Origin of the sequence: Parabacteroides sp. AF17-3, from assembly GCF_003635445.1 — a bacterium.
Lineage (GTDB): Bacteria > Bacteroidota > Bacteroidia > Bacteroidales > Tannerellaceae > Parabacteroides > Parabacteroides goldsteinii.
Map to the genome: position 1 here is coordinate 90,161 of NZ_QTMM01000010.1, position 57,671 is coordinate 147,831.

General features: G+C 42.9%; 41 protein-coding genes and 3 tRNA genes. 21 read left to right on the top strand and 23 right to left on the bottom strand.

What is annotated here, in order from left to right; all coding sequences use genetic code 11:
• Nucleotides 1-374 precede the first annotated feature (374 nt).
• Both DWW91_RS14425 and DWW91_RS14430 read left to right on the top strand, forming a co-directional pair.
• Nucleotides 375-3,677, top strand: coding sequence for a TonB-dependent receptor (locus DWW91_RS14425; protein WP_046145445.1), 3,303 nt, complete (start codon nt 375-377; stop codon nt 3,675-3,677).
• Between the two features lie 19 nt (nt 3,678-3,696).
• Complete coding sequence (locus tag DWW91_RS14430) at nt 3,697-5,586, top strand: RagB/SusD family nutrient uptake outer membrane protein (protein WP_122328136.1); 1,890 nt, start codon at nt 3,697-3,699, stop codon at nt 5,584-5,586.
• Between the two features lie 63 nt (nt 5,587-5,649).
• On the opposite strand, the gene DWW91_RS14435 is transcribed toward DWW91_RS14430, so the two are convergent.
• The 8 genes from DWW91_RS14435 to DWW91_RS14470 form a co-directional block, all read right to left on the bottom strand.
• The gene (locus DWW91_RS14435; RefSeq protein WP_010801855.1) at nt 5,650-6,075 is read right to left on the bottom strand and encodes a SufE family protein; all 426 of its coding nucleotides are present in this window, start codon (nt 6,073-6,075) and stop codon (nt 5,650-5,652) included.
• Between the two features lie 8 nt (nt 6,076-6,083).
• Nucleotides 6,084-7,079 (bottom strand): M28 family peptidase, encoded by a 996-nt coding sequence (locus DWW91_RS14440; RefSeq protein WP_122328189.1) that lies wholly within the window; start codon nt 7,077-7,079, stop codon nt 6,084-6,086.
• Between the two features lie 27 nt (nt 7,080-7,106).
• Nucleotides 7,107-8,885 (bottom strand): gamma-glutamyl-gamma-aminobutyrate hydrolase family protein, encoded by a 1,779-nt coding sequence (locus tag DWW91_RS14445; RefSeq protein WP_122328137.1) that lies wholly within the window; start codon nt 8,883-8,885, stop codon nt 7,107-7,109.
• A gap of 95 nt (nt 8,886-8,980) precedes the next feature.
• The gene (gene gyrB / locus DWW91_RS14450; RefSeq protein WP_122328138.1) at nt 8,981-10,936 is read right to left on the bottom strand and encodes a DNA topoisomerase (ATP-hydrolyzing) subunit B; all 1,956 of its coding nucleotides are present in this window, start codon (nt 10,934-10,936) and stop codon (nt 8,981-8,983) included.
• A 187-nt stretch (nt 10,937-11,123) separates the two neighbouring features.
• Nucleotides 11,124-11,195, bottom strand: a tRNA-Glu gene (locus DWW91_RS14455).
• A gap of 9 nt (nt 11,196-11,204) precedes the next feature.
• A complete protein-coding gene (gene rpsT / locus DWW91_RS14460; RefSeq protein ID WP_007655189.1) occupies nt 11,205-11,459 on the bottom strand; it encodes a 30S ribosomal protein S20 in 255 nt (84 codons plus the stop codon).
• 42 nt (nt 11,460-11,501) lie between these two features.
• A tRNA-Glu gene (locus DWW91_RS14465) sits at nt 11,502-11,573 on the bottom strand.
• A 132-nt stretch (nt 11,574-11,705) separates the two neighbouring features.
• Nucleotides 11,706-12,095 (bottom strand): DUF2721 domain-containing protein, encoded by a 390-nt coding sequence (locus DWW91_RS14470; protein WP_007655188.1) that lies wholly within the window; start codon nt 12,093-12,095, stop codon nt 11,706-11,708.
• Between the two features lie 89 nt (nt 12,096-12,184).
• Here DWW91_RS14470 and recO point away from each other — a divergent pair, with 89 nt between their 5' ends.
• Together recO and DWW91_RS14480 are read left to right on the top strand one after the other, a co-directional pair.
• Complete coding sequence (gene recO, locus DWW91_RS14475; protein WP_007655187.1) at nt 12,185-12,910, top strand: DNA repair protein RecO; 726 nt, start codon at nt 12,185-12,187, stop codon at nt 12,908-12,910.
• 71 nt (nt 12,911-12,981) lie between these two features.
• Nucleotides 12,982-13,053 (top strand) — tRNA-Arg (locus tag DWW91_RS14480).
• Between the two features lie 15 nt (nt 13,054-13,068).
• Here DWW91_RS14480 and DWW91_RS14485 read toward each other — a convergent pair.
• The 9 genes from DWW91_RS14485 to DWW91_RS14525 all read right to left on the bottom strand — a co-directional run bounded on the left by DWW91_RS14485 (nt 13,069) and on the right by DWW91_RS14525 (nt 24,223).
• Entirely contained in the window at nt 13,069-13,917 is an 849-nt protein-coding gene (locus DWW91_RS14485) for a Bro-N domain-containing protein (protein ID WP_007655178.1), read from the bottom strand.
• A gap of 182 nt (nt 13,918-14,099) precedes the next feature.
• Nucleotides 14,100-16,244: a hypothetical protein gene (locus tag DWW91_RS14490; RefSeq protein WP_122328139.1), complete on the bottom strand. Its 2,145-nt coding sequence runs from the start codon at nt 16,242-16,244 to the stop codon at nt 14,100-14,102.
• Between the two features lie 12 nt (nt 16,245-16,256).
• On the bottom strand, nt 16,257-18,251 hold the full coding sequence (locus tag DWW91_RS14495) for a fimbrial protein (protein WP_122328140.1): 1,995 nt from the start codon (nt 18,249-18,251) through the stop codon (nt 16,257-16,259).
• Between the two features lie 15 nt (nt 18,252-18,266).
• On the bottom strand, nt 18,267-19,712 hold the full coding sequence (locus DWW91_RS14500; RefSeq protein WP_122328141.1) for a DUF4906 domain-containing protein: 1,446 nt from the start codon (nt 19,710-19,712) through the stop codon (nt 18,267-18,269).
• A gap of 13 nt (nt 19,713-19,725) precedes the next feature.
• Nucleotides 19,726-20,604, bottom strand: coding sequence for a FimB/Mfa2 family fimbrial subunit (locus DWW91_RS14505; protein ID WP_044214813.1), 879 nt, complete (start codon nt 20,602-20,604; stop codon nt 19,726-19,728).
• A gap of 36 nt (nt 20,605-20,640) precedes the next feature.
• Nucleotides 20,641-21,852 carry a hypothetical protein gene (locus DWW91_RS14510; protein ID WP_122328142.1) on the bottom strand — a complete coding sequence of 404 codons (1,212 nt, stop codon included), beginning with the start codon at nt 21,850-21,852 and terminating at the stop codon, nt 20,641-20,643.
• Between the two features lie 157 nt (nt 21,853-22,009).
• Complete coding sequence (locus DWW91_RS14515) at nt 22,010-22,561, bottom strand: DUF3575 domain-containing protein (protein WP_122328143.1); 552 nt, start codon at nt 22,559-22,561, stop codon at nt 22,010-22,012.
• A gap of 226 nt (nt 22,562-22,787) precedes the next feature.
• Complete coding sequence (locus tag DWW91_RS14520; RefSeq protein WP_007655171.1) at nt 22,788-23,195, bottom strand: hypothetical protein; 408 nt, start codon at nt 23,193-23,195, stop codon at nt 22,788-22,790.
• An 80-nt stretch (nt 23,196-23,275) separates the two neighbouring features.
• Entirely contained in the window at nt 23,276-24,223 is a 948-nt protein-coding gene (locus tag DWW91_RS14525) for a FimB/Mfa2 family fimbrial subunit (RefSeq protein WP_122328144.1), read from the bottom strand.
• A gap of 152 nt (nt 24,224-24,375) precedes the next feature.
• Between DWW91_RS14525 and DWW91_RS14530 the strand changes: the two genes are divergently transcribed.
• Nucleotides 24,376-25,368: a sugar phosphate isomerase/epimerase gene (locus DWW91_RS14530; RefSeq protein WP_010801867.1), complete on the top strand. Its 993-nt coding sequence runs from the start codon at nt 24,376-24,378 to the stop codon at nt 25,366-25,368.
• A gap of 210 nt (nt 25,369-25,578) precedes the next feature.
• On the opposite strand, the gene DWW91_RS14535 is transcribed toward DWW91_RS14530, so the two are convergent.
• Entirely contained in the window at nt 25,579-26,031 is a 453-nt protein-coding gene (locus tag DWW91_RS14535; protein WP_122328145.1) for an HU family DNA-binding protein, read from the bottom strand.
• Nucleotides 26,032-26,243: 212 nt separating this feature from the next.
• Between DWW91_RS14535 and DWW91_RS28075 the strand changes: the two genes are divergently transcribed.
• The 7 genes from DWW91_RS28075 to nagB all read left to right on the top strand — a co-directional run bounded on the left by DWW91_RS28075 (nt 26,244) and on the right by nagB (nt 36,503).
• Nucleotides 26,244-26,513, top strand: a complete 270-nt coding sequence (locus tag DWW91_RS28075; protein ID WP_233584494.1) for a DUF4248 domain-containing protein — start codon at nt 26,244-26,246, stop codon at nt 26,511-26,513.
• The gene (locus tag DWW91_RS14545; protein WP_233584495.1) at nt 26,417-28,531 is read left to right on the top strand and encodes a DUF3987 domain-containing protein; all 2,115 of its coding nucleotides are present in this window, start codon (nt 26,417-26,419) and stop codon (nt 28,529-28,531) included. Before DWW91_RS28075 ends, DWW91_RS14545 begins: the two co-directional genes overlap by 97 nt.
• Nucleotides 28,532-29,039: 508 nt before the next feature.
• Nucleotides 29,040-32,255, top strand: coding sequence for a DUF6383 domain-containing protein (locus tag DWW91_RS14550; RefSeq protein ID WP_122328146.1), 3,216 nt, complete (start codon nt 29,040-29,042; stop codon nt 32,253-32,255).
• A gap of 320 nt (nt 32,256-32,575) precedes the next feature.
• Nucleotides 32,576-33,472, top strand: coding sequence for a diaminopimelate dehydrogenase (locus DWW91_RS14555; protein WP_010801873.1), 897 nt, complete (start codon nt 32,576-32,578; stop codon nt 33,470-33,472).
• A gap of 10 nt (nt 33,473-33,482) precedes the next feature.
• Nucleotides 33,483-34,331, top strand: a complete 849-nt coding sequence (lgt, locus tag DWW91_RS14560) for a prolipoprotein diacylglyceryl transferase (protein WP_122328147.1) — start codon at nt 33,483-33,485, stop codon at nt 34,329-34,331.
• Nucleotides 34,332-34,341: 10 nt separating this feature from the next.
• Nucleotides 34,342-35,538: an FprA family A-type flavoprotein gene (locus DWW91_RS14565; RefSeq protein ID WP_010801875.1), complete on the top strand. Its 1,197-nt coding sequence runs from the start codon at nt 34,342-34,344 to the stop codon at nt 35,536-35,538.
• Nucleotides 35,539-35,690: 152 nt separating this feature from the next.
• Entirely contained in the window at nt 35,691-36,503 is an 813-nt protein-coding gene (nagB, locus tag DWW91_RS14570) for a glucosamine-6-phosphate deaminase (RefSeq protein WP_007655151.1), read from the top strand.
• A gap of 60 nt (nt 36,504-36,563) precedes the next feature.
• Here nagB and DWW91_RS14575 read toward each other — a convergent pair whose 3' ends face one another.
• On the bottom strand, nt 36,564-38,894 hold the full coding sequence (locus DWW91_RS14575; protein ID WP_158599450.1) for a carboxypeptidase-like regulatory domain-containing protein: 2,331 nt from the start codon (nt 38,892-38,894) through the stop codon (nt 36,564-36,566).
• A gap of 267 nt (nt 38,895-39,161) precedes the next feature.
• Between DWW91_RS14575 and DWW91_RS14580 the strand changes: the two genes are divergently transcribed.
• Both DWW91_RS14580 and DWW91_RS14585 read left to right on the top strand, forming a co-directional pair.
• Nucleotides 39,162-39,767 carry a porin family protein gene (locus DWW91_RS14580; protein WP_122328149.1) on the top strand — a complete coding sequence of 202 codons (606 nt, stop codon included), beginning with the start codon at nt 39,162-39,164 and terminating at the stop codon, nt 39,765-39,767.
• A gap of 95 nt (nt 39,768-39,862) precedes the next feature.
• Entirely contained in the window at nt 39,863-40,906 is a 1,044-nt protein-coding gene (locus DWW91_RS14585; RefSeq protein ID WP_122328150.1) for an alpha-L-fucosidase, read from the top strand.
• Nucleotides 40,907-40,987: 81 nt separating this feature from the next.
• On the opposite strand, the gene DWW91_RS14590 is transcribed toward DWW91_RS14585, so the two are convergent.
• Nucleotides 40,988-41,251 carry a tetratricopeptide repeat protein gene (locus DWW91_RS14590; protein ID WP_007655146.1) on the bottom strand — a complete coding sequence of 88 codons (264 nt, stop codon included), beginning with the start codon at nt 41,249-41,251 and terminating at the stop codon, nt 40,988-40,990.
• Nucleotides 41,252-41,408: 157 nt separating this feature from the next.
• On the opposite strand from DWW91_RS14590, the gene topA reads away from it, so the two are divergent.
• Entirely contained in the window at nt 41,409-43,757 is a 2,349-nt protein-coding gene (gene topA, locus DWW91_RS14595; RefSeq protein ID WP_048315186.1) for a type I DNA topoisomerase, read from the top strand.
• 55 nt (nt 43,758-43,812) lie between these two features.
• Here the strand turns inward: topA and DWW91_RS14600 are convergent, their stop codons facing one another.
• Nucleotides 43,813-44,577 carry a class I SAM-dependent methyltransferase gene (locus DWW91_RS14600; RefSeq protein ID WP_122328151.1) on the bottom strand — a complete coding sequence of 255 codons (765 nt, stop codon included), beginning with the start codon at nt 44,575-44,577 and terminating at the stop codon, nt 43,813-43,815.
• An 18-nt stretch (nt 44,578-44,595) separates the two neighbouring features.
• Nucleotides 44,596-46,389: an arginine--tRNA ligase gene (argS, locus tag DWW91_RS14605; RefSeq protein WP_007655142.1), complete on the bottom strand. Its 1,794-nt coding sequence runs from the start codon at nt 46,387-46,389 to the stop codon at nt 44,596-44,598.
• Between the two features lie 519 nt (nt 46,390-46,908).
• Here argS and DWW91_RS14610 point away from each other — a divergent pair.
• From DWW91_RS14610 to DWW91_RS14635, 6 genes are all read left to right on the top strand, one after another.
• On the top strand, nt 46,909-49,881 hold the full coding sequence (locus tag DWW91_RS14610) for a hypothetical protein (protein ID WP_007655140.1): 2,973 nt from the start codon (nt 46,909-46,911) through the stop codon (nt 49,879-49,881).
• A 26-nt stretch (nt 49,882-49,907) separates the two neighbouring features.
• On the top strand, nt 49,908-51,743 hold the full coding sequence (locus tag DWW91_RS14615; protein ID WP_199722586.1) for a BACON domain-containing protein: 1,836 nt from the start codon (nt 49,908-49,910) through the stop codon (nt 51,741-51,743).
• An 11-nt stretch (nt 51,744-51,754) separates the two neighbouring features.
• On the top strand, nt 51,755-52,321 hold the full coding sequence (locus DWW91_RS14620; RefSeq protein ID WP_007655137.1) for a DUF3575 domain-containing protein: 567 nt from the start codon (nt 51,755-51,757) through the stop codon (nt 52,319-52,321).
• A 7-nt stretch (nt 52,322-52,328) separates the two neighbouring features.
• Nucleotides 52,329-53,837 (top strand): DUF3868 domain-containing protein, encoded by a 1,509-nt coding sequence (locus DWW91_RS14625; protein ID WP_199722587.1) that lies wholly within the window; start codon nt 52,329-52,331, stop codon nt 53,835-53,837.
• A gap of 37 nt (nt 53,838-53,874) precedes the next feature.
• On the top strand, nt 53,875-55,662 hold the full coding sequence (locus DWW91_RS14630) for an Mfa1 family fimbria major subunit (protein WP_122328153.1): 1,788 nt from the start codon (nt 53,875-53,877) through the stop codon (nt 55,660-55,662).
• Between the two features lie 215 nt (nt 55,663-55,877).
• Nucleotides 55,878-56,840 (top strand): FimB/Mfa2 family fimbrial subunit, encoded by a 963-nt coding sequence (locus DWW91_RS14635; protein ID WP_010801886.1) that lies wholly within the window; start codon nt 55,878-55,880, stop codon nt 56,838-56,840.
• A gap of 550 nt (nt 56,841-57,390) precedes the next feature.
• On the opposite strand, the gene DWW91_RS14640 is transcribed toward DWW91_RS14635, so the two are convergent.
• Nucleotides 57,391-57,663, bottom strand: coding sequence for an HU family DNA-binding protein (locus DWW91_RS14640; RefSeq protein WP_007655130.1), 273 nt, complete (start codon nt 57,661-57,663; stop codon nt 57,391-57,393).
• Nucleotides 57,664-57,671: the final 8 nt, after the last annotated feature.

Sequence of the window (57,671 nt, forward strand, 5' to 3'; positions counted from 1 at the left end):
CGTTAATAATACCACTAGTGTTGATATTTTGAAAAACTTAGTTTGATAAAATATGCAGGTAACTCGATCTGATAATTTACTATTGGATTGTCTTCTTTGGATACATATAGAATATTGTTGTTGTTGTTGATTTTTAGAAAAAAAACGCTAATTGTTTGTTGTGGTATAAAAACGCTAAAAAGTTCCTGTCTTCTGTATTGTGCAGAGGGAGATATATACATCTAAAAAGTCTATATAAAATTGTCTAACTTTTATTCCAGGTTGATTATGAGGTACAATAGCAGCTAGTAGAGGAGGTAGAAGGATCGTTCCTTTTTTAACCTAATCCGTGAATAGTTTTTTTATTCAAGTTCTAATCGTTAATTAATTAAGTTATGAATAATTACACAAAGAAAGTTGCCTGCATGGCCATTCCTTTGTTTTGTCTTAATTTGACCATGGCGGCTGAAAGCAATCTTTCAGACCTTGATATCCGGAAAGCCGTAGCAATAGAGGAAGCAGCATCGGTAAATCAGAATACTCGCAAAGTGACAGGTGTCGTTAAAGATGAAAACGGGGAACCGGTAATTGGCGCCAGTGTTGTTGAAGTAGGTACCACTAATGGTATTATGACAGATATGGATGGAAAGTTTGAATTGTCCGTCAAAGCTAACGGTTCATTGCAAGTCTCTTATGTAGGCTTTGTAACCCAAACTATAAAACCAGGAAATAAAAACAATATTCAAATCATATTACAGGAAGACAACCAGGCTTTGGACGAAGTGGTGGTTGTAGCTTTCGGTAAAAGTACGAAAGAAGCCTTTACCGGTTCTGCCGGCATAATGAAATCGGACGACCTTCTGAAAGCGCAGGTTTCGAACCCGGCCCAGGCTTTGGCTGGGCGTGTAGCCGGTGTACAGTTAAGCAATTCTTCTTCACAACCGGGTAGCTCTCCTTCTATAACAATTCGTGGTTTTGGTTCAATATCCTCAGATACAGAACCTTTGATCGTTGTTGACGGTATGCCTTTCGATGGTGACCTGAACCTGATAAACTCGAACGATATCGAGTCGATGACCGTATTGAAAGATGCAGCTTCCAATGCATTGTATGGTGCCCGTGGCGCCAATGGCGTTATCATGATTACTACGAAGAAGGGTAAAAATGGCGATGCAAAAGTTTCTGTTGATGCCAAATGGGGTGCTAACTCGAATGGTCTCCAGAATTATAAGACGACAAACGCCCAGCAGTTCTACGAAACTTATTACAAGATGTTATATAACTATTATATAACTGAACCGGGCGGCTCTATGTCGGCAACAGATGCCCATGCCTTGGCAAATCAACATCTGACAAACTCATCCAGTGGTGTCGGCCCGGGTTATATGATATATACGGTTCCCGAAGGGCAAGACTTTATCCAACAGGGTGGTGTAATGAATCCGGGAGCGACCATGGGAGCACTATATGATTATAATGGACAAAAATTCTGGTTGCAGGCTGATGACTGGGAAGAGATCGGTTTGCAGAACGGTTTCCGTCAAGAGTATAACGTATCGGTATCAGGTGCTTCCGAGCGTATAAACTATTATACATCTATAGGATATCTGGATCAGGACGGTATTCAGGAAGGCTCCATGCAAAAACGTTTAACAGCACGTGCAAAGCTGGATTACCAGGCAAAAAAATGGTTGAAAGTCGGTGCAAACTTCAACTATACAAAATATAATTACAGTCAGACATCCGAAGGTACAATCGGTACTGGAACTATCTGGAGCACCATAAAGAGCCAAGCTCCCATTTATCCTGTTTACCTCCGGGATGCAAATAAGAATATCATGATCGATCAGTGGGGAGAGAAAATGTATGACTTTGCACAAGCTTACGATCTGACTCGTGCAGGCGGTGTGGGAGGTAACTGTATTTTCTCAAACAAATATCGTTCTGATGAAACGACCGGTAACTCTTTTATTGCCAGTGGTTATGCAGATATTAATCTGACTCAGGATCTGACCTTCACGTTTAATGCCAATGCATATGATTATGATCGTCGTTATACCTATGCAACCAGTCCTTTTGTCGATTACTATACCAGTTCTTCTGATAATGGCTACTTGTCGAAAGCTTCTTATCGCACTTTCACTTATAATACGCAACAGTTGTTGAATTATAACAAGCAGTTCGGTAAACATGATGTCGGAGCAATGGTCGGTCATGAATATTATAATTACAAATATGAATCATTGAGTGCTTCCGGACGTAATTTCGGAATCGATGGAACACGTGAACTGGCTACTCTTTTGAATTTGAATAATAATCCATATTCTTATTCAAATTCTTATAATAATGAAGGTTACTTCTTCCGTGCTATGTATAATTACGATGCGAAGTATTTCGGTTCGGTATCTTATCGTCGTGATGCTTCTTCACGTTTTGCGAAAGAACACCGTTGGGGTAACTTCTGGTCTGTCGGTGGTGCCTGGCTTATTTCTAAAGAAGCTTTCTTTAACGCACCTTGGGTGAACTCTTTGAAGCTGAAGGCTTCTGTCGGTTCTCAGGGTAATGACAATATCGGTGATTATTTGTATGCCGATTCTTACAAAGTGGTAAATAATGATGATCAGGCTGCTTACCAGTGGCGTCAGAAAGGTTCCAGTGATATTACTTGGGAAACCAATACAAACTGGAATATAGGTACAGAATTTGATCTTTTCGGCGGACGCTTGGGCGGTAGCCTGGATTATTTCTATCGGAAAACCAGTGATATGTTGTTTTCTCTGAATACACCTCCTTCTATTGGTTACACCAGTTATTTCGTTAACTTGGGTGATATGCGTAATGCCGGTATTGAGTTGGTTTTGCAGGGAACTCTGATCAGCAATAAGGATTTCAAATGGGATGTCAACTTCAATATTTCTCATGTAAAGAATAAAGTATTGACTTTACCGGATGCAATCAAAACAACAAAGGTAGACGGACATAATGGTTATGTCAATCTGGATAAATCGTTTGTATCCAAGTACAAATATTTTGTGGCAGAAGGTCTTTCTCTGTATACTTGGTACTTGCCTAAATTTGCCGGTTTGGATCCTGAAACAGGAGAGTCTTTATTCTATAAAGATATTCTTGATGAGGCAGGAAATGTCACAGGACAGGAAACAACCAAAGATGCAAGTCAGGCAACCGATTATCTGATTGGTGATGCTCTTCCTTCTTTCTATGGTGGTTTGGGTACTTCATTATCCTATCGTGGTTTTGACTTCTCTATCAACCTGAACTATCAATTGGGTGGAAAGGCTTACGATTATACTTATCAGACATTGATGCACACCAGCACCACTACGTCTACAACTTGGCATAAGGACATCTTGAATGCCTGGTCGCCGGAGAATACAGGTTCAAATATTCCGCGTTTGCAGTTTGCAGAAAAGTATTCACAGAATCCGCGTTCAGACCGTTTCATTACTAACGCAAGCTATCTGAATATCCAGAATATTAATCTGGGATATACATTGCCTTCCAGTCTGACACAGAAGTACAATGTTCAGAATATACGTGTTTATTTCTCGGGAGAAAACCTGTTCTACTTCTCTGCACGCCAGGGATTCGATCCTCGCTATACATTGAAAGGATACAGTAATCCGGAACTTTATTCTCCGATACGTACTATCTCAGGTGGTATTTCATTGACATTCTAAACACTAAAAAGAAAACATCATGAAGAAATATAAGATTTTATTGGCTGCTGCGGCTCTTCTGGGGTTAAGTAGCTGTATCGAAGAAACATTGCCGACAGAATATGTGTTGAATGACCAGATTCAAGCATCGGAATCGGCTTTACAAGGGATGGTCAACTCTATTTATACTTCAATGGGCGGGTATATAAATGATGACGGTGGTATAGAAATGATTTCGTATGGTAGTATGCGTGCCATGCTTGAACATAGTACGACCCAGTTTGTCTGTTCCGGAGCGAATGGGTATAACACCATGGGCGCTTATTGCTATGGAGCGATCAGTGCTACCGGTTCCAATCGTGGATTGTATCCTTCTTATCTCTATTATTCTTATATCAAGAATGTAAACGATATTATCGGCATGATCGATGTGAACGATTTGGATGATACGAAAAAGGGATATCTGGGCGTCAGCTACGCTTACCGTGCACTTTATTATCTGGATCTGGTTCAGATTATGGAATACAAGAAACCGACCGATAGCCGTTACAGCTATGTAAGTCCTGAAAATGACTTGACGAATTTGGGTGTACCTATTGTAACGGAGAAGACAACATCGGAAGAGGCTTCCAATAATCCGCGTGCAACAGTGGATGCAGCCTATGATTTGATCCTGAGTGACTTGCAGCAGGCAGAAACATATCTGAGCGGATATACCCGTACTGATAAAACCCAGCCGAACCTGGCGGTTGTCTATGGTTTGTATGCCCGTACATATGCTAATCTGGCTTCTCGTGTGAAAACATCCGCTACCTATAAAGACGAAGCATCCTATTGGCAGAAATCCGGTGAATATGCAGATAAGGCTATTTCTGTAGCCGGTTGTACTCCATTGACGGAAGCAGAATGGACCGATCCGGTTAATGGCTTTAACAATCGTAACTCTCAGAATTCATGGATGTGGGCTACTTCTATTTCCGAAGGTAATACCACTGCTGCTACGGGAAACAATCAGTCATTCTCTTTTGCTATGATCTTCGGAACGGAAACGACTTTCAGTGTGTATGGTTGGCGTGTTGGTCGTTCACTCGATCGTAAATGGTACGAGCGCCTTTCGGATAACGACTTCCGTAAGAAATCATGGTTGGACCCCAGCTTTTTCTATGAATCGAAAAACCAGAAAGAGGGTGAGCCGTATTTAGTGGAGAGAGATGCTGATGGCAAGTTTATTAATAACAAATGGGCATTGAACGATGTAAGTACAAGTACTACTCAAAGCGATTGGAGTGATGATTATTCTGGATTCGGTCCTGATAAATATCAATATAAGTACAACAGTTCTGCCTCATGGATTCGTGCACGTATCAATTCGTCTAACGGTTTCCAGTCATGGCCGTGGTTGTATGTAAATATGAAATTCCGTCCGCATAATGGAGACTATCGTACTCATACTGTCGGTGGTGCAGTCGATTATCCGATCATGCGTATCGAGGAAATGTATTACTTGAAAGCAGAGGCAGCACTTCATACATTGGGAGTACCTGCGGCAGCAAAAGCATTGGAGGATATTGTGAAAACACGTAACTCCGCTTATACCTGTACAGCAACTACTGCCGACGCATTCCTGGATGAATATGTTTTCCAGAAAGGTATCGAATTCTGGGGTGAGGGAATTAATTATTTTGATGCTAAACGTTTGGAAGTTGGTATCCACCGTGCTTACAAAGGTTCCAACTGTGAACGTTATCAGCACTGTATTGATATGGATGGTGCCTATGTAGGTTGGACTCCGGGCTGGAACCAGGCTGAATTGAATGCTAATCCTGCCATCTTCCATTATAATAATCCGTATACGAATCCGACGACTTATTATGTGTTTAAGTCTAATGATGAGCTTAGGCCGTATTATGGTACCGAAATCACTGAATAAGAAGGATTATTTGAAATAGTAGAAAGGTATGTCGCGGTTGTCGGCATACCTTTTTTGTTTGAATTATCCTTGTTCTTTTGTGCGGTAGGCCAGTGCGTACATTCGCATTTGCTTGACCATAGCCACCAGGCCGTTTGAGCGGGTAGGGGAAAGGTGCTCCTTCAATCCGATCTGCTCAATGAAATAAAGATCGGTATCCAGAATCTCCTGCGGAGTATGGCCGGACAGGACGTTGATCAGTAAGGATACGATACCTTTTACAATCACAGCGTCGCTTTCGCCTTTGAATATAATTTTGCCGTCCTCGTAGTCTGCCTGAAGCCATACACGGCTCTGGCAACCTTCGATCAGGTTACTTTCTGTTTTATACTTTTCTTCCAGCGGGGGAAGTGAGTTGCCTAAATCGATCAGCAACGCATACTTGTCCATCCAGTCGTCGAAGGCTGAGAACTCTTCAATAACGTTATCCTGAAGTTCGTTGATAGTCATTGTTTGTATTATTTCTTTTGTCGGTTATATACTACTTCCAGTACCGTTTGCCCTACCGCTTTAAGGGTTTCGCGGTCGATATTTTCCATATTGTCCTTTTGTGTATGCCAGTACCAACCGAAACCGCTTTTGCTGTCAGGGTCGTAGTTGATAATGTCGATACAAGGGATATTGCGTCCTTTGATCACATATTCGTGATCGTCGGTGATGGCGCCGCCTGTGGCATTAATGAAATCCCTGCCATATCCGAGGTTGCGTGCCGTGCTCCATACCATTTCCACAATGTTGCCAGCCTTGCTCAAGGAAGTCTGTTCCTTGAAGAAAGTGGCGTTTTTAGCTCCGACCATATCCAGCAGGATACCGAAGTCGGCGCGGTAATTGGGTACGTGCGGATTCTTTGCCCAGAACTGGGTACCCAGACACCAGGTGTCGGGTTTATAATCGTCTACAAACTCCGGTGTACCGTAATCTTCTGCATCGAAGAAGATGATGTCGATACCTACTCCGGGATCTTTTTGCCCGATCTGCCGGGCTATTTCAAGCAAGGCTCCTACACCGCTGGCTCCATCGTCGGCTCCGTCGATCGCTTTGCGATGATTAGCCGGGTCGGGATCGTGGTCGGAATAAGGACGCGAATCCCAATGGGCGAAGAGCAGGATGCGTTTATTGTTTTCCGGGTTGAAAGAGCCGATGATGTTTTTGGCTTCCAGTCCGGTATTGTCGTAGGCGGTAAGCATGGCTTCCTGTTCGTATACTTTGGCCCCGAAACGTTTCAGTTCGGAGGCGAGATAGTTGCCGCATGCTTTATGGGCATCGGTGTTCGGTACGCGTGGGCCGAATTTTACTTGGTTTTCAACAAAAACATAGGCGCTGTCGGCATTGAAAGAAGGCGTTGTTGTTGTCATTGGCGTCTGGCTGACTGTCGTTACTTCCTGTTGCTGGTTCTTTGCCTGGCTACAGGCGAGCAATGAAAAAGCAAATAGAGCTATATACAAAACGTGCATCATATATCTGTTAGTATTTCTTTATTATCATCCGTTATAGGCCGACTGCACACGTGACATGACACGCAGCAGGTTGCCTCCCCATATCTTTGCAATATCATTCTCCTTGTAGCCGTCTTTCAGAAGGCGCAGGGTGATATTGATCAGTTCGTTGCTTGCCCGGCATCCGATCAGTTCGCCGTCGCCGTCGAAATCGGAGCCGATGCCCACATGGTTGATACCGATCAGGTCCACTATATGATTAATGTGGCGTATGGCATCGGTAAGCGATGCTTTTTCAGCATCTTCATTGATAAAGCCTTTATAAAGGCATACTTGTACTACGCCTTGTTTTTCGGCCAGTGCTTTCAGTTGGTCATCCGTCAGGTTGCGCGGATGGTTGCACAGAGCGCGTGCCGAAGAATGTGAAGCGATGATCGGTTGTGTGCTGATTTCCAACGCATCGTAGAAGGTACTTTCGGCAGCGTGCGACACATCTACCAGGATACCCAGCCGGTTCATTTCGGCAACCACTTCTTTTCCGAAAGGACTTAGTCCGCCCCATTCTGCATCTCCGCGGGCAGAGTCGCATATGTCGTTGCTCCCGTTGTGGCAAAGCGTGATATAGCTGACGCCCAGTTCTTTGAAACGGGCTACGTTTCGAATATCTTTACCTATGGCATAACCGTTTTCCAGACCCAGCATGATTGCTTTTTTGCCGGCATCTTTTGTTACCCATACTTCCTGTGATGTCCGGGCGATGTTCATTCTGCCGCGGTTAATTTCCATTTGGCGATGAATCTCGTTCAACCGGTTCATGGCAAAATCGGTTGCCTGCTGCAATGATTCGTTATCCCGTTTGCCTTGCGGGATATAAGCGACCATGATCGCAGCATCGACCATTCCTTCTTCCATCAGCGGCAGGTTTACTTTGCCTCCCTCTTTTAGTCCGATATTGAACTGGCTGGGGAAGTTCATCGGTGTGTCCGTATGAGAATCGAGTATGACGTTCCGGCTATGGATGCGTTTGGCTTCCTTGAACAGGCGGGCCATTTCCACATGATGCCTGAACAGTTCGAGCATAAGTTCGTCGTCGTTGGCAGCCATTGCTTCGGGATGCCATTGCACACTGAAAATCTCTTTTTCGGGATGCTCCATGGCCTCGTTGATACCATCCGGGGCAACTGCCGTTTCTTTAAATTCGGGTGCGATATCTTTGACTGCCTGATGATGGAAAGAGTTGACGAATATATCCGGTTCTTTCTTTAATATATCGAACAGGCGCGAAGAAATATCGGTGATCTGTACGGAATGAGAAACCTGTTCGCGCGGCATTGTCTGGCTGTGCTTGAACAACCTGGCTTCGTGTTGCGAATGGATATCCTGATATATGGAACCGCCGAAGGCTACGTTGATAAGTTGATGGCCGCGGCAAATACCCATGACGGGTAACTGGCGGTTAGTTGCCAGCCTAAGCAAGATAAGATCGAACTCGTCGCGGAAAGTATCCACGTCCTGTAATTGCGGAACGGGTTCCTCCCCGACATAAAGCGGGTTGATATCTCCGCCGCCGCTCATCAGCAGTCCGTCCAGTCCGGATACGATTGCCGTAAGTGCTTCCATATCCGTAATGACAGGGATCAGCACCGGGGCTCCTCCTGCTTTCAGTACGGATTGCACATAGGTATCGGCTATACAGGAAAGTCCGTCTTTCCGGTTTGAAGATATTCCTATGCGGGGAGGTTGAAGTTTTTCTTTTTTCGGACTGAAATTGTCAACTTCCCTGAATAAGGCTTCTAAACTCGGACGACGGACTTGATAATTCATAACTATACTTTTTAATTGACAATTGAAATTGACAACTGACAATTATAGATAGTCGCTAATAAATTGTCAATTGTCTATTGTTAATTGTCCGCTGATTAAGCGTCAATATTTGCGTAAGTTGCATTCTCTTCAATAAACTCGCGGCGCGGACCTACTTCTTCACCCATTAACATGGCAAAGATCTGGTCTGCTTCTGCTGCGCTGTCGATCGTGATCTGCTTCAACGTACGGTTTTCAGGATTCATGGTTGTATCCCATAACTGGTGGTCGTTCATTTCTCCCAAACCTTTGTATCGTTGTGTATGGATCTGGTTCTCGTTACCTCCACCATATTTATCAATGAATGCCTGGCGTTGTTGCTCTGTCCAGCAGTATTCTTCTACTTTACCTTTCTTACAGAGGTAAAGGGGAGGAGTAGCCAGGTAAACATATCCGTTTTCGATCAGGGCACGCATTCTGCGGAAGAAGAAAGTAAGAATCAATGTGGCAATGTGGCTTCCGTCCACGTCGGCATCGGTCATGATGATAACCTTGTGGTAGCGGAGCTTGCTCAGGTTCAATTCCTTCGGATCTTCCTCTGTACCGATAGTAACACCCATTGCACGGAAGATGTTCTGGATTTCTTCACTTTCGAACACTTTGTGGTCCATCGCCTTTTCTACGTTCAGGATCTTACCACGAAGCGGCAGGATAGCCTGGAACACACGGTCGCGGCCCTGTTTAGCCGTACCGCCTGCCGAGTCCCCTTCGACCAGGAATAATTCGCAGATTGCAGCGTCTTTCGAAGAACAGTCGGCTAGTTTACCGGGCAGACCGCCACCGGTCATCGGTGATTTGCGCTGAACCAGTTCACGTGCTTTACGGGCAGCCTGACGTGCCTGGGCAGCCAGAACGACCTTGTCGACGATGATTTTTGCTTCTTTCGGATGTTCTTCCAGATAATAACCCAATGCTTCTCCGATGGCCTGGTCTACGGCACCGGTCACTTCACTGTTACCCAGTTTTGTTTTTGTCTGTCCTTCAAACTGCGGTTCGGCCACCTTGATAGAGATAACGGCTGTCAGACCTTCGCGGAAGTCATCGCCCTGGATCTCTACTTTTGCTTTTTCCAGCAACTTGGAGTCTTCAGCATATTTCTTCAGTGTACGTGTCAGACCACGACGGAAACCGGCGAGGTGTGTACCACCTTCAATTGTATTAATATCATTTACATAGGAGAACACGCTTTCGTTGAAAGATGTGTTGTATGTCATGGCTACTTCAACAGGAATACCCTGCTTTTCTGTAACGATATGGATAACGTCAGGAATCAGGGATTCTTTGGAACGGTCTACGTAACGGACGAATTCTTTCAATCCTTCTTCCGAGCGGAACAGTTCCGATTTAAAGGAACCGTCTTCTTTTATTACGCGTTTGTCAGTCAGTGTCAGACTGATACCGGCGTTCAGGAATGCTAGTTCGCGTAAACGGGTAGCCAATATTTCATATTTATATTCCAAAACCGTAAAGATACTGCCGTCCGGTTTGAAAGAGATAGTTGTTCCGGTCGTATCGGCTGTACCGACAACTTCCACGTCGTGCAACGGTTTACCGCAGGAAAATTCCTGCATATGGATTTTACCTTCACGGCGGACTTCTGCTTTCAGATAAGTGGAAAGTGCGTTCACACAGGAAACACCCACGCCATGCAGACCTCCGGATACCTTATAAGTACCTTTGTCAAATTTACCACCGGCGTGTAGAACGGTTAATACTACTTCCAGGGCTGATTTGCCTTCTTTCTCATGAATACCTACCGGTATACCACGGCCGTCGTCCGTTACTGTGATAGAGTTATCTTCGTTTATAACTACGTCGATCTGGGAACAAAATCCGGCTAGTGCTTCGTCAATAGAGTTGTCAACAACTTCATACACCAAATGGTGTAGACCTTTTTCGCTGATATCGCCAATATACATGGCAGGTCTTTTTCGTACTGCTTCTAACCCTTCAAGTACCTGAATACTGTCCGCAGAGTATTCCCCGGAAGTATTCTTCATTTCTTCACTCATGAGTTTCTATCCTTTAAAATCACTAAATTTCTATATATCTAAAAATGCTAACAAATATAGTGAAAATAATTGACTTAGATGGTACAAATGTAGTGAAAATAGCAAAAAAAGCAGGGCGGAGAAAGCGTGACGGGAGGTATAAAAACAAAGCAGTCGAATCATAATTGATCCGACTGCTTCTGTAAAGTAGCCCATAGGGGAATCGAACCCCTCTTTCAAGAATGAAAATCTTGCGTCCTAACCGATAGACGAATGGGCCGAAATATCCTTATGCAAGTTTGTTAACGTGCTTTGTTAATTTGGATTTCAGGTTGCCAGCTTTATTCTTGTGAATAACGTTTTTCTTAGCAAGCTTATCCAACATAGAGCACACCTTCGGTAACAGAGCCTGAGCTTCGTTTTTGTCTTCAGTAGCACGCAAAACACGCATTGCATTTCTAGCAGTTTTTGCATGATATCTATTCTGCAAACGTCTTGCGTTAGTCTGTCTGATCCTTTTGATTGATGACTTGTGATTTGCCATTTCTTAGCTATTCTTTATTGAATTTTTTAATCTTGTTTATTGTAGCCCATAGGGGAATCGAACCCCTCTTTCAAGAATGAAAATCTTGCGTCCTAACCGATAGACGAATGGGCCATCATGTCAAAGTTCTCACTTTCAGCGCTCTGGGATTGTTGATTTCCCGATTGCGAGTGCAAAGATAGATGTTCTCCCTGAACTACCAAAACATTTCAATGGAAAATTTAATAGATATTCTTGTTTTAACTTCTATTTAGAACTTATGTCTTGTAAATGTATTTCGAGAGCCTTGACGGAAATGTTTATTTCCCAGATACATACGCATAGGGAAGCGGCCAGTAGCAGCAGTGCGACACCGAATATCCAGGCGGCAATGATTTGCCATGAAATATAGATAAAGAACATGGAAATTACGCAAAGGAGCAGACTGAGTATCCCGAGTATCTGCATCGAACGGGTCAGGTAAAGCCGTTTGCGGAGGTTTGCAATCTGTGCAATATCTTTCGGATCGTGTGTCTGCTGGTGTTTTTCTTTCAATGTGCGGACCACGCTGGCGTACGACAGGAAACGGTTGGTGTAGGCCAGTAATATTAATGATATGGCTGAAAACAAAAGCGACGGGGTAGTAAGATCTAACATAACTCAAATGTATTTATAGTATTATAACCTGCAAATATCGTAAATAGTTTGTTGTTTTGTATCTTTGTATCCGATAAAGAACGGAAGATATGTTATGTAAAACACGCGGGATCGTCCTGCATGCCATCCCCTATAACGATAAGTACTCTATTATATATATGTATACGGAGGCGTTCGGTCGTACTTCTTATCTGGTGGCGCGCAGTCGTGGAAAGAAGTCGCCTGTTTCCAGGGCGCTGTTTATGCCCCTTTCGGTTTTAGAGATGGAGGTGGAGCATCTGAATAAGCGTGACCTGCACCGGATTCGTGAGACGAAGTTGTGTTATCCGCTGACTGAAGTCTTTTGTAATCCGGTCAAGAATGTGCTGGCGCTTTTCCTGGCGGAAGTATTGTTCCGGGTAGTAAAGGATACGGAGCCTGACCAGCGACTGTTCGATTATTTATATGAATCCATCCACTTGTTAGAGTATGCCGATAAGGGAGTGGCAAATTTCCATCTGGTGTTCCTGCTCCGCCTGCTTCATTATATGGGGATTTATCCGAATGCCGATTCGTATTCGACGGGTTGTTATTTCGATATGCAGAACGGTGTCTTTGTGGATCGCATTCCCATGCACCGGCATTATCTGAACCGGGAAGAGAGTCAGGTCTTTGCCCGCCTCTTGAAAATCAGCTTTGAGAATATGTCGTTGTATTCTTTTTCCCGTCAGGATAGGGTCGGAGTTATCAATCGTATCGTTGAATATTATCGCCTGCATTTGCCGGACTTTCCGGAAATAAAATCCCTCTCCGTTATGCAAAGTCTCTTTGATTGATCAGATTACTGCCTGAATACTTGCCAGTTTGCAGAAAAGATTATACTTTTGCCCCCACTTTATATAAAGTTGCCCCTGTAGTTCAACGGATAGAATAGATGTTTCCTAAACATTAGATAGCAGTTCGATTCTGCTCGGGGGTACAAAAGACCATACTTTTAGGAAGTATGGCCTTTTTTGTTTTCTTTATTCAATCCGAGTGTCGTTTTTGCATTGAGGGGTGAAACGACGGAATGTCCCAGTTGACTTTCTAGTTGTTCACGGGCAACTTGGGCAACTTTTCCTCCCTGGTGTGCTATGTTTGCATGTTCCTGAAATTCTTTGGGGTCCTTTTCTTTTGACAAATCTGTTGTTGCCGCTTCTGCTAGCATATTGAGAACAAGTTCCGTATTTGTCATATTATCCCGTAGATTCTCTTTTTTCAATCCTTTGAATTGTTTGTACTCTTTGGCTGTTTTTCCTGCCCACGTTTTATAGATAATATCAGTAAGTGTTGCGAATTGTATGTCTTCCTGTAAATTGTGTTTCTTCCATTCATCGGTTAGGTCCTTGCGGATTTCGATGGATTTTAATCGTTGGTTTATCCAGCTATCGGAATATCCGAGACGTTTATAATCCATCATAGCTTGTTCGATGGATAGTTCCGGGTCCTGCATCTGATCTAATCGTTCTTTGGCAATCTGGGCTATCCAAAGTTTGAATGGTTCGGCTTTGGGAGAAGGTATAGATTGGATAAGGCGAAAAAGTTGTTCGGTAGTCGCTACATCTGTCAATCTCATTTTACCATCAAGTGAAGGCATTTTCAACTGGCTACAATTTGTAGCCGTTTCATTGCCTTCTTTTCTAAGCCTTGTCTTTAATACGCTCCAATATTTGCGGGGATTATCACTTTCCGTTAGGACTGCTATCACATCGATTATTGAAAAGTACCATTCTTCAGTTTCGTCATCCCAGAGGGTGCGGACTTTCTTTTCCTCAAAAAATTTGATTGCTTCTTTTTTTGTCATAGTCTGTTTTGTAAGTGGTTGCTAAATGGTATATTTATTTATGTGGACAAAAATAGATTAAATAATTCATATAGTAAAGAAATTGTGAATTAAAATATAGAAGGACCATACTTGCAAATATGCTTGTACAGTCCTTCTCTCACTTAACCAGTAATGAAAATCCATCCCGGATTTTCTCCCTTTTATTGATATAAATTTAAACGCATTCCTGTAAGCAGTTCTCCTACTGTAAATGAACCGGTATAACCGTAACAGGTTATTGTGACCGTATCCGAAAGTTTGTTGCCGGATTTTACGGTGATGTTATACATACTACTCCTGTTGGTTGTGAAATTATTGATAATACTAGTGTTGGATGATGTTGCGGAACGACTCTGGAGTGTGTATGTCAGTCCGTTATAGACGGCACGCAATTCTCCCGAAACACCGATATTGGCAGCCAAGTAATTGTCAACCGCAATAGTTGCATTGCTGAATCCCGGAGCACTGATGACTATTTGTTCACGGCTGTCAGGCTGGACCGATTTGAACTGAACGGTCTGCTCTCCGGTTGGTGCCATGTTGTAAGTATAGCTATACCCACCGTTTACGGCATTCCAGCCTGCCTGAGACGTAGTCAAATTCTTTGTTGTAATAAATACAGTCAGCGGATATGTCGGAGGATAATCCGGATATTCGGGAATGGTAAATTTGAGGGTGGCAGAATTGCCTGCTCCATAGGTTACCATGTTATTTCCATTGACAGATACTCCTTCAAACTGACGCGATATCAGTTTGACTTCAGCCGTTTTGAAATAATCGTTCTCTATCGTTATTGTTTCGTTGCTGTTGTCCAGGCTTGTTTTAAAACTCAGTTCTTTAATGCCGGGACTGTATACCCAGTATACATATTTATAGACGCCGTCCTCGAATGCTATTTCCAGGTTCTTGTTCGGCTCTACCGGATACAAGTACTTTGTCGTCACTTCGCATTTCAAAGGATACAGATAGTTTGGAATAACATCCGGTATGCGGAATGATAAAGTCATATCCTGATCTTTGCCGGTATATAATTCAGGAGATAAGGCGGCCGGGTCGAAACTATATAATGTACTGGAAGTAACAGTGATTATACGGGAGAGTTCCCCCGCCTTCACCAATAGGGTCGCTTCATTTTGGCCGGCTGAAACTTTGGCGACACGGGCTGTGATATTCCCGTTACCGTCGTACGACAGGCTGCTGATGATACTACCTCTGTCTTCCTGTACCGAGACACTGATCTTGCTATCGTTCAGCACTTCGTTTTCCGTATAATGTGCTGCAACGTTCAGCGTGCCACCCTGTGTGAACAGGAAATTCAGCCTGCTTACCGTCAGCCGGTTATTGTCGCTGTCGGAGATAGAGGGTGAATCCTTGAAGACTTCGGCATAGATGTTATTGGATACTTCCGAATTTTTGGCATCCGCAAAAGTCGTACTACCATTAGCCTGGTCACTGAATGAATTGATTATGACTTTATACTGAAAGTTTCTGACGATCGTATAAGGTTTTTTATCGGTGTCCAGGAACTGTATTTTGTAATACAGTTCCGGACCTCCTCCTTCCAGGTGGCCTTTGATAATAAGATAAGACTGGTCATTGAAGTAGTTAGGATTCTCGAACATATATTTGGCTTCCAGGTTGCAGTCCGCATCGCTCTGGCTTGTTTTAGAGAGCGTACCCAGAGGCAACGTGGTGGCATTATCCTGTATGATGAACGGGTTTGGAGTCATCTCCGGCATAAACGGCACAACAGTACCGCTGGTTGCCATATTGCCGAGCGCATAACCGGTAACCGTAAAGTTGGATGCTTCGTTTTGCACCGTCACTTTGGCCTGATTACGGAAAAGTGTCACGGATAAAGAAGAAGAAGTAACTTCACTTCTTCCCCAGAAAACCATTTTATTGCCATATAAAGAAGGCATTACTTCCTTTTCATCTTTTTGCAGGGAAGCATTGTCGTTGAAGGAAGACCAGTTGTCGTAGTTGGCTACCACATGGATGATCCCTGTTTCTTCGGGTACTTCTGCTTTAAAAGAACCGCTGCCTACACCGTCTGCCTCCCCGCTGTTCAGTTCGGTTGCCTGAACACGTTCAAGGAACAGTCCGTTCCGGTCGAACGCCAGCAACCAGACATCCGAGAGGTTGTTTTCGAAAGAGGCCGCACGTGTGGCAATCCTATATTCCGGGATGTTTACCGATACCCGCAAAAGCTCTTTGCCCGGTTTCGTTGCTTTCTCCACTTCAAGTTCATTCTGACAGGCGAACAATGCAAGTGAAGCCATTAAATATATGATAACATTTTTCATAACATTTCTATTTTAGAATTTAACATCCCTGACACAACGAACTGACGAGTGCAGTGCATTGAAAGAATTTGTATTACCCACTCTGGGGTCCATGAACTGTACGGCAGAACTGGCCCTGGCACTCCAGTACCAGCTACCTTCCAAGATCTTTTTTACTTCTGCCACCTTGATATTCTGAAGTACATCGATCAGATAGACCTCAGCCAGGGTAGGCATACGCCAATCCGAATACCTTTCATTGGTGGTGGCATCGTTTTCCACATATGCTGCGCATTTATCCCTTGAGTTCGTATAGCTGTCTGCCGTTGTCACCCCGTGCTGGGATGCCAGCATAAGACGTGGCGATATACGGCGGTTGTTTTCTTCCGTATCGATGGTCTGGCCCTCGCTGTCTGTCAGCGGATTTCCTAATACGGCATTGTTTCTGATGTATTCCGCATATGATTTACCTAATGCAGGATTGGCTGCATAATGGGGGTATCCGCTTCCGAAATCTTCGTCAAACTCATCCGGATCGGGTAGGGAAGAGAAGTCGGCAACGAAAGAACCGATCACGAACATCTTATTATTGTTCTGCCCCTGGCTGCCGCCCGGTGCGTCGGCGGAAATATCAGAGCCTATATATAAGGCTGGATATTGTAAAACCGTTACTTTCTGTGTCAGGTCTACGCCGTTTTTTACGATGAAAGTGATCTCTTTGGTAACGAAATTTTCGGGTAACGCGCTGATTATAATGATATTGCCTGTTTTTACATTATGCGAATAGTTGATAAAAACTCCTTCACTACCGTTTACGATCTCCTTGCCATTGACAGCTATATCAGATACTTCGACATCCGGTGTGGATGACTGGAACGTGGTTGTAAATTTAGTGCTGTTAGGTAACTTTATATTTGTATCCTCTACATAGATAAAGTTGAAACCTTCCACTGCAACGATCACCTCTTTGGTTGTCCAGTCTTTTATCACATAATTGGCACTGATCTCGATTGCAGTCTCAGGAGTGGGTGATCCCGGCTGGTCTACCAGAACTGTTATGTCGTACAGGTGGTTGCGTTCTAATCTGTATATTGCATTACGTTCAGCCTCCTGTTCTTCGGATGGATTTGCCGTATCATCGGCCGGAATACGGAAGTTGACAGGCACTTTATAATAGTTCTGTGCATACTCCTTGCCATCAGGGCCTGTTGCCGGGATGTTGACTATCAGATAGGTTTCATTCTGTTTCTTCAGGCTCCAGTCGTTCGGATAGGAATAGACAACAATTTTATCTGTTCCCGTACCGGGGGTAATACCGGTAAAACCGGACATACTTTGTAACTGAGGAACAACCGGATTACCGTTTTCCAGTACGGAGGTATTTGTTGCGTACTGGAACAGCTTTTTGCTGATGGTTCCGCCGGCGAAAGCCGAGAAGCCGTTCGTATAGGCTGTCGATACCCTGATTTTTGATGCTGCCCGTTTCAGTGAGACTGCAATTTCCTTGTTAACGACACGTCCGTCATTCAGGATATTGGCGGCAGTACCGTCCATCTGAAAACTGTCCTGTATTTTATCGGGATTCAATGCTGATACATTCAATGCCTTCAGGTCTGAGCGGCTAAGTCCGCCAGCCGGTATGCTCCCGGAATAGTTGGATACCACATAAGTATTATAAGTTGCATTCTGGACAAACTGATCCTGCGTAGCATGCAGTGTTGCGGTATATTCCCCGCTTCCTGTCTGCTCCGGAGAAGGGGTGATATGCTCGTAGAAAGAACAAGTTTCCTGATCTTCCCTGTAAATGAAAACGTCCAGTGTCTTGATCAGGTTTTCATTCAGATCATTTTCTCCAACTTCCGTATCGGCCCGGGTGACGGCCGGTTGCGACAGGGATAGCCGGAGGGCTATCTTGCCGGAACCGGATACAGCCTCCGGCTGGTCCATCAGTTCCTCCTGGCTACAGGAAGAGAACAGCAGGACCAGTGCCGATATCAATTGAATGATGTAGATATTATTTCGTTTCATAACCCTTTTCTCCTTTTATTTATATTCTGTTTGTGTGATCAGAATATCCGTGTCGTTGTTACCCGGCAGCGCCCGCTGTCCGTTGCTGCGGACCGGATTGATCTTTAACTTTTGCCCTTCGGCGGTGATATAGAGATAGACTTTCCTTTCCTGGCTGTTCCAGGGTCTGGAAGCTCCTACCTTGATTTCATATGTATTGTCGCCGGCAATCCCTTTCGATATGGCAAGTTTGCCATTGGTAGAACCTTCCGTTCCGAAAGTAAACTCCAGGCCGTTTGTCAGTGTCGCTGTCCAGACAGCTCCGGCCGGGGCCGTCAGTTTGAAGTTATAACTGGCATACGATGTACTGTTCTGTGATTCACCGTTCAGCACATAAGGATACTGTACGATTCCTGTTGCTGCTTCCGTGTTATTGGCACTGAAGCTGTAATCTCCCTCATTAACCACATGGCCGATCTGTGAGGATGATTTTGTCCATGGCAAAGTGGTTGTTTTAAGTGTCAGCAGATTATCCGGATTATCAAGCATCGCGATAATGCGGTAGACCGTGTTGCGTTTCAGACTGTACTTATCGGTTGTTTGTCCGTTGTCGGTGATGTACCCCTTATACCGGTGGTTCACCCCGTCTATGTCTGCTGTTATCAACAGGTAAGGAGTAACGTTTGGATCAGGGTCTGCCGATGCAGCAATATTCTGGTAACTGTAAAAAGATTCCGTCGCATTGGCGGGAATAATTCCTGACATATCATCCGGCATGACTCCCAGTACATTGTTGCTACTGATCGTTCTGAGGTCATTTTGAGTTTCGACCGGCGATACCATGATCGTATTCTGATATTCTCCCCGTGTATTGGTTATTTGGTTGACCAGTTCGATGGACTTTAAAATAACCGTGTTGTTCTCTAACCTTCTGCTTTTGAACATATATACATCCAGGCGGGCAACGAGTCTTTCCATTGGAATAGTGGCATCTGTCACAAGACCGTCGATTTGAACCACCTGTTTTCCGACCATCAATAGGTTTGTATCTTTAAACCCGTTCTTGTTCGATATAGTCATCGTTTCCAACTCCGGTAAGAGTTTGGAACCGTCGGGTATCATCGAATAAACTTTATCCTCGTCGTTGTAATTGCCGATGGCATAGATGATTTTATCCTGTGGTGAGACCTGAATTGACCGGGTTAACTCGTCCACGTATTGCGGGGTGATAACCGGGATTAATTCCGAGTATTCGCATACGCCGTTTTCCTTGTTGAATATGTAAAGTGCCAGGCTGGAGAATTTACCGTCGCCACCTTTTACCTGGTCATCCGCAGCTGCGCGGGTAGAGATGGTCAGGTTCAGCCGGGTATTCATTTCCAAGCTTGCCGGTTCGATCTCTTGCTCGTCGCTACAGGATGTAACCAGCAGGGCGACAATGAAGAATCCTATTGACGCTATATAATTGTTATACCTTTTCATATTGTTTGTGGGCTTATCCCAGGCCCGGTTTTATCACCTCTTCATCCCAGGGTAGAACTGTGACCGAGGTTCCATTGAAACGAAAACGGATTCCGACTGTGACTTCATTGATCCCGTCTACCGTGATCCGGTTGTCCTGCATAAAATCCTTCAGATTCAATGTGTATATTGTTTTGTTTGTCTTTTTACTGACTAAGTTGATATAGATACTGTTATTGTTGTTGAACCGCAATACGTTGAATCTCGATTTAAAACCGGAGGCGTTTCCTTCTTTCTGTACAACCGGCTTGTACGAAACATTCTCCGAAGAGAATGTTTTCACAAAGTCGACTGTAGGACTCAGGTTACCAACCTCGATTTCGATCGGAGATGTACCGTCAGCCATGGCCATTTCTTCCAGCCCGTCCAATTCTAAATACATCTTTATATGTGAACTACTGAAATAAACAGTATCTGTGCTTGAGGCATCCTGAAAAATCTCAATATCCCTGCTTCCAATGTACAGGCTATCATTAGTGGTAATTATTTCTTTTGTAAAATAGTGAGGGGCAGCAACCAAAGCTGTGTTTAATGCCGCAGCCTGATTGATCCGGGTATCGTTCTTGGTGTTACCCCAACCAACGACCCGGTATTTGCCGGCCGGGAGGTTGAGGGGAGTTCCCTGATTATTTCTTAAATCACCCTGATCTAGTCCAATCGTTTCTACAAGTGCTCCGTTTTCGCTATATACATACAGATCCACTTTTTCTATTTTTTCAGGGAAAATATCCTTTGTCCCGTCTCCGAAGTATCTGAAGATTAGATTTGTGTCGCAACTATCCAGGTCTTCTTTGATACAACCGGTCGTCAGGGCAACCAATAGCATAATGCTGAAATATTTAATTCGTTTCATATGTTCTGTATGTTGAAATGATGATGAAATCGGATATTATTGATCCAGGTCGAATCCTGGAGTGATAGATTCAACTGCCCAAGGCTCGATTGTTACCTTAACTAATACGTTAAACTGTATATTCTGCAGGTCGTTGTCCAGCATCGGGATCAACTCGACTTCCATATTGTAGATCGTACCGGCTTTAAAATCGGTGGCTGTCATTTCGGTATTCGTATCTTTGAAATACTTTACGATATTGGCGAAACGGACCGTGTTAATCAATGTCGGATTGAATACGTTTACATCAGTCGATGACAGACCTGCGATATTAAGGTCAGCCAGGTCGAGATGAGTTTTAGGCAGCTGGTCGCCCGGGAAAATATTGAAAGCATAACTTTTGTTGGCCGGCAGTGTAAGAGGCAGGTCTTCATAACTACCACCTGTGTATTTGCTATAGCTGGCATATGCAGATGCATCTATGGACGAATTATTAAAGAGCCATTGGCCTTCCTTAATATTGTTTACTGAAGTTGTATTATCATACAATTCCGTAGCACTTGCCGGGTCCTGATAAACCGTATAGAAATTGTTCAGGTAGATGCCTTTCAACTTCGGATTAAAACCTGTCCAGCTTACTGTCGCTTTGTGCGAACTGCCACTGATCACGCGGGTGAATTCAAAGGATCCGCTGTCTTTGACTTTGATATTTGTAATTTGCAGACGGGCCACTACCGGCTTAATGGATACATTGGCTGTATAGGTCTGTCCGGTAGTCGGATCCGGGTCGACCGGTTCGCTTACGATTGGTGTAAGGTCGTCGTCAAAACCGAAGTACAAGACTTCAGAACCTTGCTGTTGAGCGAGTGTCGTATTGATCTTGTTGTCGGTAACGGCACTCCCCGGATTACCATAAACATATACTTTAGATACACTTTGCGGCACGTTGACAAATTTGAATCCTTTATCCGGACTAACCAGTTTATCCCAGTTTGAATCCGTAGTTGCATCTTTTGTGATGGTTTCCGATTTAACTACTGTGCCACTACCGTCTGCCAGATTGATAAGTATGCTGTTGACATTCATTGTATCGGCTGTCAGGAAACTTCCGGCTTCTGTCGATTTGGTTTTTACTCCTGATAATCCGGCTAATGATACGGAAATAGATTTTGTTCCTTTATTGTCGGGAACGGGTGATTCGTCGTCTTCGCTACAAGCGAATAAAGTAGAAGCTGCGAATAATGCTATAAATAAATTTTTGATTTTCATAACTCTTTTGAAATTAATGATTAATACTCTGTGTGGAAGTCTTTCCTTCCTGCCTGTCATTAGTGGTCTCTTTTGCTCCGGCTAAGCATAAGTATGGCCGTACATATAAAAATATATGTATATTCTTTCTTAAATTTTTCTTATTGATATCTCCTTTCTATTTGAGGATGTAGATGAGGCTTACACCTGCTTTGGTAGGACCGAAGTAATTCTTATGGCCGTCTTTGAGCTTTGTCCCACATTTACCACAAGGATATTTATCATAATCCAGATAAGCGTAGCCTACACCGATGGTTGCTTCTATGCTTAGCCGTTTATTTAATATCCAATGGTAGCCGTATGAAACTCCGGCACCATACAGGTTTCCTTGATAACGATGGTCTTTCAGTCCTAGCATCTTGATGCCGCGAACGTTGTACTCGGCATAATGTGCATGAAGTCCGAAAAAGTGTCCGTTAAATCGTTCGCAAGTCCAGTAGCGCAGTTCGGGTTGAACCAGCCAGTGTTTGAGTTTCTTGCTGTCGGAAAATGTCCATGGATTGTAATTTTCCGACAAGTCAAGTGTAAATTTATCGGATAGACCTATTTCAAACCCCAGGTTCGGAGTTGTAGTTGCCCAATATAATGCGTTTGTCTTGATAGCGTAAGCTGGTAAACTATTCTTATTATCTTTTACTTGTGCTGTTATGCTACTGACAAATGCATACATAATGCATATTATCAATATTCCTCTTTTCATCGTACTTTTACTCACTAATTATTAAAACTCTCTGAAGAATTCCCTTATCACGATAGACGTTTAATCGTCTGATTTTTACCCTATGAGATTCTTGTTCTCTTTATGAATTAAACAACTAAAATTCAGATAAGTTTTAGAAAGTATGTAGAATAAGAAATTTTGACATAACATTTAGTTTTGATGATACTATTTAAGGTTAAAAGGGCTCAAAAGTAACATAATCGTCGCCTAAATAACCGGATAGTTCATCGTAATATATATGTAGGTCGTCAAAGTAAATATAGTCTCCGTTAGAGTATTCCATATAAATTGTTCTGTAGTCGTCATCCCATTCCCACCAAAAAGTAGATTCTAATTCTTCATAGTCATCCGGAAATCTGAAATAGCGGGTGATAATTTCTTCGCCCCTGCCGTCAGAATGGAAAATAAGCCGTTGTGTGCAATAGAAATTATCAATGTCTGTATACTCGTCAAACCAGCCAGAGCCATTGCATAAAATATACTCCGGATCTTCTATGGGATCAAGCGGCTTATCCTCGCAACTATTGAATCCGCAAAGGATGGTAAGTAAAAAGATGAGACTGAGTATGTTTTTCTTTTTCATAACGGTTACTTTTGTTGAGTACAAAGATACTCTTTGTTTTTACAATTGTGCAACTTATAGCTGCACAATTGTGTATGAAGTTATTCCGGCAATTCATTTTCTTCCGGTTCATCCCACTCGCCGTTGTTCCCGATGATCAGGTTGAAGGTGTTTTCTGTTTCATCCGGTTTGGGAGGCGTATATAAGATACCTGTGTAGCGGATTATTTTGTTGGCGATGGGAATAATATCGGTTACTGTCCGCTTTCGCAGTACCTGATTATCCGAACCGGTGGCCGTGAGCGTGACGGATATCTTTTCATCGCCTGTCGGAATAAAGGAATAAAAGGAATGGATTTTACCGGATTGTCCTTTTTCTTCCGTTTTGAATTCATAAGAGAAATCGTTGGGCCCAGCAGATACGATTCCTTTTCCGGTCAGGATATCGAGCCGGTCGGGATGATTGCTGACTGCCAGTTCAAACCGGACGATATCTTCCGGAATCTTGTCGGCTGCCTTAAACTCTATCCGGCTGACAATCCGTTGCAGGTTTATATCGACGTTGGTTTCGTCTCCTTCTTTCAACTGGAGCTCCTGGCCTTTATAGAATGAATCGGATAGTTCGTCAAAACTGAAAGCGTTTTCTGAAAATGTAGCTTTTTGTGACTGATGAGCCAGCAGGTAAATCTGATAATTGCCGGCAGGAAGCGTGTCGTAAACAATGCCGAAGTCCGGTTCTGTGTTCGCATGGTAAGTCCGGTGTTTTACCAACTCCGGCTGGTCGCCGTCTTTGTAAACCAGATATTCGATGGCAGAACATAACTCTTTTAACTCTTTGTCTGGATTCTCTTCATTCGGAACTGTCGGTTCGGGCACCGTGTTAGGTGGCATACTGCGGGTAGAGGAGAACGGAAGTACCTCTTTTTGAAGTTGAACACTAAATTGTACAGGAAATAAATTCTTTACAATTTCAATTTCGTCCGAAGCCGGATCACTACAACCTGCCAGCCAAAACAGGCAGGCTACTGCACATAATTCTTTCTTTTTCATAGCAAGGAAAATGTTAATGATAAAATCTACACAAAGAAAATACTTATTTTGGAATTTAGAAAATATTAAGGAGGGAACTTGCAGATTATGAGCGGAACTTTTTTAGATTTGTAGAAAACAGACTCAATGTAATAACCTTAAAATTAAAAGAAATGGCACGTCCAGTAACATTATGTACCCTTCAATGGGGGGATTTACCCCTCGAAACAGTTTGTGAAAAAGCGAAAGCATTCGGATATGACGGATTGGAACTGGGTTTACCCAACCATCTGGATGTCCGGCGAACGGATCAGGCCTATTATGACGGCATAAAAGAATTGCTTGCCAAATATGACCTGCAACTTTATTGTATCTCTATCCATCTGATCAGCCAGGCGGTTTGCGATACTATCGACCAGCGGCATAAGGCGGTTCTGCCTGATTGTATCTGGGGCGACGGTGAACCGGAAGGTGTGCGTCAGCGTGCAGCCGAGTATATGGTGCAGACGGCGCGTGCGGCAAAAGCTTTAGGTATCGACACGGTTGCCGGATTTACCGGTAGTCCTATCTGGCATTGGCTTTATTCTTTCCCTCCCGTTACAGATCAGATGATTGAAGACGGTTATGCCGATTTCGCCCGTCGTTTTATCCCGATCATGGATGAATATCAGAAGTTAGGTATCCGTTATGGTCTGGAGGTACATCCGACGGAAATAGCATTCGATACTTATTCTGCCCGTAAAGCGCTCGATGCGCTGAATAATCATCCGGCATTCGGGTTCAATTACGATCCGAGCCATATGGGATATCAGGGCGTCGATTATGTCGATTTTATTTATCAGTTCTCCGACCGCATTTTCCACGTACATATGAAAGATGTATACTGGAGTGATACCCCTAAGCAGATCGGTGTGTTCGGCGGCCATTCTACTTTCGGCGATTCCCGCCGTTTCTGGAATTTCCGTAGTATGGGACGCGGACGGATTTGTTTCGAAGAGATTATCCGTGCTCTGAACGATATCGGTTATCAGGGGCCGTTGTCGGTTGAGTGGGAAGACAGTGCGATGGACCGTGAACATGGTGCACGCGAATCCTGTCAGTTCGTTAAGCAGGTGGATTTCCAGCCTTCAGGGCATGCTTTCGACGCTTTTTTTGAAAAAAAATAGGATGCAAATGTGTCGTAACCGGGAAATCAAAATGAGAAAACCTTGTAACTACTAAAAAAATAAACGACTGACCCGTACGAGCCAGTCGCTTTAGCTAAAACCTTAACTATGAAAAATACGTCTTTTCGTAATTAAAATGTACTATAGTTTTTTTATAACAAATTATTCGGCTAAAAAATATGACCACTTTAGTTGTATCCTGAGGGGTAGTTACTCAATTTCCGGGCGGTCGCTTCCGCCTCCGCTTCCGCCGCTTTCCGGTGTTTCCTGCTCTTTGCCGATGCGTTCGAGGCTTACTTTTTCGATCATGGCGCGCAGCTTATCGCCGGGGGTGAAGATGATTTTCGGTTTACGGATCATGTTGGCTTGAAAATCTTTTTCTTCGACTGTTCCGGAACTACCGATCGACAACCGGAAATTACCTAGTCTTCCAAGTTGAACAACTTCGTTGCGGAGTAAAGCTTCTTCCATCGCACGAATCAGGCCGAGAACAACCAGTGCCACGTCGCCGTCGCTCGCTGTGGAACGGTCGGCTATCAATTCACAGATGGAGTCGAAATCCATCATTCCGCTCACCGGAGCGGAGGCGTAATAACGTTTCGCATCCGCTGCCGCTCCTTTGGTAAGGTCTTTTTTCAAGACCAGCTTGTACTTTACTGACATACTGTTAATTGTTTAAGGGTTAGTGTAATAAGAACTTGTTTCTGAACTACATTACAAAGATAATACAGGCTTTCTCCTTCATGGGAGGCTGCGGGATAGTGCGTAATGTTCAGTATGTATTTTTTATTTGATAAATATCCGTCTTTTACGGAACAACGTATTGATATAATGCTTATATTGTGGTGTATTAATATTATAATTTATAAATAATTATGGAAGATAAAAAAACAGAAGTTTCTCCCTGGAGGAGAGCCTATGGCGTAACGGAATTCGCCCAACTGTATTTTCCCGGCCACACGCCGGTTGTTGCCTATAAACGTATGTGGGAATGGATACGCACCTCCCGTGGATTGAAAGCCAAGCTGGAGGCCGTAAACTCGAACATATGGTTCGTTACTCCGGTTGCATCTGCATTGATCTTGATGATGTGCTGTTGCCACCTGAGCAAATTCTCAGCCAGGCTGTGCAACTCGGTTATGTGAAAGCCGGGCATATCAGTCCTTCCCATACGGGAAACAAACTCTTCGTGCTGGTGGACAGCGATCAGGAACATCATCTGCAAGCATTCGAACAGGTGCGGGCGATGATCGAGAAAGACCTTCCCGGTGTAACGGTGGATATCTCCGGCAAGGATGCCAACCGCGGTTGCTTTGCCAGCTATGATCCGGATGCTTTTTATAAAGAGGTGGCCGAAGTGGTACATGTCCCGCAGGAAACGGTGCCGGTGGCGAAAAAGGCTCCGGCTGTCCGTGCGTCGTCCTATCCGGACAATTCGCTGTCCAACTACATTGACAAATTTGAAGCAAACAATCCTTTTGCCGGTGGCGGCCGTCATAGCTTCGTGCTCAAATTGGCTTCGGCCTTGAACAGTGCGGGGTTCGACGAAAATGAAGTGATGGCCGAATGCCTGCGCCGTTATGTGGAACCGGACTTTGCGGAGAAGGAAATCCGGGGCATCGTCGCAGACGTGTACCGCCGTTACCGCTCGTCGCACGGCAGCAATCCCTGGTGTCCGCCGCCGGCTTCTTCCGGACAAAAGAGTCTCACGAGTCTCACAAGTCTCACCCCCATTTCTGAAAATCCACCAATAGAGGGTGATTCGCCTCTAGGCTTTGATATTGATCCGGATGAGGTCAATTTGCCCCACTTCGACAGAGCGATTTTGGAGCGTTGCCCCGGACTGATTAGTGAGATTCTGAAGGTGGCTACCGACGATCGGGAATACGACCTGTTGCTCCTCTCTTCACTGACCGTACTGAGCACCATCATGCCCGGTGTCAGCGGCATGTTGAAGAATCAATTGTATAAACCGCCTTTCTATACACTGATCGTCGGTCCTTCCGGAAGTGGCAAAGGGAGCATCAATGTTGTCCGTAAGTTGGCTGATCCCTGGCAAAACTATGTGTACGACGTTTCGAAAGCACAAGTGAAGGAATACGAGGAGAAAAGAGAGGCATCAGACAACTACAAGGCGCAGGTACGTGCCGCGAAAGGTAAGAAGCCGGCCGGGCCTCCTGTCGAAGAGCCGGAGCTGGTTCGTCAGAAGCACCTGCACATGAGTGGTTACACGACGACGGCGCGTATGATCGAACAGTTGGATGTGAATAGCCCTTATGCTTCGTTTTTGTATGAGACGGAACTTGAGTCGGTCAATAATACCATGGCGCAAGAGTTCGGAGGGTATAGTTACGTCTTGAACCAAGCTTTCCAGCATGAACGGATCAGCTGTTCGTCGAAGACCAACGGGACTTCTTATATCGAATTTCCCGAACTGGGTTTTCTGGCAACAGGTACTCCCGGCATGTTGACAAAGCTGATCCCTTCGACCGAGAGCGGGCTATATAGCCGCATGTTGATTTACCGCATTACCGGCCGTAGCGAATATCAACCGCTTACGTCGGCCGACGATACGCTTTGCAGCTTGCGTTATTTTGAAAGGCTGGGGCAACGAGTGCTTGACATGGCGGTACATTTGGAGAGTTCGCCGACTTTTGTCTCTTTTTCCGACAAGCAGCGTAAAAGACTTGACCGTTTCTTCGAACGTGAATATAATAATGTACGTGTATTTGGCAACAACGACATAGCCTCTGTCGTGTTGCGCCATCGCCTGATCGTTTTCCGCATGGCAATGACGTTGACGGGGATCCGTAAAGGTGAATCGCGGAATATGGACGGTAAAATCGAGATAGCGGACGACGATTTCGAGATCGCTTTTCATATCGGGAAATGCTGCCTGCGTCATTCGTTGCTGGTGAGCACTTCGTTGAAGCATAGCGACACGGAGCAGCATTACAAGTTGCCGGATGCGCAAGTTGACCTTTTCGAGGCCATGCCGGATGAGTTTAAAACGTCGGATATACTCGAGAAGGCTCGTGTCCGCGGAATTAGCCGTGCGAGTGTGTTCCGTATGTTGAAAAAGGCACAGGAGTATGGCCTAGTTCTTTTAGTATCAATCGGTTACTATCGGAAGACGGAAAAAGGCAAAAATGTCAAGAAATGAAAAAGGGGGGTGAGACTCGTGAGACTTTTGAGACTCATCGGTATTTCACGTTCTAAAAACGGCCTTTTTCAGAACGGGTAGTTATCGCTCCGAAAACGAGTAGGCATCGGGGTTCTGACGGGTAGGCATCCGTTGGAAAGGTATTAGGGAAAAACGTCTGTTTTACCGGATTCCAAAAGTGCTTATATCGGTTGAATATTAATCAGTAGAGAGGGGAAAATGAGTGACTAAAAAAAAGGTTCCTTTTTTCTCGCCAGCAAAATTACGACATTCTTTTAAACCACCAATCTTTTTCCGAATATTTTTTTCTTTTCTATGTCCTTTCTTATCAATACAATAACAAAGTTAGTACAAAAATCATCCTTTTTTATACGAAAGCAAAAGAGGGGGAAAAACGTGACTAGAAAAAAGGAACGTTTAAACTCGTCATTTAACAATTTGTGACATTTTGACGTGTCCTACAGATAGAACTTTTATAACACTATTATTAATATTAAATTTATTGATTATGAACAAAAAGTTTTCTACTCTTTTGGTCAGTCTCCTGCTGGCCGGAGCTTGGACAACATTGGATGCAGCGGTTGTAAAGACTACTCCTGTTATTGGAGGAACTTATGCGATCGGAACAGGTGATGTTGCTGAGACTATGATGCTTTGGAATAGCGATTTTAGCGTAAGTTCTGTAGTAGTTTCTGGAAATGCAAAATTCGTTTTAGAACAGGTTCCTGAAAAGGCTGGGCAGTTCTATATTAAGATGGTAGGTGATGAAAGTCAGTATCTGTGTAAGGACGCTGATGGCGGTAGTAATGATTATTTGAAATGGGCAGCTGATGGTAACAAGATCGTCTTTGAAATCAAGAATGGACAGATCGTAAATGCCAAAGGTTCTACCGACGGATTTAAGGATGAGCTTGCATTGTATGTAACGGCTGATAACAAAGTTCGTTTGGCTTATGATAAAGCAACAATCCCTGCTGATGCTAAATCGCTGGTTTATGTAGCTTACAACGAGGACGTTAAATTTGCTGGCGAAAACCTGCCTTTGCAGGCAACTATCACAGCTAACGAATACTATGTTATTGCTGCTGACGGTACCCATGTTTTGAAAGCTGATGGTACTACTGCTGCAATGGTTGCTGAAGCTGATTTGGATCAGGTACTGTGGGCAGTAACAACAGGTACAGCTGCTGACGGTAAAACTGTAACTTACAAATTCACAAACAAAGCTACTGGTAAGGTTTTGGTAATCGAAAACCGTGACAACTTCATTGTGGCTGGTTCTCCTGCTAGCTTCACACTGGGGGTAGGTGAAGGCCAGTTGCTGGATGCTGATCTTAAAGTAGGTACTGCTGTTAATTTCGGTATCTACAAATCACCGATCGTTAAACTGAACTCTGATAAGCTGAACGCCATGTTGAACGACGGTTTCAATATGACAATCAAGAGAGCTAAAGGTGATAACAAGACTATCGAAGGTGCTGAAGCATTCGCTGGTGACTTGGAGGCTGTACAGGAAGATGCTACTCGCTTCCAGTTGAAGAGCGGTGACAAATTTGTTGTCCTGAACAAGAAAGCTCTGTGGGGTGCTAACTTGGGTGCTCCTGATAACAGAGGTGCTAAGTTCGAATTGGTAAGCGAAACTGAATTGAAGGGCGCAAATAAGGCTAACTATCTGTCTTATTTCGAATTCACTCAATATGCAGGTGGTGCAGAAGATGTTATTGATTTAGTTTCTGTATTTGCTGCTAGTGACGCTGATGATGCATTCGGTAACCTCTTCGTTCAGACATTGGATGACAAAGCTGTTTTGACAACAAGTTATGCAAAAGATGCTGACGACGTGCTTACAGAAACATGGCCGTACATCACTTTGGGTGCTAACAACATCGTTAATCCGAAAGAATTCTTACAGGACAAATTTGCTGTAATCAAAGCGCTGAATGAAGAAGGTGCAGAAGATGATGAATTCTTGGCTGCAACATGCGAAGATAAATATATTTGGACTAAGACTGTAGCTAACGATTTGGAAAAACAGTGGGCTATTGCTTACAACGAAGAAACAGAAGTGTACACAATTGTAAACCGTGAAGACAAAGATGTTGAATTTACTATCGCTAAGAATGAATTGCGTGAAAATGGCGATAAAACTGATAACATCTATGTTTGGAAGGGTGGAGACTACGAAATCAAATTCGTGCCGGTAGATGACAGCAAACTATATTACAAATATCTGGCTGAAGATGCAGCAGAATTGAATGAAAAGTCATTCGAAATGTCTTTCTGGTCAAATGTATTCGAAGGCTATGCTAAGGTTGGTATGAATGATGCTAAAAATGCTATCGTTGGTACTTCTGTTGATGCAGTAGAATTTACAGCTACAAAGACTGGTGATTATGAAGTGAAATCATTGATCAACTATTACGAAGGTAATACATTGAAAAAGAAAGAACCGGTATTGAAAGCTCCGATTTACAAATTCAACGTTGGTGAAGGTTTCTTCAAGTTGGATGAGGACAATAAGGCTTCTTGGGCTGCAAATACAGGTACTGAGGTGGTTATCCGTAAGGCTGATAAACATTTCAATTTGGTTGAAGCAACTGCTACCGCTTTGAATGGTAAAGCTTATGTAGGAACAGACGATTCTTATATGTATCAGCAGGAATGTGTATATAGCGCAAACAAGAACACCTTGTTCGAAGTTAATGACAACAACCGTCCTGAATACCGTCGCTTGGGTGTAACAGTAAAAGATGGTTACAATGATATCGAAGGCGAACTGAACATCTTGAAGTTCTTCCGTACAAACGACGAAAATCAGTTCTTGTATGAAAACACTGGAAACCGCAACGCTCAGAATGGCGAAGCTTGCTTGAACTTCTTAGGTGAAACTAACTTGGCAGACAAACCTGCAAGTGCTCAGTTACCGTTCTTGGTAGATACTGCATACATCCGTAACAATACTCGTAAACCGTTGTATATGCTGGCTGTACGTAGCGAATATCAGGAAGCAGGTGAAGAGATTATCCCATGTCCGGTACCTGGTCACGGAACAAATTGCGAACACGCTACGAAAGTAAAGACTCCGGCTTACCGCACTGCTGACTATTTGGTAGCATTGGATGACTCAACAGATATCTATCCTCAGGCTAAATACCAGGGCGATGTTCGTCTGGCATTCGTACCGGCTAAGCACATTGCAGATACATTGGTTATCGAAAGCTCTAATGGTGCTAAAACTAACTGGTTTGCAAACGACTCTATCAAATTCTCTGATAGGAATGGCAAACAGATCGACAAAACTCCGGCTGCATTTGCATTCAAGTTGGTTGACCGCTCTGTTGATCCGGAAGGCGACAAGGCTGCATTTATCATCGAAAACCAGGATAAGAATGGAAACAAACGTTATGTACGTATCCACAACACAGTTCCTGTATTAGTTTCTGAAATTGATCAAGCAGCTGAATTTGAAGTAATGGCTGCTGCTGAAGGCGAAGCTCCGACAGCTAACGAAGGCGTAGAAACTACTACTGTTACAGTAATTGCAACAGACGGTGGTGTAATCGTTAAGGGTGCTGAAGGCAAGAACGTAGTAATCACTAACGTACTTGGTCAGACGATTGCCAACACAGTTGTTAGCTCTTCTGAAGCTACCATCGCTGCTCCTGCAGGTGTAGTTGTAGTAGCTGTTGAAGGCGAAGCTGCTGTAAAAGCAATCGTAAAATAAAAAGTAATTTATAATCAAAATAAAATTCTAAATTTTTACCGTGCATCGTAGTGGCGGTTCGCGAACCGCCCTCACAGTAAGTACCCTGCGACAGGCGAACAAGCGGTAAATATTAATACTAAAGTAATGAAATAAAGTTCTTCTGTTCTACCTCTGTGAAGAGTGAAAACAGACAAAAGTAAGTTACTTCGGCTTTAGAGTCGGAGTAACTTTATTTTTACAGATCATTTATCTCCTCATAACTTTTCTTTATAAGCTACGGATGGATTTTCGGCAATTATAATTAACTTTGCGGTTGGTTGAAAAGTAAAAACTAAAGTATGAAGAAAATTAGAGCCGCCATCGTTGGTTATGGCAACATTGGAAAGTATGTGTTAGAGGCCCTGGAAGCCGCTCCGGATTTTGAAGTGGCAGGTGTTGTACGTCGTAATCCGAATGACGTACCGGACGAACTGAAAGCTTATACTGTGACAGACAGTATCACCAAGTTAGATAAAGTAGACGTTGCCGTTCTTGCAACTCCTACCCGCAGCGTTGAAACGTACGCAAAAGAAATTCTTTCATTAGGTATCAATACGGTAGATAGCTTCGATATCCACGGAGGTATCGTAGACCTGCGCCGTTCGCTGGATGCTGTAGCCAAAGCACATAATACGGTTGCCGTTATTTCTGCCGGATGGGATCCGGGAAGCGACTCTGTTGTTCGCGCCCTGCTGGAAGCAATGGTGCCGAAAGGTATCACTTATACAAACTTCGGCCCAGGGATGAGTATGGGACATACGGTTGCCGTGAAAGCGATCGAAGGTGTCAAGGCTGCTTTGTCCATGACAATTCCGATGGGAACAGGCGTTCACCGCCGTATGGTTTATATCGAAGTAAAAGACGGTTACGATTTCAAGCAGGTAGCTGCCGCAATCAAGGCTGACGATTATTTCGCACACGACGAAACACACGTAATGCAGGTGGAATGTGTCGACAACCTGCTGGATATGGGACACGGTGTGAACCTGGTCCGCAAAGGTGTATCAGGCAAGACCCAGAACCAGTTAGTTGAATTCGACATGAAGATCAACAACCCGGCTCTTACTGCCCAGATCCTGGTAGCCGTTGCCCGTGCAAGCTTCAAACAGCAGCCGGGTGCTTACACTATGATCGAATTGCCGGTGATCGATATGATCTGCGGCGAAAGAGAAGACTTGATTAAACGACTTGTTTAATACATAAATTATGCTCGATTTTATTACCTGGACGGCTGACCCCGCCATCTTTTCCATAGGTTCACGCGAAATTCGCTGGTACGGACTTGCTTTTGCTATCGGTTTCTGGATTGGTTATTCCATTGTAAGCCGTATGTGGAAAAATGAAAAACTTCCTCCTGCATGGATCGATTCCCTGCTGATTTATACCATGGTGGGTACTGTGGTCGGCGCCCGTCTGGGACATTGCCTCTTTTATGATCCCGGATATTACCTGGCTAATCCAATAGAGATTTTCAAGGTCTGGGAAGGCGGACTGGCGAGCCATGGCGGTACGCTGGGTATCGTCATCGCGATCTATTTTTATTCCAGGCGTATCACGCATAAAAGCATGCTTTGGACATTCGATAAACTGGTTGTTCCGACCGGACTGGTGGCAGCTATGATCCGTTTGGGAAACCTGATGAACCATGAGATATACGGTCATCCGACCGATCTTCCGTGGGGTTTCCGTTTCATCGAGAACCTGCATGCCTGGAAAATGGGGGCAGAGCCGATATTTACCGTTCCCAGCCATCCGACACAGCTGTACGAGGCATTATGCTACCTGGTTACATTCGGTATATGCATGTGGCTTTACTTTATCAAAAAGGAGTGGAAGCGGGAAGGGCTTATTTTCGGGGTCTTTATGATTTGTATATTCGGCTCGCGTATCTTTATCGAATTCCTGAAGAATAATCAGGAAGCGTTTGAAGATAGTATGGTCCTGAATATGGGCCAGTGGCTCAGTATTCCGTTCGTGCTGGCAGGTTGCTGGTTTGTCTGGAGGGCGCTCACAAGGAAGCCGAATAACTATGAAGAGCTAAAAATAAAAAAGTAAAAAGTATAAAATGTACAAATTAAAAGAAATAGCAGATAAGGTATATTATGTAGGAGTAAACGACCGTCAGAAGGCCCTCTTCGAAAATATGTGGCCGCTTCCGTACGGCGTTTCTTATAATTCGTATTTGATCGTAGACGAAAAGACTGTATTGATCGATACAGTAGACGTTTGCTATTCTGATATCTTTTTGAAAAAAATAGCGGATGCACTGGACGGACGGACGCTCGATTATCTGGTCGTGAACCATATGGAACCCGACCATGCCGGCAGTATCCGCCTGTTGCGCCAGCAATATCCTGACGTGCAGATCATCGGTAACAAGCAGACATTCGGTATGCTGGACGGCTATCATAATATAACGACCGGACTTTACGAAGTGAAAGAAGGCGATACGCTGAATATCGGCCGCCACCAGCTTTCTTTCTATATGGCTCCGATGGTGCACTGGCCGGAGGTAATGGTGACTTACGATTCTACGGATAAGTTGCTGTTTTCTGCCGATGCTTTCGGAACATACGGAACGCTGGACGGTGGGGTGATCGATGAGGAGATGAATGTGGATCATTACTGGGAAGAGATGATCCGTTATTATTCCAATATCGTCGGCAAATACGGTAATCCGGTACAGCGTGCTTTGCAGAAACTGTCGGCCCTGGAGATCAACACGATCTGTTCGACACATGGTCCGGTATGGCGCAAATATGCTCACAAGGCAATTGAAATATATGACCGTCTGAGCCGTTATGAAGGGGAGGATGGTGTTGTCGTTATTTATGGCAGCATGTATGGAAATACGGAGCAGATGGCGGAAGCGATCGCTTCTTCTTTGTCGGCAAACGGTGTAAAGAACATTGTGTTGCATAATGTCAGCAAGAGTCCGGCTTCGTATATCCTGAAAGATGTATTCAAATACAAAGGCGTCATTATCGGCAGTCCGACCTATTCAAACAGTCTGTTTCCAGAAGTGGAAGCCATCCTGAGCAAGATCGAGATGCGCGAAGTGAAAAACCGCCTGTATGGCTATTTTGGTTCGTTCACCTGGGCTGGTGCGGCAGTGAAACGCCTGACCGCTTTCGGAGAAAAGATGAAATGGGAAACCGTTGGTACTCCTGTGGAGCAAAAACAAGGTCTGAAAGCCGATAAGTATGAAGAATGCTGGGCTTTGGGAGAAGCAATGGCTAACAAATTGAAAATTGAGAATTGAGAATTGAAAATTTGAAAGGATCGGTTTTCGTCATGTAGAGAATATTATTAACGAAAGATCTAATTAATAAACACAGAAGATTGTCTGTTGATATTGGAAGTTCCTGTAATTTTCAATTTTCAATTTTCAATTTTCAATTAAAAACACTTGTTATGAGACTAATTATTGAACCAGATTACGAGCAACTCTCGAAGTGGGCTGCCAACTATGTAGCTGCGAAGATTAAGAAAGCGAATCCGACAGCTGAAAAGCCATTTGTTCTGGGCCTTCCTACCGGATCATCCCCGCTGGGTATGTACAAGAACCTGATTGAACTGAACAAGCAAGGTGTCATCTCCTTCCAGAATATCATCACTTTCAATATGGATGAATATGTAGGATTGCCGAAAGATCATCCTGAAAGCTATCATTCATTCATGTGGAATAACTTCTTCAGCCATGTAGACATCAAGCCGGAGAATGTAAATATCCTGAACGGTAACGCTTCTGATCTGGAAGCTGAATGTGCTGCTTATGAAGCCAAAATGAAAGCTGTAGGCGGTGTAGACCTGTTCCTGGGTGGTATCGGTCCTGACGGCCATATCGCATTCAACGAACCGGGTTCTTCATTGGCTTCACGTACACGTGTTAAGTCACTGACTACAGACACGATCATCGCTAACTCACGTTTCTTCGACAACGATGTAAACAAGGTTCCGAAGACTTCTGTAACAGTAGGTGTCGGTACGGTATTGGATGCGAAAGAAGTGCTGATCATGGTAAACGGTCACAACAAGGCTCGCGCTTTGCAGCAGGCTGTTGAAGGCTCGATCAACCAGATGTGGACAATTACTGCTTTGCAGATGCATCCGAAAGGTATCATTGTAGCTGACGAAGCTGCTTGTGCTGAAATAAAAGTAGGTACATACAACTACTTTAAAGATATCGAAAAAGATAATCTTTGTCCTTGCAGCTTGTTGAAATAAGATTTAGCTTGTAAGAAATAAAAAACGGAACTATGCTTTTGCGCAGTTCCGTTTTTTTATTTAGTTCTTGTTGCCCGACATGATTCCCGGATCGTCATCCATATTACGGACGGTTTTGGGGATGCTTTTCATTTGCTTTCCGAAGTTGAGGTTGAAATTGAATTTAACGACAAATGTCCGGGCCATATTTTTACTGTGAATATCTGATTTTACAGGGTTGAGGGCCGACCAGTTTTCATTTTCAGATTTGTATACATTAATAAATGGGTTATGTAGTCCGGCCATGACGGACCAGACCGGTGTCTTATACCCTGCCATGAGCGTGTGCATCAGGTCGCCTTTCATCAGCTGTTCTCCATAGACATTCCGATTGGGCGGTGTGATGGTCGTGAAATTGACGATCCAGTTCCGGTAAGAAAAATCCAGGTTGACACGGACCGCTTTCATCGTATAGGTATGCAGATATTCATTCCCGTGGCTGATATAGCGGTTTATGCAAGGGATGACCGAGAGATTGATATGGTCTTTCCAGGGTTTGATGTTGAAGGCTATTTCAAAGCCGATATTCTGAAAGGATTTCTGATTCTCGTATGTCTTGACAAATATATTGTCTTCATAAAAAACAGACTCCATGATGGGATTGTGTTCATAATCGTAAGTGACCAAGGCGTCGGTACTGAATATACCTTTATTATATGTAGCATTAAAAGATTGATTGATGCTGTAATAAGATTTCAGACCGGGATTTCCCCTTCGTAACTGCATGGGATCGATGGATTGTTCCACCTCATTCAGATAGGCGATGGAAGGTGTATTGTTCTTTAATGCGGCACTGTAACGGAAATGCAGGTCTTGTACCGGGTTGTAAGTAACCCGCAAGGAAGGTTGCAAAGCGTATTTTTCATTTTTATTGTCATGCTGGCTGTAATAGAAACGGGAGAGAGTCAGATTGGCCATATAACTCCATTTACCTGCTTTGATTAGGTATTCTGCATAGGCGAAACTCTCACTTTGTTTCATCGATACATCGGCAGTCGTGGTTCCGGTGTAATGGTTGTCGGTGTATGACTGGATATGCCTCAATCCTCCGGTAAATTGACCGTTGCCAGTTCTTTTTTCATAAATACCTTCTGCGATCAGTGAATATTTCTTTCCTGAAATATCGGATAGAATATTTGTAGCAGGAATATCCTCCTTTTTCTCCTGATAGATACGGGTGTTTTGAGTATTTATATAAGTGCCTACGATATTGAAGATCAGCGATTGCGCGTTCTTTAGGTTGTGCTGGTAATACAGATCCAGTGCCGGACTGTGGCTTTTCTCTGCTGTATGATCATAAATGGAGAGAGGAATAGCTGAACCGGAAGTGTACAACTGGCTTTTCCGGTCTTCATATCCGGCAGGAAAATCGTTATTGTTATACCTGAATTGTACGTTGAAAAGATATTTGTCCTGTTCCTGCAAGCTGTAATTCAGGTTTGAATAGAATACTTTTTTGTTGAAAAGGGTAGGTTCACCTATTTCCTGGCGATGTAGTTCGTGGTCGGGGAAGATGAATTTCTCATCATATTCACGTATCCAGTCACCTTTGCGCTGGATAAAGCGGGTGTTTGCCGAAAATTCAGACTTCCCGTTTGTATATCTGGCGGACAGCATGTCGTCTATAGAGGTCCTGCCTCCTCCAATGCTGTGGAAAGCGCCTCCCCGGATATTGCTTCCCGATTCTTTTTTGCGTGTAATGTAGTCGATTACTACTGACGCATCTCCATAACGTGCGCCGGGACTGTCATGGTATTCGATCCTGATAATATCTTCCGGGTTCAAAGCGGTTATTTCGGGGTAGGTGACGAGTATGCCATTGATTCTTAATTGTACTGTCCCGTTACCGGTGGCCGTCACCTCCCCGGATATTGCATCCACTATGACATGTGATAACTGCATTTTGTTAAGCAGGTCGATGCCGTCGGTCGAACTTTTTATCTGGGTTTCGGATGGTAAGATCGATATTCTATCCCCTTTGTTGATAACGGATCTGGCGGCAACGGTCACTTCGTTTAAAAAGATGGATGACGGGTGTAACATGATTTGTGAGTAGTATTCCGTATCTTTCATTTGCACCGGTGTACAATACTTTTGGTATCCCATAAAAGAGACAGACAGTATATAACTGCCTTCGGCAATCTGGCGGATAGTAAATTCTCCGTGCTGGTCGCTTGTGGTACCGGTGATTAACGTGGAGTCCTGTTTCAGCAAAGCAATAGTAGCATATTCTATCGGTGTCTTTTCTTTTTCATCAATGATCATTCCCCGGATATTTGCCTGTTGTGCCGTGGCAAACGGAAGTGTAAGAAAAATACATGCGAGAAGCAATAAGACTGTTTTTATTTTCATCTGATCTGTTTTTATTCCAACCATTCGGTCTGTCGTGAATTAATAATGTTATAAATGTGATAGCTATCTGTTATTGGTGACGAATGAGCGGATTATATATTTTAAGGTAAGTTGGTAAATATGTGGGTCAATATTGTTTTTTATTCGTTTTAGTGTTTATCTTTGGCCTGTGTTTACGAGCGAAAAACAGACATTGTAGAACTTTATTATTGTTGCTTTAATTTGTAGAGATAGAATTTGTGTTTAACATCTAAAACAATTTGTAGTATGAAAAAGATTGCATGTTTATTACTTCTTTTCGTGACATTTCAGGTGAGTGCACAAGAATTTCATTTTATCCCGAAGATCGGTTTGAATTTTGCCAATATGACAAACTCTGATGGTAGTATGAAACCCGGTTTGAATATCGGGGTAGCCGGCGAAGTGATGATGACTAATAATTTTGCTATTGAACCGGGTATATTTTATTCGATGCAGGGTGCAAAAGGGAAAGGTGAATCTTCTGGTTTAAAGATAAAGAATGATTATTTGAATATTCCTGTTTTATTTAAAGGTTATGTTTATGAAGGTTTTAATTTATTTGCTGGGCCACAATTAGGTTTCAAGGTATCGTCAAAATTAAAGTATTCTAAATCGGGTACTTCTGTTTCTACCAGTGAAGGGAGTGATTTATTTAAATCCGTTGATTTTGCAATCATAATAGGAGCGGGCTATCAATCTTCTATGGGCTTACTGTTTTCATTAAGTTATAATATTGGGTTGGCGAATACAATCAATGCAGATAAGTTCGCCGCATTACCCGGAGGTAGTGGCATGGAAGGTGAAAAGAGCCGTAACGGTGTCCTCCAGTTTAACGTTGGCTGGCGCTTCTAATTAATTTATGCCGGATTTTGCAAACTTTAGGTCGAAATCCGGCTATTATTATATGTAAAAGATCTATTATTTTTGTGGTAATAAATACTATTGCCATGAAATATTCTTTTGTAACGATTTTATTTTTAGCCTTGTCCTTACAATTAGGCTATGGGCAGGATCAAATTTTACCTGTCCCGTCTAACCAGCCCAGTCCGGCACAACAGAAACAGATTGCCCGGAAGTATGGGATGTTTATTCATTTTGGTATTAATACATTCCATGATCAGGAATGGACGGATGGCTCAAAGCCGGCTTCTTCTTATCGCCCTACAGCTATCGATGCCGATCAATGGATCAAAACAGCTAAAGATGCCGGCATGAAATATGTCATATTGGTAGCCAAACATCATGAAGGCTTCTGTCTTTGGGATAGCAAATATACCGAATATGATGTGGCTAATTCGGGGAATAAAACGAACGTGATAGAAGAGGTAGCCAAGGCTTGCAAAAAATATGATATAGGCCTGGGCTTGTATTATTCATTGTGGGACCGTAAGGTGAATGCAGATGTAAAGGATAAAACTCTGGATGCAGCCTACAACGAATATATGATTAAACAACTGAATGAGCTGATCGATATCGTACAGCCATATACTCATATCGTCGAGTTCTGGTTTGACGGGGGATGGGAGAAAGAACATGAGCGCTGGCCTGCAAGAGAGATATATCAGACAATCAAATCAAGGGAACCGGAATGCCAGATCGGTATAAACTGGACAATCGGCCTGCCCGAAAATCCGGATGCTCATCCCGTATTACCGGAAAATCAGAAAGAAGGTTATCCGATCCGCTATTTCCCGAGTGACTTCCGTTTGGGTGATCCGTACCTGCCCGCCGATAATGATCCGAAGTTATTCTCGCATGACGGCAAATTATATTATATGCCATGGGAATCTACTATCTGTATAAGCGAACGTTGGTTCTACAATACTACTGATAAAAAGTATAAGACGGTAGAAGAGTTAGCCGGTCTGTACCACCAGTGCACAAAGAACGACAATATCCTGATCCTGAACTGCCCGCCTAACCGGGAAGGAAAGATACGGGATGCCGATGTTACATTGTTAAAGGAACTACGGAAAAAGATTCAGATGTAGAAATAATAGCACCGACCGGTTTCTGTGAAACAAAAGAAACACAGTTGTGATATGCATTACTTTGCACTTATAAATTATCTCTTAGTGATTATACATATCTTTGTTATAAAAATCTAATATTTTGATCTGGGCATTATAGGCGGTTTGTGCCGGGCTGTCGGGGTTTAATTCAATAGCCATGAGGTAGTTGTTGAGTGCCTGGCGAATATCGCCCATCTTGCGGTATACGTTTCCGCGCAGATAATACGCTTCATCGTCTGAATCATTTTTTTTGATGTACTCGTCCAACAAATGGAGTGCTTCGTCTGTTTTATTATCGTTGATAAGTTGTCTGATAGTTTCCATATTAAAATAATGTGATATTTTACGGACAAAGATAATTCTGAAGAGGTTACATACATAATAATCACGGTTTAAAAAACTGTTTTTTTGTTACTGATGTACGGTTACGTTAATTATTTGTGTATGTTTGCACTCGATTTCTAAAAAGTGAAAAGTGATTATGCAAAAGAATCTGGTAATAGTGGAGTCACCCGCCAAGGCAAAAACCATTGAGAAATTCCTCGGAAAAGATTTCAAGGTTATGTCGAGTTACGGGCACATCCGCGATTTGAAGACAAAAGAATTTAGTATAGACGTAGAACACGATTATGCTCCGCAGTACGTGATCCCGGCAGATAAGAAGAAGCTGGTTTCCGAATTGAAATCCGAGGCGAAGTCTGCCGAACAGGTATGGCTCGCATCCGATGAGGACCGCGAGGGAGAAGCTATATCCTGGCATCTGTACGAAGTTTTGGGATTAAAACCGGAAAATACAAAACGTATTGTTTTCCATGAAATTACCAAGAATGCTATTTTGCATGCGATTGAAACGCCGCGCGATATTAATATCGACCTGGTAAATGCCCAGCAGGCACGTCGTGTATTAGACCGTATCGTGGGTTTTGAACTGTCTCCTATCTTATGGAGAAAGGTAAAACCTGCTTTATCTGCCGGACGTGTGCAGTCGGTAGCTGTCCGCCTGATCGTGGAACGTGAACGCGAGATCAACGAATTTGTGTCGGAAGCCGCTTACCGTGTCATTGCCAATTTCATACTTCCTGACGGAACAACGATCCTGAAAGCGGAATTGAGCAAGCGTCTGAAGGATAAAAAAGAGGTGATGGAGTTTTTGGAATCCTGCAAAGCAGCCTCTTTCTCTATTGACGAGATCACTAAGAAACCGGTAAAGAAATCACCTGCACCTCCTTTTACCACATCCACTTTGCAACAGGAAGCCGCCCGCAAACTGGGTTATTCCGTTTCTCAAACCATGATGATTGCACAGCGTTTGTATGAATCGGGATTGATCACTTATATGCGTACCGACTCGGTCAACCTGAGTGACCTGGCATTGGGTACGGCTAAGGAAGCTATTCTGGATATTTATGGGGAGAAATATTATAAATTCCGCCAGTATCATACAAAGAGTAAAGGTGCACAGGAAGCGCACGAAGCGATCCGTCCTACTTATATAAGTAATACGGAAATCAGCGGATCGGCGCAGGAAAAGAAATTATATGAATTGATCCGTAAACGGACGATCGCGTCACAGATGGCTGATGCTGAACTGGAACGTACGACAATCTCTGTTTGCATCAATAATAAGAAAGAAAAATTCGTGGCTGTCGGTGAAGTAATCACTTTCGACGGTTTCCTTCAGGTATATCGTGAAAGTTACGATGACGAAAACGAAAAGGAACAGGAAAACGGTTTATTGCCGCCGGTTGAGCTGCATGAAGTGTTGACACTGAACGATATTGTGGCTACGGAACGTTTTACGCAACGTCCTCCGCGTTATACGGAAGCCAGTCTGGTTCGCCGCCTGGAAGAATTAGGTATCGGACGTCCTTCTACCTATGCTCCGACTATTCAGACGATACAGAATCGTGAGTATGTGATTAAAGGAGATAAGGAAGGGGTAGAACGTATTTATAGCGTGATCACACTTGCTAAAGATAAGATAAAGGAAGTTGACAAGAAAGAGATCGTAGGTGCCGACCGTAATAAGTTGATGCCGACCGATATCGGTACTGTCGTGAACGACTTTTTGATGGCTTATTTCCCGGATGTGTTGGATTATAATTTTACAGCCAGTGTGGAAAAAGAATTCGATGCTGTTGCTGAAGGAGAAATGGTCTGGACGGAAGCGATCGATAAGTTTTATAAGCTATTTCATCCGATCGTAGAAGAAACGGCTGCCATAAAGACTGAACATAAAGTGGGAGAACGCCAGTTAGGTGTGGACCCGAAGACTGGAAATCCTGTATTTGTAAAGATCGGTCGTTATGGTCCGGTCGTGCAGATCGGACAGGCCCATCCGGATGATAAGGAAGCACCGAAACCTCAGTTCGCTACATTGATGAAGGGACAGTCTATTGAAACGATTACACTGGAAGAGGCACTGAAGTTATTCGATCTTCCCCGTACCATCGGTGAATATGAAGGAAAAGATATGGTTGCAGCCGTAGGCCGGTTCGGACCGTTCATCCGTCATGACGGCAAGTTTATCTCTATCCCGAAAGATCTGAATCCGCTTTCCATCACTGCGGAAGAAGCGATCGAACTGATTGATGAAAAACGGAAAAAAGATGAACAGCGTTATTTGAAGAAGTTTGACGAGGATCCTGAATTGGAGATCCTGAATGGACGTTATGGCCCTTACATTACGTATAAGAAAGCCAATTACCGGATACCGAAGACGGTTACCCAGCCGGAAAAACTGACTTATGAAGAATGTATGAAGATCATAACCGAAGCTGCGGAGAAGCCTGCTACACCGAAGAAGCGGACAACCAAGAAGAAAGCATAAAAGATAGATATTTGTGATAAAAGAAAGGATGGTCTTCATAAGGCCATCCTTTCTTTTATACTTTTATACAATCAATGATTTCTGCATCAAATGCATTTTGTAATCGTTGTTTTTCTATGAAATCAGATGGTAACTGTTTGACATAGTCAATGATTTGAGCTTTTAAACCATAGGTACCCAGAATTTCGGTGATATCCCGTCCGTATACCCGGCAGGTATTTTCATCACCGTACTCTTTCAGCAAAGTTTCTTTAGGCAAATGGCCTAGTTCAACTGTGTGCTCTCCCTCGATTGTATCTATTATCAAAGCCCTTCCTCCAGGGCGTAATACACGGTATATTTCTTGCATGCCTTTTCGGTCTTCCGGAACGCAATAGAGAACATGCGAACAGAGAACCAGATCGAACGAATTGTCCTCAAAAGGCATTTGTGTAATATCGACTTTGTATGTAGCAACATTCGGATTGATGTCTCCATCAATATATTCTGCAACAGATGGTGAATTTCTTAGATAGTTCTTTAATCCCATCACCGGTGCGAAATCTAATATTCGTAACGGTTTTGTATTCTCTGTCATAATTACATTTTGAATGTATTTACAGAGAATACGCGTCCGTTCCAAAGACAAACAATGTGGACATCTTATATTTTTGCGTATTGCCACATTTCCATGCGAAAGAAAACGACGGGAAGACTTGCTACAACAGCAACATTCATATTTATTGCCAGCTAAAAATATAGCTTCGATTTTGAATAATGCATAATGAAGTGCGAGCCGTTTTTTTTCGCTGACACATTTTTGGTAAAGTCTTCTAATCATTTTCTGTTTGTTCTATTGTTACATTCTTTCCGGAACCTCGATGCCCAGTAACGACATGCCTGATTTTACGACTTTGGCGACATTTTCAGATAATACCAGACGGAATTGTTTGATTTCCGGATTCTCTTCACGGAGGATAGAGAAGTCGTGGTAGAACTGGTTGTATTCTTTTACCAGGTCGTAAATGTAATTGGCAATATAAGCCGGGCTGTATTCTTTCCCTGCTTCTTTAACTGTTACAGCGTAATCGGCAATCATCTGGACTAACCCTTCTTCTTTTTCAGAGATGGGAGTATTGGCCGGCAATTGTTTCGGTAATACGATGCCTTGTTCAGCAGCTTTTCGTAAAACAGAACGGATACGGGCATATGTATATTGTATGAATGGTCCTGTATTTCCGTTAAAATCGATAGACTCTTTCGGGTTGAAGGTCATATTTTTGCGCGGATCGACTTTTAAGATGAAGTATTTCAGAGAACCTAATCCGACAATGCGGGAAATATTGGCAGCTTCTTCCGGAGTCATTTCATCCAGTTTACCCAGTTCCTGCGAAATTTCATGAGCAGTACCGATCATTTCTTCCATCAGGTCGTCTGCATCGACAACCGTACCTTCACGGCTCTTCATCTTACCTTCCGGAAGTTCTACCATTCCGTAAGAGAAGTGTACCAGACCTTTTCCGAATTCAAAGCCCAGTTTATCCAGTAAGATGGAAAGAACCTGGAAATGATAATTCTGTTCGTTTCCGACTACATAGATCATTTTATTGATGGGATAATCGTCGAAGCGCAACTTCGCGGTACCGATATCCTGTGTCATATATACGGAAGTTCCGTCAGCACGGAGCAGTAGCTTTTCGTCCAGTCCGTCCTTGGTCAGATCGGCCCATACGGAACCGTCTTCGCGGCGGTAGAAGATACCTTTTTCAAGACCTTCCATCACTTTACCTTTACCTTCCAGGTAGGTCTGTGATTCGTAATAGATCTTGTCGAAGTCTACGCCCATCATCTTATAGGTTTCATCAAAACCAGCATATACCCAACTGTTCATTTTCTCCCATAAAGCACGGACTTCAGCGTCGCCGGCTTCCCATTTGCGGAGCATTTCGCGGGCTTCGGCCATCAAGGTCGACTGCGCTTCTGCTTCTTCTTTGGTAAGGCCCTTTTCTTCCAGTTCTTTTAACTCCTGTTTGTAATGTTTGTCAAACAATACATAAAAATCACCGATCAGGTGGTCACCTTTCTTTCCGGATGATTCGGGAGTAACGCCCTCGCCCCATTTCTGCCAGGCAAGCATAGACTTACAGATATGGATACCGCGGTCGTTTACGATATTGGTCTTAACCACTTTGTTACCATTGGCTTTCAAGATCTCAGACAAGCTATAGCCCAACAGGTTGTTACGTACGTGACCCAGGTGTAACGGTTTGTTTGTATTAGGTGAAGAATATTCGATCATCACCAGCGGAGATTGTTCCGTAACGGGAACTATTCCGTATGAAGGTTGCTCATTGATCGTGTTCAGCAAGTCGATCCAGCACGGGCCGGCAACAGTCAGGTTCAGAAATCCTTTGATTACATTAAACTCAGATATGGCCGGTTCGTTTTTCTGCAAATATTCGCCGATTTCCTGTGCTGTTTGTTCCGGTGATTTCTTCGACGCACGGAGGAATGGGAATACAACCAGGGTAAGATGTCCTTTAAACTCTTTTTTTGTCTTCTGTAACTGTATCTGGGCGGCAGGAACTTCTGCTCCGTACAGTTCTTTTATGCCGGCAATGATCGCACCGGTAATCTGCTGTTCAATAACCATATTCTTACTTCTATATATTCGGATTTTATTTTGCCTGCAAAGGTACATGATTATTTTCTAAAAACCTGCGTATGGATATTTTGAATTAGCAGTTTGTCTATCCTTTGCTATATCCTCCAAAAGAGAGGGAACCGAGTTTACATATTTGTTGGTAATATTTACAAATCGTGCAGTATGTATGCTTATTTTTTCATTTTTTGAAAATGAAGTGAAAATAATCATCATTATTTTCAAAAAAGTGGAATCGTATTTGGATTTACTCTTGAAATGAGTCGTAAAGGGGGGTGTTAACGCATAATATCAGAAACAACAATAGAATAGTAATTTGTTTGATAACAACGATCTTTGTAATTGAAGGAAAGAGTGCTATTAGGATTCTTTTTCTTTGAGATAATAATGGATGCTTGAGTTTTGCTGATTTGGTAGCAAGATTTTGGGATACTACCGAAAGTCGGATAAGCACGAAATGTTATGACTTGGGATAGTTTGTATATGCTGATTTAGAAAGTAATGTTATTAATGATTGTAAGCGAATATAAAATATATAGAGTATTAATTTATTGTTTATTGCTGGTTACCTTTTTCGCTTGCGCGGATGAAAGTTTTGTCGGCGAAAACAATAATGGGGAGTTCTTGTCAATTACTGGTATCGGTCCTCTGAATGTGACACATGACGGGACTGCCGAAGATCATATTGTGAGTACCCTTCGTATTATAGAATTTGATCCTGCAACCGGTATTTGTCTGTCAAATGTTCTGTACACGAAAGAGCAGTGGACCAATAACATAATAAAGCACTCAATAAAACAGGGAACTTATGATTTTGTATTTCTCGCCAATGAGGCTACTAGTACATCTGTCCTTAATCAGTTAAACGGAGTTTTAAAATATGGGGATTTAAATAAAATAGCTTATCCTGCAAGTGCTTTTTCTTCTGATCTTGACATCCCTATGATACAGGAAATCAAGAAGGTTACTGTTTTGCCAAAAGGAGGAGGTATTGAATTGAGTGATGGAACGCAACAATCTTTTTTGAAGCTGGCATTGAACAGATTGGGAGTACGAGTCGATGTCGTATTGGAAGCCGAAGATGATTTTGAAGCCGTTTTTACCGGTGTTGTATTCAGCAATATACCTGATTTAGTCCCTTTGACAGCTAATTATAGCGGAAGTATCGGAAGGAGTATCATACGTAAATTTACATTAAGTGAAAATGGAAGTTATTTTTCAGACGGAACTCCTTCTGCTGTGGGAATAACCTGGGCAAAGAATATAAATCGGATTATTTTACCTTCAAGTGAGCCTGTGGATAAATCAGAGAAATCGGAAGCTGTCGTTTTTACTGTTAATATGGGGACTAATTATAATCCTTCCTGTGAGTTGGAGATAAATTCGAATCCGGTAGATTATAGTCTTCCGATGAATAGTAAGCTTGATTTGACGGGTATTATCCGGGATGCTTTGCATGTAAATGTAAAAGCTTCGGATTGGAGTGAATATGATGGAAACTGGATTATATCCGGCAATAAAAAGCTGAATGTTTCACATACACAAGTCAGTATAACCGATTTTAATGGGGCACGGATTTCATTTTGGTCGAATATGCCTGAAGTGAAGGTGTTGCCTGAAGTCTTTATTGGGACGAGTACAGTTACGGCAGAAACAGAAAGTATTTTTAATGATTTGGTGTTGAAAGATATAGATGTAACGGACAATGGAACGACAGTTACTTATGCAACTTCTCGGTTTTCTTATACTTATGATAAAGTTTCCGAATCAGGTTCCGGTTATATGGATATCCTGCTTGATGAGCAGAATGCCGCCGGGCAAAATATATACCGGATCATTTTGTCGGCTGAAGATGAATACGGAGGTAAATTGCAAAAAGAGATAGAAGTGAAAACCAGTCAGTATGGCGGACGTCATGCTTTTACAGAAGGAACAAGGTATGTCGGAGCTTTTTACCGGAAAAATGAAACCGGAGAAAGGGTTGTTACCGGACAGCAGGAAAGGAATAATGACTTGCCGGAATATGACGGACTTACAACATGGAAAGCAACCGTTATCGACGGAGATTTTGTTGTACTAAGTACAACTCCCAGCTTCGATCCGGGCATAGGAACATACAGTCCCGGAAACCCGGAGAAATATCCGGTTACTCCAAATGAATATAAGGGAGAAAGTGGGCGTATGGTAGAAGGTAGAGGACGTATTTATTTCCGTATCGGCCTTAATTCGACGCATAGCGGGGACAAGCCGAGATATGCCCTGGTTTTGGTGGAACGGTATGGAGGTATCTGGGGAGGTGGATATTGGACGTATAAAGATTCCGTCTTTATTCGGCAGGGAGAAGATCCGGATTATATTTTAAGGCCGGGCACTGAGGATGCGATAACCTCGGGGCAGTTGCAAGGCCAGCCGCGCAATGCGGCCAGAATGTTTTCACCGTTTAACTTGACCGCTCCTGAATTTAAAAATGGTGGTGAGGCTGCTAATTATCAGGTCGGTCATAAAAATGGAGTTTTTGTTAAATATCCCAGTCAGGCTGGTGCCTTCTTTCAGTGGGGGCTTCCTGACAGTACGCATTTGGAACCGTATTTTCGCCAGGCTTATCATCCGGTTAATCCGGTGATTGCGTCTTACTGGAACAAGACGTTACAGTTTTTAACGACCAACAGTAGACTATTTTTACCAGTATGGAATACTGCAACAGGAACAGCTGATCCGATATATGACTATGGTTATAAAGATATTTTTGAGATTTGTCCGGAGGGGTATCATCGCCCCAGTGATGGATATACTGACCGGATTTCCTGGAATGGTCTGTATCCTAATATGGTTAAGTATGTGAATGGGGTGAAGGTCGGTACTGCATATGTTGATGTGTTTGAAAAACAAAAGGATACAATCGCAGTAGACCACGGGGAGGATATTGCTTATTCTGAATGGAGGCAGTCGCTTTTCAAAAATCCATTGGCCGGTGATGCTGCGCGATTGGAAAATATAGGAGGATGGGACGGATCATCGGAAAAAAATGGTATTAAAATAGATCGAGAACCTAATTTTTGGCAGGATCCGAATGATACGGAAGAAGCGAAAAGGCACATCACTTTTGCTTTCGGTTTTTATGCAGACGGCTATTTTGACCGCCTTCCGGTTATAAAAAAAAGTGAGTATTCTTTTGGGGTATCTGTTGATAATGCACAGGTTGCTTATCGTGGTATTTTAGTTTATAATAAAGATAATGAGAATGCTTCGGTTTTCTTCCCTTCAGCGGGGAGACGGGCTTCTGTTTCCGGACAGGTTGAATTTTCAGGTTCGACAGGTTATTACCAGTCATCGTCTATCGGTCCTTATTCTGCGAATACACCTCAGAGTGTGTGGAGTATTAGTTTGGGGAAGTGGCCTAATCCGGGGCTCTATTACCAACTACCGACTTTTGCAGAATCAGCCCGTTGTGTCAGGGATGAAACCTTTTCCCGAAGCCGTTGACAACTATGTTTTTTGAAAGGATTGAAATGAGGAAAATTATAATACATATAAACTATCTGTTTCTTTTAGCTATTCTGTTATTTGTGACCAGTTGTGAACATGAGGTTCTGATATCGGAAGATCCGGAAGAAATAGTTGATGATAAAATAAGAATTGAGATTTTTACCCGTGTAGCTTCATATAAGCTTCCTGTTACCAAAGGTTTGAATGATGAAAACACGGTAGGTATTACTCCTTGGATACTTGTGTTTAAAGGAAATAATGAAGCTTCTGCAACTTTTGTAGAAGCTGTCCAGGCTTTTGAACTTATAGGGAAGAGATATGTTTTGCTTACTAGGCAACCTTCTGGTACGAAGTATCATTTATTAATATTGGCGAATCCGCAGAGTGAATTTTATTATGGAGATGCCGATTCGGGATATGAATTTGAAATTGAGAGTTTTACAGCTAATCTGAAAGTTGGTGTAACGACTTTGTCAGAGGCATGTTCCAACTTATTAACTGAGCCGTTGGCTATTCCTGCACAGTCGGTTGTTCCTTATAGTGGCGAAGGCGAGACAATTCCTATGAGTTACCTGTTAGAGGTTGATGAGATAAATAATTCGACAAGAATAGAGAATACAGATGGCAGTTCTTTGTTATTGAGCCGGGTTGTGTCTAAAATAGCCATAGTCAATGCTGCATCTAATTTCGATTTCACAGGCATTACGGCGATTGTGAATGTTCCGCGTCAAGGACAGTTACATAAATCCGATGGTGCTGTTTACAATACCTCAGGTTTAACTGAATTACGTTATGATGCGAGCTATTCGTCTCCTTTAATCGCAACCTCTGCTGTTTCCGGCGGTCAAAGTACGGCGGACAAGCCGATTTATTTATATGAATCGCCTGTATCTAATAATACTTATTTTATTATTCAGGGTACTTATGAAGGGCGTAATTATTTTTATAAAATAGCGATCGTGGATGATAATCTGACTTTGATGAATCTGGTGCGTAATAAGTTATATACGTTTACTATAAACAAAGTTCATGGGCCGGGATTTGATACGGTTGCCGATGCTAAAGTTTCCAAGCCATCGAATACGGCACTTGATTATAGCGTACTGGTCGATGATAGTAATACATATGAGATAATAGCCAATAATGATTATTATTTGGGCGTAAGTAATTCCGTCTTTTTTGCTTATACGAATGAAACTGCCGAATATGAGGCTTTTAGGGTAATAACCGATTGTAAGACTATTTTTCCAAATTCGAATAAGATAAGTGATGAAAGAAGTTTGGCTGATTATGCATATAGATTGGTTTCTCCTTTTGGTATTTCTATTGCGGGTGCTGGTTCTTCGGACCCCAATGTAACTCCCGTAAATGTGGAAGTAAAGAATTATTTACAGTTTTATGATGAATTTCAGTTTAATCAGGAGGGTACAGCACTTAGACAAAATGCTTACATCACACTTAAGCTAGGAAATCTGGAGAAGCAGATCCATATTAATCAGAGAAAGGCTATTAATGCCGGAGGGGAGACGATACAATATATGCCGACGACAAACAGGGACCCTCAGTATAGAAAGGTAAACTATACTTGCTTGTCTGGCTATGTGGAAGATAATGCGGTATATAGTCCTAAAAACTGGATAAAGTTGCGTCCTTCTTCCGGTGAAGAACGAAATGATACGGATAATATCACAGTAGATGACGGAGCAATATTTATAGAAGTTTTGCCTAATCCGGGCACAGATACGCGAAACGGAATTGTGTATTTGACAACTATTGATAATAATTCATCATCCGGCATGGCGACACAGCGTATTAAAATAGATATAACTCAGTTAGGAAACAGTATTTCCGTAAATTAAAAGTAATATAGATGAAAAGAGCCTTTATACTCCTGTTCTTCATGCTCGGATGCCTGGTCATCGAGAGTAAAGCGCAGAAAATTGCAGTCAAAAGCAATCTATTATATGATGCAACGACGACGGTGAACTTGGGATTGGAATTTGGACTGGCCCGTAAATGGACATTAGATATTCCTGTCAACTATAACCCGTGGAAACCGGATAATGGCCGCCGCTTGCGTCACTGGGGCGTACAACCGGAGGTGCGTTACTGGTTTTGCGAAAGTTTCAACCGTACGTTCGTAGGGTTGCATGGACATTATGCCGACTTTAATGTCGGTGGCTTGCCGGGTATTTTCAGCAAAAATATGCAAAAGAACCGATATCAGGGACATCTGTATGGAGGCGGCATTTCGGTCGGGCATTCCTGGATATTGAAAAAACGTTGGAGTATAGAAGCGTCTGTCGGTCTGGGATATGCACGTATAGAATATGAAAAATATCCTTGTGCGGAGTGTGGCTCTAAACTGAAAGATACCGGACGAAACTATTTCGGCCCGACGAAAGCTGCTTTGTCAATTATTTATCTGATTAAATAAAAGAAGAATGATGAAAAGAAATATACAATTCATTATATGCCTGCTGGCTTTTACCTGTCTGAATGTTCTTCAGGTAAAGGCACAGTCGCGCTCTTTTGAAGGAAGTATTACGGTAAATCCCGTACGGCTGGAACAGGTGGGAGACTCTCTTTATATAGATATGGACATCGTCCTGAATGAAGTGAAAGTCAAATCGACTCGTGGTGTGGACCTTATCCCGCAGCTGGTTTCTTCAGAAAAGAGTTGTAATCTGCCTGAAGTAACAATGAAAGGGAGAGATGAATATCGGGTTTACGAACGTTCGCTTTCTCTGATGAATGCGGCGGAGAAAGCCGGTTATGAAAAACCTTATATTGTTAAGCGAGTGCATAGGCCGACAAGCGAAACGATTCAATATCGTTATATCCTTCCTTATGAATCATGGATGGCTGACGCCCATCTGGATATTCAACGAGATGAATGCGGTTGTGGTGAGACATTATTGATGAAAGTGGAACCGGTTGTAGACAGAGTAACACTGGAATATATACCGGAACCCTACGCTATTGTACCGCATATGGCTTTTATTAAACCGGTAGTCGAAGAAATTAAACGCCGTGATATACAGGTGGAAAGTTTTCTGGATTTTGAGGTGAATAAAGTAGATATTCGTCCTGAATATATGAATAATCCCCAGGAACTGGCTAAGATACGGACGATGATCGATGAGTTGAAGTCGGATCCGAGTGTTGAAGTTAAAAGTCTGGATATTGTAGGATATGCTTCTCCGGAAGGCTCGCTGGCTAACAATAAGCGTTTGTCCGAAGGACGTGCGATGGCATTACGTGACTATCTGGGTTCCCGTTATGACTTCCGCAGGAATCAGTATCAAACCATTTTCGGGGGTGAAAACTGGGACGGTCTGGTGAAAGCACTGGAAGCCGGAGATATGGATTATAAGGAGGAGGTGCTGGCTATCATTGATAACTATCCGCTTGAAACAGAGAGAAAAGCGAAGTTGAAACAGCTTCAGAGCGGTATGCCTTATCAATATTTGCTGAGAAATGTATATCCGCGTCTGCGTGTTGCTGTTTGTAAAGTCAACTTTAACGTAAAGAACTTTGATGTGGAAGAAGCGAAGGAAGTTATTAAAACGCGTCCGCAGAACCTGAGCCTGAATGAAATGTTCATGGTTGCCAATAGTTATCCGGCCGGCTCACAGGAGTTTGTCGATGTATTCGAAGTGGCTGTACGGATGTACCCGGAAAATGAGATAGCCAATATGAATGCGGCAGCGGCAGCTATCTTGCGTAAAGATCTGGTTGCGGCCGAGCGTTATCTGAATAAGGTGGATTCAAAAGAACCTGAATATATTAATTCACGCGGTGTAGTAGCTTTATTGAAAGGAGACTATAAACAAGCTGAAAAATATTTGAAAGCAGCCGCAGGTTCAGGACTGGAAGCAGCCAAAGATAATCTGGATGAATTGGCAAAGAAAAAGGCGAATATTGCTGAGATTGAGAAGACAATTAGATAAATAAATGAGTGAAAATTACTAATTAAAATTGAGTGAAATGAAAAAGAAGAATCTTTTTATGTTTGCGCTTGCATCCTTTATGTTTGCAGCGTGTAGTGAAAATCTGCCGGATGGTGGAGATGACGGCGGCGGTATTATCAATACCGATGGAGAAGCTTGGGTATCATTGAACATTAAGGCTGGAACAACTACTAAGGCTTTGCATAATCCGGATGAAGAAAATGGTACGACAAATGAGTCGAAAGTGGATAAAATCATGGTTGTTTTTTTTGATAACCATTTGTCTGCTAGTGCTAATCCGGGGGTGGTCGATACAAAGGAATGGGGATCTGGAGATCCGGAGATCAGTACTCCGGGACAGCCTAACGGAACTGCAACAAAAGCATTCAAAGTGAAGAAAACTGCGAAAGCTTTTCTGGTTGTATTAAATCCGTCTCCCGATTTTGAAACAATAGCGGGTACGGCTACTGATTTTGCTACTATAAACAAAGCGATTATTGACACTGATGTAACTTCGGTTATTGGCGCAGGTAAGGATTACTTTATGATGACGAATGCTAAAGGACAGTTGGAACCGACAACCGTTGTTAATTCCGGTTCGGTTACTGTAACAGATTTGGATCTGGTTACCTATCCGACTTCGGGTGAAGCGGAGTTAAACCCTCAGAAAGTTACTGTCGACCGTGTAGCTGCGAAAGTTCGTCTGTTTGCGAATGCTAGCTATACCGGGAATAGTATTGATGTCACTACTGTAGGATGGGCTTTGAACGTGACTAATAAGAAATATTTCCCGATGTCTGAAAGAACAGAAACATGGATGGAAGGCGGTGGTACTACCAATGCAGGTGACGGCTCTCCTCGTAATACTTATGAATCTCCGTTTGATATCTGGGAATTCGGTTCTTATAGAAAAGACCCGAACTATGAAGGTCAGAAAACGTCTATGACGGATATAAGCACTACTCCTTACACGGATAACTATACTTATTATACTCATAGTAATGTTCCGACATGGTCGGCAGTAACAGCCGGACCTTCTACCAATCCGAATGCCTCTAAGATACCGGCTTTGTATTGTCTGGAGAATACGCAGGAGGAGGCTGATAATTATCAGGCCTATAGTACGCATGTGTTATTGAAAGCTACAGTAGTTCCTACCGGATTAAAACTTCCAGGCGGTGCTACCTATAACGGACCAGCCAATAGCGATACGGATGTGGACGATTCCGGAAACGTTATTTCCGGAAAAGACTGGATTAAAGTAGGTAAAGGTTATTATTCTTATAAGTTAGTTATTAAATATATTGAAGCAGAATTGACATCAAAATATGAAGATAAAGACCCGGATAATTTCCCGACTTCGTTTACTACAACCTTTAATACTTATATTTCGTACTTAGCAGGGAAATCCGGTTCGGGCGTGACTGCCGTTACTCTTCCTACAAAAGATGAATTTGATGCTTTGCCAGGCGCTAATGATGCTGAGAGAGTAACATCTATTGCTAATAAATTTTATCAACAAAAAGTTATTGATAACGGAGCTGATATTTATGGATCTATTTCTTATTACAAAGGAGGAGATAGCTATTATACCATTATGATTAAGCATGATAACGATACGAATGATACAAACAATAAGCTAGGTGAATTCGGGGTAGTACGTAATTCCGTTTATGATATTACTATTAAATCTATCATGAATCCGGGGTATCCGGTTATTCAGGAGCCTGATCCAGGTAAAAAAGATGAAGAAGAAGAATTCTACATGTCTATTGAGATTGGTATCAATCCTTGGACTTGGTACGAGCAAGGTGTTGATTTATAAATCCGAATAATCGATTTGAAATCTTTTTTATAGAAGAAGTTGTGGGAGTATTTTCCCACAACTTCATTTTTAACAACAAAGTTTCCGGAAACTTATAAAACTTCGGGATTTAATTTTGACGGAGCAAATAGTTCTGTCCACCGGATTGGAAATAACGAGAAAAGAACGGATGGGTCTTTTCCTCCCTATATAGAATAACTAGAAAACGAAAAAATATGAAGCTAAAAAGCCTATTACGTCACATTGTCATGTGGATCCTCTTTATCGGTTCCCTGATAATGTCCTCATGCGACAGCTTTAACGAACACCTGCCTGAATGCCGTTTGTTTGTTAAATTTAAGTATGACTATAATATGGAATTTACAGATGCATTTCATGCGCAGGTAGATAAAGTGGAGCTTTATGTCTTTGATAAAGACGGCAAGTTCCTGTTCAAGCAGGCGGAAGAAGGAGCCGCGTTGGCAACCAGCAGTTACCTGATGGCTGTGAATTTGCCTATCGGAGAATATCAGTTTATGGCATGGGCAGGAGCGCATGATTCGTATGATCTGACTTCTCTGGAAAAAGGTGTTTCTTCCATCACGGAGCTTCAGTTGCGTTTGAAGCGTGAAGAATCTCTTATTATCGATAAGGAGCTGGAACCACTCTGGTATGGTGAGATCAATAAAGTCAATTTTACCGGTACAACCGATCAGACAGAAGTCGTCAACCTGATAAAAGACACCAATAAAGTGCGGTTCGTTTTCCAGGGAAGTAACGAAGATTCCTGGGGAGTGAATGTAAATGCCTATACGTATGAGATCATCGAATCGAACGGTTACCTTGCGCATGATAATTCACTACTGGAGGATGATAATATTAGTTATCGTCCGTATCATATCGAACAGAAGAACCTGGCGGCAGGAATTATAGAATTAAATACCATGCGTTTTCTGGCGGATCGTAATGCCCGCTTCGTCGTGACAGAAAAGGCGACAGGTAATAAAGTATTCAATATCAACCTGACTGACTTCTTGGTGATGACAAAGATAGAAGGTCATAATTTTTCTTCGCAGGAATATCTCGATCGTGAGAGTGAATATAAGATCGTCTTTTTCTTTTCGGATAAAGATCCCTGGCTGGCCTTACGGATCCAGATTAATGACTGGACCTGGTATTTGCAACCGGAAGAAATTTAATAAAAGAGTCTCCTTGCAGTGTGTCGTCATCTTGCCAGTGTTCTAATAATGTAATATGTTTTTGGATTTGTTGCTGGGTATAGTGTTTGAAGGCTGATAAATCACCTGAATTGCGGAGAATGAAAAAAATATCCGGGTAGTTGTCGAAATAGAGTCTTGTGGGCTTATCAAGATGCGATATCAGAACTGAAAAGGTTCGGTTAATTGATTGAAAAACAGGATCTTTGTAATGTGATAGATGAAACGGGACCGAAGTCCCGTAATCATGTTTTGTTCGGAATAACAATACTAACCTGTGTAATCAGGTAAGTTTAATATTAATACTAGTGTGGGTTCCAGGGGGCAGTGATGTTCTCTGGAATTATTTTATCATATATTATGCGAAAAGAATATCATAATATATGAGAATGCAGTATCATAATATATGCGAATACTGTATCACAATATATGATAAAACAACATTCCAACAATGAAAGAATAAAGAAGGTGTTGTAAAACTGACAAATGACACTTTTGCAACACCTCTTCGAATATGAAAATATTCCGTTTCTTACTGAACCTTGTCGTTTAACTCTGCGCCGGGTTTAAATTTGATGGCTTTGCGAGCTGCGATTTCAATGGGTTGTTTTGTCTTTGGGTTAACGCCTTTGCGGGCTGCTTTTTCAGTTACGGAGAATGAACCGAAACCTAGAAGAGCAATTTTTCCTCCTGCTTTCATTTCGTCGGATACTGTTTCAACAAAAGCATCTACTGCTTTCTTGGCATCAGCCTTACTTAAACCGGATTTTTCCGCTACAGCTGTGATAAATTCTGTTTTGTTCATGATGGATT

Excerpts from the sequence above, each read along its gene's own strand:
- DWW91_RS14615 (WP_199722586.1), top strand. The coding sequence starts at position 49,908 with ATGAGGAAAATTATAATACATATAAACTATCTGTTTCTTTTAGCTATT.
- gyrB (WP_122328138.1), bottom strand. The coding sequence starts at position 10,936 with ATGAGTGAAGAAATGAAGAATACTTCCGGGGAATACTCTGCGGACAGT.
- DWW91_RS28075 (WP_233584494.1), top strand. The coding sequence starts at position 26,244 with ATGGAAGATAAAAAAACAGAAGTTTCTCCCTGGAGGAGAGCCTATGGC.
- DWW91_RS14585 (WP_122328150.1), top strand. The coding sequence starts at position 39,863 with ATGAAATATTCTTTTGTAACGATTTTATTTTTAGCCTTGTCCTTACAA.
- rpsT (WP_007655189.1), bottom strand. The coding sequence starts at position 11,459 with ATGGCAAATCACAAGTCATCAATCAAAAGGATCAGACAGACTAACGCA.
- DWW91_RS14545 (WP_233584495.1), top strand. The coding sequence starts at position 26,417 with ATGGTTCGTTACTCCGGTTGCATCTGCATTGATCTTGATGATGTGCTG.
- DWW91_RS14425 (WP_046145445.1), top strand. The coding sequence starts at position 375 with ATGAATAATTACACAAAGAAAGTTGCCTGCATGGCCATTCCTTTGTTT.
- DWW91_RS14470 (WP_007655188.1), bottom strand. The coding sequence starts at position 12,095 with ATGTTAGATCTTACTACCCCGTCGCTTTTGTTTTCAGCCATATCATTA.
- DWW91_RS14580 (WP_122328149.1), top strand. The coding sequence starts at position 39,162 with ATGAAAAAGATTGCATGTTTATTACTTCTTTTCGTGACATTTCAGGTG.
- DWW91_RS14520 (WP_007655171.1), bottom strand. The coding sequence starts at position 23,195 with ATGAAAAAGAAAAACATACTCAGTCTCATCTTTTTACTTACCATCCTT.
- DWW91_RS14625 (WP_199722587.1), top strand. The coding sequence starts at position 52,329 with ATGATGAAAAGAAATATACAATTCATTATATGCCTGCTGGCTTTTACC.
- DWW91_RS14635 (WP_010801886.1), top strand. The coding sequence starts at position 55,878 with ATGAAGCTAAAAAGCCTATTACGTCACATTGTCATGTGGATCCTCTTT.
- DWW91_RS14640 (WP_007655130.1), bottom strand. The coding sequence starts at position 57,663 with ATGAACAAAACAGAATTTATCACAGCTGTAGCGGAAAAATCCGGTTTA.
- nagB (WP_007655151.1), top strand. The coding sequence starts at position 35,691 with ATGAGACTAATTATTGAACCAGATTACGAGCAACTCTCGAAGTGGGCT.
- DWW91_RS14610 (WP_007655140.1), top strand. The coding sequence starts at position 46,909 with ATGATTGTAAGCGAATATAAAATATATAGAGTATTAATTTATTGTTTA.
- DWW91_RS14530 (WP_010801867.1), top strand. The coding sequence starts at position 24,376 with ATGGCACGTCCAGTAACATTATGTACCCTTCAATGGGGGGATTTACCC.
- DWW91_RS14510 (WP_122328142.1), bottom strand. The coding sequence starts at position 21,852 with ATGAAAATCAAAAATTTATTTATAGCATTATTCGCAGCTTCTACTTTA.
- DWW91_RS14535 (WP_122328145.1), bottom strand. The coding sequence starts at position 26,031 with ATGTCAGTAAAGTACAAGCTGGTCTTGAAAAAAGACCTTACCAAAGGA.
- DWW91_RS14575 (WP_158599450.1), bottom strand. The coding sequence starts at position 38,894 with ATGAAAATAAAAACAGTCTTATTGCTTCTCGCATGTATTTTTCTTACA.
- lgt (WP_122328147.1), top strand. The coding sequence starts at position 33,483 with ATGCTCGATTTTATTACCTGGACGGCTGACCCCGCCATCTTTTCCATA.
- DWW91_RS14630 (WP_122328153.1), top strand. The coding sequence starts at position 53,875 with ATGAAAAAGAAGAATCTTTTTATGTTTGCGCTTGCATCCTTTATGTTT.
- DWW91_RS14600 (WP_122328151.1), bottom strand. The coding sequence starts at position 44,577 with ATGATTAGAAGACTTTACCAAAAATGTGTCAGCGAAAAAAAACGGCTC.
- DWW91_RS14435 (WP_010801855.1), bottom strand. The coding sequence starts at position 6,075 with ATGACTATCAACGAACTTCAGGATAACGTTATTGAAGAGTTCTCAGCC.
- DWW91_RS14555 (WP_010801873.1), top strand. The coding sequence starts at position 32,576 with ATGAAGAAAATTAGAGCCGCCATCGTTGGTTATGGCAACATTGGAAAG.
- DWW91_RS14620 (WP_007655137.1), top strand. The coding sequence starts at position 51,755 with ATGAAAAGAGCCTTTATACTCCTGTTCTTCATGCTCGGATGCCTGGTC.
- DWW91_RS14565 (WP_010801875.1), top strand. The coding sequence starts at position 34,342 with ATGTACAAATTAAAAGAAATAGCAGATAAGGTATATTATGTAGGAGTA.
- DWW91_RS14500 (WP_122328141.1), bottom strand. The coding sequence starts at position 19,712 with ATGAAAAGGTATAACAATTATATAGCGTCAATAGGATTCTTCATTGTC.
- DWW91_RS14525 (WP_122328144.1), bottom strand. The coding sequence starts at position 24,223 with ATGAAAAAGAAAGAATTATGTGCAGTAGCCTGCCTGTTTTGGCTGGCA.
- DWW91_RS14490 (WP_122328139.1), bottom strand. The coding sequence starts at position 16,244 with ATGAAAAATGTTATCATATATTTAATGGCTTCACTTGCATTGTTCGCC.
- recO (WP_007655187.1), top strand. The coding sequence starts at position 12,185 with ATGTTATGTAAAACACGCGGGATCGTCCTGCATGCCATCCCCTATAAC.
- DWW91_RS14495 (WP_122328140.1), bottom strand. The coding sequence starts at position 18,251 with ATGAAACGAAATAATATCTACATCATTCAATTGATATCGGCACTGGTC.
- DWW91_RS14590 (WP_007655146.1), bottom strand. The coding sequence starts at position 41,251 with ATGGAAACTATCAGACAACTTATCAACGATAATAAAACAGACGAAGCA.
- DWW91_RS14515 (WP_122328143.1), bottom strand. The coding sequence starts at position 22,561 with ATGTATGCATTTGTCAGTAGCATAACAGCACAAGTAAAAGATAATAAG.
- topA (WP_048315186.1), top strand. The coding sequence starts at position 41,409 with ATGCAAAAGAATCTGGTAATAGTGGAGTCACCCGCCAAGGCAAAAACC.
- argS (WP_007655142.1), bottom strand. The coding sequence starts at position 46,389 with ATGGTTATTGAACAGCAGATTACCGGTGCGATCATTGCCGGCATAAAA.
- DWW91_RS14445 (WP_122328137.1), bottom strand. The coding sequence starts at position 8,885 with ATGAATTATCAAGTCCGTCGTCCGAGTTTAGAAGCCTTATTCAGGGAA.
- DWW91_RS14440 (WP_122328189.1), bottom strand. The coding sequence starts at position 7,079 with ATGCACGTTTTGTATATAGCTCTATTTGCTTTTTCATTGCTCGCCTGT.
- DWW91_RS14550 (WP_122328146.1), top strand. The coding sequence starts at position 29,040 with ATGAACAAAAAGTTTTCTACTCTTTTGGTCAGTCTCCTGCTGGCCGGA.
- DWW91_RS14430 (WP_122328136.1), top strand. The coding sequence starts at position 3,697 with ATGAAGAAATATAAGATTTTATTGGCTGCTGCGGCTCTTCTGGGGTTA.
- DWW91_RS14485 (WP_007655178.1), bottom strand. The coding sequence starts at position 13,917 with ATGACAAAAAAAGAAGCAATCAAATTTTTTGAGGAAAAGAAAGTCCGC.
- DWW91_RS14505 (WP_044214813.1), bottom strand. The coding sequence starts at position 20,604 with ATGAAACGAATTAAATATTTCAGCATTATGCTATTGGTTGCCCTGACG.